The organism is Pseudomonas sp. yb_5, assembly GCF_043103865.1.
Taxonomy (GTDB): domain Bacteria; phylum Pseudomonadota; class Gammaproteobacteria; order Pseudomonadales; family Pseudomonadaceae; genus Aquipseudomonas; species Aquipseudomonas putida_Y.
Genome location: NZ_JBICKE010000012.1, coordinates 1 through 57,671 on the forward strand (window position 1 = coordinate 1; position 57,671 = coordinate 57,671).

Genomic DNA, 57,671 nt, shown 5'->3' on the forward strand with positions numbered 1-57,671 from the left:
ACCCGCGAAAGGGCCGGTCCTGCAGGCCAATTTCCACCAGCGGTTCACTGTTGCCGCCGCAACCGTATTCGCGGGTAAACCCGCATCTACAGTGGGCACACATCGGTAATCGGGCGCAGGCCGTCGTAGGAGCGGTTTTACCCGCGAAAGGGCCCTAGAGCCCGAGCCTGGCCATGCGGGCCTTCACCGAGGCCTCGATCCCGGCCGCATCCAGCCCGCACTCAGCCAGCATTTGCGCAGGCTTGGCATGCTCGACATAGATATCCGGCAGCCCCAGGTGCAGAAGCGGCTTGAGCACTGCCTGGCTGGCAAGGAACTCACCCACCGCAGCGCCCGCGCCACCCATGATGGCGTTCTCTTCGATGGTTACCAGCAGCTCATGGCTGCCTGCCAGCTCCAGCACCAGCGCCTCGTCCAGCGGCTTGACGAAGCGCATGTCGACCACCGTGGCGTTGATCTGTTCGGCCACTTGCATGGCCTGGGCCAGTTGTACGCCAAACACCAGCAGGGCCACTTTCTCGCCCTGGCGGCGGACCACGCCCTTGCCGATCTCCAGTGGTTGCAGGTCACCGCTGATCGGCGCATTCGGGCCGGTACCACGCGGGTACCGTACAGCGGCCGGGCCGTTGTACAGGTGGCCGGTGCTGAGCATCTTGCGCAGTTCGTTCTCGTCGCTGGGGGTCATCACCAGCATGCCCGGGATGCAGCGCAGGTACGACAGATCGTAGCTGCCGGCGTGGGTCGGGCCATCCTCGCCGACCAGGCCGGCACGGTCGATGGCGAACAGCACGTCGAGGTTCTGCACCGCCACGTCGTGGATCAGCTGGTCGTAGGCACGCTGCAGGAAGGTGGAGTAAATCGCCACCACCGGCTTGCTGCCCTCGCAGGCCATGCCGGCCGCCAAGGTCACGGCATGCTGCTCTGCGATCGCAACGTCGAAGTAGCGCTCAGGGTAGCGTTCGCTGAAGTCGACCAGGTCCGAGCCTTCCTTCATCGCTGGGGTAATGCCCACCAGGCGGTTGTCGGCAGCAGCCATGTCGCACAGCCACTGGCCGAACACCGCGGAATATTTCGGGCCGCTGGCTTTCTTCGGCGCGGCGGGCTTGTCGGCCGGCTCCAGCTTGGTGATGGCGTGGTAGCCGATCGGGTCAATCTCGGCAGGGGCGAAGCCTTTGCCCTTCTTGGTCACCACATGCAGGAACTGCGGGCCTTTCAGATCACGCATGTTGCGCAGGGTGGCGATCATGGTGGGCAGGTCGTGGCCGTCGATCGGGCCGATGTAGTTCCAGCCCAGCTCTTCGAACAGCGTGCCTGGCACCAGCATGCCCTTGGCGTATTCCTCGGTGCGACGGGCGATTTCCCAGGCGCCTGGCAGTCGCGACAGCACTTTCTTGCTGCCTTCGCGCATGCTCGCGTAGGTGCGGCTGGAGAGGATCTTGGCCAGGTAGTTGGACAGGCCGCCGACGTTGCGCGAAATCGACATGTCGTTATCGTTGAGGATCACCAGCATGTCGGCATTGACTTCCTGGGCGTGGTTCAACGCCTCGAAGGCCATGCCGGCGGTCAGCGCGCCATCACCAATCACTGCGATCGACTTGCGTGCGCTGTTCTGCAGGCGGGCAGCAATGGCCATGCCCAGCGCGGCGCTGATCGAGGTGCTGGAGTGGCCAACGCCAAAGGTGTCGTACTCGCTTTCGCTGCGGCGTGGGAAGGCCGCGATGCCGTCCTTCTGGCGCAGGCTGAGCATGCGGTTACGGCGCCCGGTGAGGATCTTGTGCGGGTAGGCCTGGTGCCCCACGTCCCACACCAGCCGGTCGTCCGGGGTGTCGAACACGTAGTGCAGGGCGATGGTCAGCTCGATCACGCCCAGGCCGGCACCAAAATGCCCACCGGTCTGCCCGACGGTGTAGAGCAGTTCCTGGCGCAGTTCGTCGGCCAGCGTTTCCAGGTCGGCTTCGGCCAACCGGCGCAGGCCGGCAGGCGTGTCAGCGCGGTCGAGCAACGGCGTGACCGGGCGTTCGCGGGGGATCTCTTGAAACGTCGTGGGCATCAGGCGAGTCGTTATTGGTGTGTGAAGACGCGGCAGTTTACCCCATTGTGGGAAAAGTGCCCATTCGACCACAGGTTACGCGGCCCCCTGTAGGAGCGGGTTTACCCGCGAATGCGTCGGCAAATTCAAGATCGCATTCGCGGGTAAACCCGATCCTACGGGGATAGGTGAAGCTGTTTAGTTACGGCGTTCGACGATGTAACGCGCCAAAGCCCGCAGCGGTTCGGCCGTTTCGCCGAACCCTTGCAGTGCGGCCAGCGCCTGGTCGCGCAGTTCGATTGCATAGGCTTTGGCGGCTTCCAGGCCCAGCAGGGCCGGGTAGGTCGGTTTGTCACGCGCTATGTCTGCACCTTGGCGTTTGCCCAAGGTAGCAGTGTCGCTTTCCACGTCGAGGATGTCGTCCTGCACCTGGAATGCCAGGCCAATGGCCTGTGCATAAGTTTGCAGGGCATCCAGCTGCGCCGGTTCGGCACGGGCACTGGCCAGGGCGCCGAGGCGTACGCTGGCTTCGATCAGCGCGCCGGTCTTGTGCCGGTGCATGAACTCCAGCGCCTGCTGGTCCAGCTTCTGGCCCACCGAACCGAGATCGATGGCCTGGCCGCCAACCATGCCGGCCGGGCCGGCAGCTTTGGCCAGTACCTGAACCATGGCCAGGCGAATGCTGTCGATCTGCGGGCTCAGGCAAGGGTCGAGCAGGGCACTGAAAGCCAGGCTCTGCAAACCGTCGCCAGCAAGGATGGCGCACGCTTCGTCAAACGCCTTGTGGGTGGTCGGCTGGCCGCGACGCAGGTCGTCGTCGTCCATGGCCGGGAGGTCGTCATGCACCAGCGAGTAAGCATGAATCAGCTCGACCGCGCAGGCTGCACCGTTGGCCTGCTCGGCGGGGGCGCCCAAGGCTTCGCAGGCCGCGTAGGCCAGCAACGGGCGCACGCGTTTGCCGCCGTTCATCACGCTGTAGCGCATGGCGGCGTAAAGGCGTTCCAGCTCTTTGCTCGGGGCGATGAACAGCGGTTCGAGGGCTGCGTCGACGCGCGCCTGGCAACTGGCCTGGTAGGTGCCAATCATGCTTCCGGCTCCGCGTCGAAGGGCTGGGCAGCCAGTTCACCGTCGCGCTCCAGCAGAATTTGCACCTTCTGTTCGGCCTGGGCCAGGGCTCCCTGGCAGTCACGGGTCAGGGCGATGCCTTGTTCAAAGGCGGCCAGCGACTCTTCCAGCGACAACTCGCCGTTCTCCAGGCGCTCGACCAGTGCTTGCAGGTCTGCGAGGGATTGCTCGAAATCGAGGGAGGCTTTTTTGCGGGCCATGGCGACTGTCTCGGTGGCATTCAGAACGGCGCGACACTAGCAGAGCGGGGCGGGGGGAGCAAACTTCCGGCAACTGCTCGGCTGATGCCGACCGAAGGAGGAGCGGCCCTATGTCGCGAAAGGGCCGCTCGCACGAGGACCGCAAAGCGTCCCTGTTCGGTGGATCAGGCTGGCTCTGCTTCCCGTTCCAGCATCGCCTCACGGTACTGCGCCAGTTCCTCGATGGTCAGCACCGGCAAATTGTACTGCCGTGCATATACCGCCACCTGCTCACCACGGGCCATGCTGCCATCGGGGTTCATCAGCTCGCACAAGACCGCTGCCGGGCGCAGGCCGGCCAGGCGCGCCAGGTCCACCGAACCTTCGGTATGCCCACGGCGGGTCAGCACCCCGCCATTGCGGGCGCGCAGCGGAAAAACATGCCCCGGGCTGACGATATGGCGCTGTTCGGCGCTGGAGCGCAATGCTGCGTCAATGGTGGTGATGCGATCCTGGGCGCTAACCCCGGTGGTGATACCTTCGGCCGCTTCGATGGTCACGGTGAAACCGGTGCCGTGCCGGGCCTGATTATTCTGCACCATGGGCGCCAGTTGCAGTTCGTCGACGGTGGCTTCGTCCAGGCACAGACAGACGATGCCGCTGCAATCGCGAATCATCATGGCCATGGTCTGCAGCGAAATGTTCTCGGCGGCAGCAATGATGTCCGCTTCGTCCTCGCGGTCGTCATCGTCGAGCAACAGTACAGGGCGCCCGGCCTTGAAGGCGGTGATGGCGGCGGAAACATTGGGGAATTGCGCGTGGTGCTGGGTGAACATGAAACGCTCCTCGTGAATGATCGATGAACGTCTCGGGGCGAACAAAATGCGCGCGCAAGGGCGCCCGGATGGCCCCTGCATGACGCCTTCTTTCATCCGGACTATGACCGTCGGCTCTGGAGTTGCACCAGATCTGCTGACCCCCGACATGGTCGGGGCGCTCGCGGGCTCATCTTTCGATTTACCGCCGGTGGGGACTTGCACCCCGCCCTGAAGACCGCCCAAGCATACAGCACAGTGCCACCCCAGTGGCAACCCGCGGTTCTACGACCTTCGATGAGGCTTGCAGCGGTAACCATCTACTCCTTTTCCACCTGCCGCAACGCTTACCTTCGTGACGGTCACATTGGCAAACCAAGGAAACGACCCGTCATGTCCTCTCTCTATCCTTTTACCGATACCGATCTCCATCTCGCATTCAGAAAGGTCGTCGACACATTGTTCGACAAGAAGCGCGACTATGTCGACGGCGTGCTCAAGCCCAAAATGCTCATCATTGCCGGTGCACAAGGCTCGGGTAAGACGTACTTGCTGGAAAACGCGCTGCTGAAGAGCGGGCGGTACGACAATTACGTTCGCCTTTACGAAACCCATTTTCGTGAACTGCACCCTCACTATCGGGCCATGGAAGACAAAGGCGTGCTGTATGTCTACGAGCATACCGAGTCGTTCATCTGGCGGCTGGGGGCATTGATTTGCACGTATGCGATGGAAAACAAATACAACATCATCATGGAGACCGCGCTCGACAGCCCTCATTTCGCTGATTTTCCACCTGAAGCCGCCCGACAGGGCTATCAGAGCGAGGTCCATCTGATTGCGTGTCAGAAAGAATTCAGCCACTGGTCGACCCTGGACCGTGTGGTCAACAGCGTTGGCAATCAGGAGATCGAGCGTGTGGTCAGCCTGACGCAGATCGAAGAGGCGCAAATCAATGGCAGGTCCATCATCGATGCTTTCGAAAACGCCTGTATCGAGGTACCGGGTTCCGAAATCGTGATCTATCGACGTGGCCTGGAGACGGATAAGAATAGCCTTCCGGTCTGTCACAGCACCTGCCCGGAAAAAGGGCTTCTCGTGCCCCAGCAGACCTACCAGGGCAGAGCATTCTTCCGCGGGGCAGACCTGAAGATCGACTTCAAGGTCCAACGCAGCCCCCAAGCCGATTTCCCCTGTTCTTATATTCAGTATGCGCAGGTGGTGCATGCCGGCCTGCTGGGTTCGGAACACCGTCGGGCGATGGCCGAGCTCAATTGTAAAACCCTCGGCCAGGCTCAGAAGCTGATGTCGCAACTGCCTGTCGATGTCTACCGCGAGCTGTGCCTGTACGTACTCAAGTACGCGCAACCTTGAGTCGACCAGGGGCAGGGCTGATCACTGGCCAGGCATGCCCTTGATCACCCGCGCCTGTCGGACAATCGCCCATCCCGCTACCACAGTGACGGGGTGGGCATTTCCGTTGTCCTTTTGTCTGCTACCCCTAAATCCATTCTTCAGCATTAAATGGGTTGTTGTAGCTGGATCTTCATTCTGGATGTTGGGGCAGGCTGACCCTCGGAACTTCAATGTAATCACTGAGCACCTTAAGCCATGAGCTCACATCGCATTACGGGATATCAGCAGTCCATTGTAAGCAACCTGTTGGTCACAGGTGGGCGGGCATGAGAGACTTACTACAAGTTAGACCGCTGTTTGGGATATTGCAGGTATCGCGCAAGGGCCGGAAAAAGCTTGAGATTTCGCGTTTTTCATGAATCTTGTGATTTGACCAAGCTAGAACTCCCTGCTCTTGGAACAATGAATGCCTAGCCAATCGAAACCCAGGTTGAACCTGCGTATTGTACTGCTCACGTTTGCGTTGATCAGCGCGGCAGCCACGCTTGCCAACACATTCTGGGTAATGTTCAAAACGCAAGAGCAAGAGCTCATTGGGAACGCGCTTGATGCTAACAGAGCTTACGCTCTGCGCATCGCTACAGGCGTAGAAGAGGTACTGAGCTCGGACCTTGATCGTCTCGGATACAGTGCGACGATTGTCGCAGAGACATTCACCGATCAGCAGCAACTAGAGCTTGAGGCTCGACGGCTGCTCGGACAGGATGACAGCTTCAATTCAGTGCTTATCGCCAATGCCGACGGCACCATCGTTGCGTCCGCACCAGAGCTTTTGCACCTGAATGGTCAAGCGCTTCAAAAGCGTGAGCCGCTGCAGCGGCGTCAGCCAATGATCAGTAATGCCTTTGAGTCCCTCTCCGGCAATCTGGTGGTTTTCGTTTCCTATCCGGTTTTCGATGTGCAAGGGCAATACCTTGGACTCGTGGGGGGCACGCTTCGCTTGGCGCAGGAGAATTCACTGCGAGATCTGATGGATTTGAACCATCGACAAAATGGTGCCTACGTCTTTCTCGTGGACAGCCAGCGTCGTGTGCTTTACCACCCTGATCCTCGGCAGATCGGCAGGATCATCAAGCAAGACAAGATCGTTGATGCTGCATTGAGCCAAGCGCTTGGCTCCATCCGGGCGGTGGATGGTCAGGGTAATGAGATGCTTGCGGGCCATGCGATGATTTCCAGTAGCCACTGGGGGATAGTTTCTACGCAACCCATGGCTGGCATTCAGGATTCATTGTGTACGAGTGCGCTGAAGGTCGCCAAAGGCATCATACCGCTGGGCTTGCTGGGATTGCTGCTGATCTGGTGGCTGGGAATTCGGCTTTCCAGGCCATTGTCTCGCTTGGCGGACAGTGCCAAACGGTTGGACTTACCCGAAAGCTATGAGCGCATCAGCATGATTCCTGTGGACTATGCAGAGAGCTGGCAATTACGTCGAGCGCTTTTGCTCAGTGCTTCTTTATTGCAGGAAAAGATCGGCACGCTCAACCGCCAGGCTCAAACAGATGCACTCACGGGGTTGGCCAATCGTCGGGCAATGCAAGACGCACTTGCCGTCTGGTTGGAGACGAAAAACTCAATCGCTGTGATTTCGCTGGATATTGATCATTTCAAGCGTGTGAATGACACCTATGGTCATGCCGTCGGTGACGAGACACTCAGTGCGGTGGCCGCGTTGATGAAGCAGAACGCTCGGCCCAGCGATCTGCTTTGCCGTACTGGCGGTGAAGAGTTCGTTGTGCTGCTTCCCGAGAGTTCGATCGCAGCGGCGACAGCTCTCGCGGAGCGGTTACGTCTCTCGATAGCATCGGCCGACCTGGAAACAGTAGGCCACATCACTGTTTCACTGGGCGTGGCGCTGTGGCGGCCTGGTGACTCGATGGCCGAGGTTTTCGATAAGGCAGATCAACTGCTCTATCGTGCCAAACAGCAAGGGCGTAATCAGGTGGTAGCAGAAACACGATCAAGGGTAATCGAACGAGTGCACTGATACACCCTTTGCCGGAGCGTGCTATACCCTAGGCACTTGCAGCACTGGTGCAGTCTGGCTTAGCTTCGTGGGTACCCCGCCGCACTGCTGACAGCGAGCAGGCGTAAGGCCTTTATCAACGGAGTGATTCGTCTTGTCGATACGCATCATGGTGGTAGACGATGATCCTTGGATGTCTGAGCTTATCCGCCAGATGGTCCATGCTTCTAAGCCCGCGACCGAGGTCGAGTGCTTTTCTTGTGTCGAAGCTGCGATGGCGGCGTGGGCATGTGGTCACTACCAATTGGTGTTGTCTGACTGGAATCTTCCCGACGGTGCAGGTGTCGACTTGCTTCGCTTTATACGCACGTCTGATACGGAAATACCCTTGGTGGTCATTACTGGGCGCTCTGACCGGCAGAGCGTTTTGGAAGTAAGGCAATTGGGTATCAGTGCTTACATCACTAAACCTTTTGATGTTCCTGCCGTCATGGCAAAGATCAATGCACTGTTGCCGGATGACGAACTGGCCCCGGCGGCGCCTGCCCTCAGTGATAGCCTGGATACTTACCTGAGTCAGTTGTCGGCTTCCGATCTGGACCTTCCACTGCTTTCCAGTGCGAAAGAAAGCCTCCAGCAAGCCTTCAGTGGTGTGCCGATGGATTTCCGCGAGCTGGCTATGCGCTGGCAGAACGAGCCGGCGCTGTGCGCTTACCTCATTTCGGCTGCGAACAGTGCCGCTTATGGCGGTGGGGTACAGCCGTGTGAGGGCTTGGCGCAAGCGTTGACACGCCTTGGCGGGCGAACGGCGCTCAACCTGGCGATAGCGATGGCATTGCGCCAGGCATCGGTCGTTGAAGACCCGCTGATTGGATTATGGTTACAAGAGCAGTTTGTGGCCTCGGAGCGCTTGGCGGAGCGGGTTGTACCCCTCGCCAGGCAATGCGACCTGGACCCGGCGCCGCTGCATGCCGCTGCGTTACTTCACCGAATCGGCGAACTGTGTGTCTTGTATCAGGCTGATCTTTGGGCAGGGCGCGGACATGCAATTGATGACGATATGCTTTCGCTGGCGGTTGCGACTTATGGCCGCGCTTTCGCGCTTGCACTGAAGGCGCGTTGGGCACTGCCGATGTCGATGCGTGATTTGATCGGCGCTGTATATGCTTTGCCAAAGTCCCATGTTCACCGCAATCAGGTGATCATGCGCCTGGCGGCTGCGCTCGAACACGATGAGCCGACGGAAACGGTCGCACGTCTGAAAGCCTTGGCGGGGCTTGCCTGACTGCGCAATTCGCAGCTGATCGTCTACGCTGACGCTTTGAAATGGATTTCCAGGAGTCACACATGCTTGATCTGGCAGATCAGATGAACTCTGTGATCCTGATCGTTGATGACCAATCAAGCGATCGTGAAGTTCTTCAAGGGTCTGTCAGCAGCTTCGGTGAGGTTCATGTTGCCCATGACGGCCGTGAAGCGCTGCAGGTGGCCGGGGAATACCGCCCCGACCTGATCCTTATCGACATCGAGTTACCCGACATGAATGGCTTTGCATTGTGCCGGGCGATCAAGACCGACCCAAAGCTCTGTGACGCTGCCGTCCTGTTCGTCAGCTCCCATATCCAGTGCGACAATCAAGTTCGTGCCCTGGAGTTCGGAGGGGTTGGCTTTATCCAGAAGCCTATCAATGTTCCCGTGGTAAGGGCCCATGTACGCGCCCACCTGAATCTGCGCAATGAAGCCAAGCGCTTGTCCTATTACGATGCGCTAACTGGCTTGCCCAACCGTCAACTATTCACGAACCGCGCAGCACAAGCGATCCAGCAGGCCCAGAGCAACGGCAGCAAGGTCGCGTTGTTACTGTTGGATCTGGATCATTTCAAGAGCATCAATGACTCATTGGGGCATTCAGTCGGGGATGCCATTCTAAAGTGCGTCGCTGAGCGTTTGGCCAGCAGCGTTCGGCCGCAGGATACGGTGAGCCGGCCGGGAGGCGATGAGTTCGTGATTTTACTGCCGCAAGTGGTCCGGCTAGAAGCTATTGGGGACTTGTGCGAACAGTTATTGCGGACGCTTGCGTCCCCGATGCAGATTGGCGAGAAGCGTTACAGCATTACCACCAGTATTGGTGTCAGTATCTACCCCGAAGACAGTACCGACCTGGAAGCGCTTTACAGTCACGCCGATGCAGCCATGTATCAGGCCAAACGTGAAGGCAGGAATCGCTCCCGCTTCTTTTCCCGGACATTGGAAACCAGCACCCGTGCCAGGCATATGCTTGAACAACATATGCGCAGCGCCTTGGAACAGGGCGTCTTCGAGGTTTTCTATCAGCCGAAAATGGATGCCCGAACGGGGTGTATGCGTGGCATGGAAGCGTTGATTCGCTGTCGACAATCCGATGGTACGCTGCTTTCACCAGGTGAATTCATTCCGGTCGCAGAGGAGACTGGATTGATTGTTCCGCTGGGGCGTCAAGTACTGACGCAGGCCTGTAAAGACGCCTGCCTATTGATGGAATCAGGATTTCAAGTACCCGTCAGCGTCAATATTTCCGCTGTTCAATTTCGTGAAGATAATTTCTTCGACATGATACGTAGGGGGCTCAAGGACTCGGGGCTTCCTGCGTACCTGCTCGAACTGGAAATCACGGAGGGCGTGTTGGCAGACAATGTCGTCAAGGCGCGAGAAACACTTGAAGCACTGAAACGCATGGGCGTGCGGCTGGCAATCGACGATTTTGGTACCGGCTACTCTAGCCTGAGTTATCTCAAGCAACTGCCCATCGATGTGCTGAAAATCGACCAGAGTTTTGTGCGCGACATGCTTGACGACCACAGTGATGCCGCCATCATCGAAGCCATTGTGCGTATGGGCCAGGCGCTGGGGTTGGAGCTGATTGCCGAAGGTGTGGAAAACCAGGAGCAGGCGATCAGCCTCATGGCACTGGGTTGCTGGCTGATGCAGGGATATCACTACTGCCGACCAGTACCGTTCCTGCAACTGCAACAGATGCTGGAGACCGGCAATCTGAGGCCAATCTAGCGCAATCGATTTTTCTCGTTCGGCCAGCCGCTGATGTGGGGTGAAATTGAAAGATCGTATTCTGAAGCTTGGATCTGTTACAGCGATGATCGCTGTGTTTGTTGCAGGCCTGGCGGTTACCCTTATGGCCTCCTACGTTCTGATGAATCAGAACAGGGCGCATGCCGAGGCTGCATTGACCCGTGCAGTCCAGCGTACAAGCGATGCTGTTGCTGCTCGCATCCATCTTTATGAGTTCGGCTTGAGAGGGGCGCGTGGTGCTCTTCAGGTCATGGGCGAGCAACAGGCCAGCCGTCATGGCTTTTTGACTTACATCAAGACTCGAGACCTCGATACCGAGTTTCCGGGGGCCCGCGGCTTCGGTTTCATTCGTCGCGTTCCAGCCAGTGCCGAAGCGGCTTTCCTGCAAAAGGCCAGGCTCGATGGCAAACCTGATTTCACGATACGCCAGCTTACGCCACATGAGGGCGAGCGCTTCGTCATTCAGTACATCGAGCCTCAGGAGAAGAACCTGGCAGCGGTAGGTTTGGATATCGCGTCAGAAAAGAACAGGCGAGAGGCTGCTGGCGCGGCAATGCGCACGGGAGCTGCGCGTCTCACGGGTCCGATCACCTTGGTTCAGGCAACGGGCAAGCCGCTGCAGTCATTCTTGTTCCTGCTGCCGATCTACCGAACGGGAAATACGCCGGATACCGTTGCCGAAAGAGTGGCACAAGGTTTTGGTTGGAGTTATGCACCGCTACTGACCGAAGAGGTCCTTACAGGGCTGCCATTGCCATCCGATGGAATTCGGTTGCATTTGCGTGACGTGACCGATGCGGCCGCCCCTGTGCAATTCTATGAGCGCAATCAAAGTGGCGGGGAACAGCAAGAGGTCATGCGCACCCATTTGACCCAGTTGGTTTTTGGTCGTCGCTGGGAAATCGAGTTGGTTGCATACCCCTCTTTCGTGCAGGAGTTACGCCAGTTCTCCCCCCGCAGTGCCTTTGGCATCGGGCTGTGCAGCACCCTGTTGATCACGGCATTGGTGGGGGTTTTCAGTGTCAGCCGTAGACGTCGACGCGACGTTCTGGCGGAACAGGCCAAGCTCGCAGCCATTGTTGAGAACTCCAACGATGGAATCATTGGCCAGACCCTGGATGGCATCGTCACGGCCTGGAACCATGGCGCCGAGAAGATTTTTGGCTATGGCAGCGATGAGGTACTGGGCCGTACTTTACTGGGCCGGATATTGCCCTGCGAGTTGGCGGACGAGGAAGTGCATTTGCTGGAGAAAATAGCTCGCAGCGAGCGTATCGAGCACTTTGAGACCCGACGAGTGCGTAAAGACGGCCAGTCGTTAGACGTTTCGGTAACAGTCTCGCCTATTTGTGATGCAGCAGGGCGGGTTGTTGGGGCCTCCAAGACCGTTCGCGACATCACCCAGCAGAAGCGGGTAGAGGCACGCATTCTGGAACTGAATGTTGGCCTGGAACATCAGGTGGCCGAGCGCACGACAGAGCTGCGCGAGCTGAATGCCCTGCTGACCAACGTCCTGCACTCGGCATCACAGGTCTCGATCATCGCAACCGACCTCGAGGGCATCATCACCGTTTTCAACAAAGGGGCTGAGCAATTGCTTGGCTACTCGGCCGAGGAAGTCGTTGGCCTTCGCACCCCTGGTATGTTCCATCTGGATGAGGAGATGGCACAACGAGGCGAGGAGTTGAGCCGGGCCTATGGAGAAGCGATAGGGGGCTTCCGCGTTTTTGTGCACAAGGCTTCTCTGGGCGAGGCGGAGGTTCGGGAATGGACATACGTGCGCAAGGACGGCACGCGTTTCAGTGTTACGTTGCTGGTCACCGGCATGCACAATGCCGATGGCAGGTTGAGTGGATACCTGGGTATCGCTATCGATATCAGCCGGCGCAAGCAGGTAGAGGAGCGCTTGGCCGACAGCCTGGCACTGACACAGACCATTCTCGATACAGCCGTCAACCCTGTCATCAGGATCGATCGGACAGGGCTGATTCAGTCTTGCAATCGTGCTACGCAGAACGTTTTCGGCTACCAACCTGACGAGCTTGTCGGCAGTAACGTTCGAGTCTTGTTGCCTGCTTTATTCGAGGGGGACTTGTCGCTCTCGCAGGATGCGCTTGGTGATCCGGCCAGCAGCAATATGACCGGGGTTTCCCGAGAAGTGGAGGCTCGCCGCAAGGATGGGCTTATCTTCCCCGCGCAGGTCACGCTGGGCTGCATGCAGATTGGCGGTCAGCCCATGCTCGTCGCCGTGCTCTTCGATCTTTCCGAACAGCGGCGTCAGCATGATGCCATCGCTTCGGCACGCGACCAGCTGGCCTTGGCTTCGGATGTGGCGAAACTGGGGGTGTGGACGTGGTCTCCCGAAGACGATGATCTGCAGTGGAATGATCGGATGTTCGAGATTTATGAACAGCCGCTCGCCTTGAAAGCGGTTGGCCTGAGTTACAAGCACTGGCAGGAGCGCCTGCACCCCGACGACGCTGAAGTTGCCGCCCGATTGCTACAGGGATTACTTGATGGGAACGGCGTATTCGAGACACTGTTCCGTCTTCAGTTACCCGGCGGCGGTATTCGTTATGTTCAGGCCGCTGCCAGGATCGAGTATGTTGCTGAAACAGGCTGCCGGAAAGTTATAGGCATAAATCGCGATGTCACTGTAGAACATGAGCTGCAGTCACGCTTGTTTCTCGCTAAAGAACAGGCGGACGCGGCCAATGCCGCCAAGAGTGCTTTCCTGGCCAACATGAGCCATGAAATTCGCACACCCATGAATGCTGTGCTGGGCATGCTGCATTTGGTTCAGGCCACAGAGCTTGATGCGCGGCAGCTTGACTATATCCGCAAGGCGCACGGCGCTGCCAAATCGCTTTTGGGGTTGCTCAATGACATTCTTGACTACTCCAAGATCGAAGCCGGCAAGCTGCAGCTCGATCCACATCCCTTCGAGATCAATGGGCTGATGACGGACCTTGCTGCGGTGCTGGGGGGCAACCAGGCAGATAAGGATGTCGAATTGTTGTTCGATCTCGATACCTCATTACCCCCATGCCTGTTGGGCGACAGCCTGCGTCTGCAACAGATTCTTATCAATCTGGCTGGCAATGCGCTCAAGTTCACTGAGCGTGGCGAGATTACCGTTAGCATCAGAGTCTGTGATCGTCGGCCCGATGCTGTTCGGCTGCGAATTTCTGTGACCGATACGGGAATAGGTATCAGCGAAGAGCAACTCCAGCGGATCTTCGACGGGTTCAGCCAGGCCGAGGCCTCTATCAGTCGACGCTATGGTGGGACGGGCCTGGGGCTGGCGATCTGTAAGCGGCTGATCGAGCTGATGGGCGGCATCCTGAGAGTGAACAGCCAGCCAGGGGTGGGCAGCTGTTTCTGGTTCGAGCTGGAATTCGCTTTGGCGAATACCATGGAGACAGAGCACACGACAGTTTTTCCTCACCTCAATGTGTTGGTGGTCGACGACAATCACACGGCCCGCGAAGTACTCGCTAGAACTGCTGTCGCGTTAGGATGGCAAGTCGATCAGGCCAGTAGAGGGCGAGAGGCGGTGGAGCGCGTGCTGCGTGCTGCGAATGTGCGCCCTTACGATGTAGTGTTGATGGATTGGCGCATGCCGGATGTCGATGGCCTGACTGCTGCTCGCCTTATACGGGACTCGCTCATGGATTCTGCGCCGGTAGTGGTGATGGTTACTGCGCATAGTCACGAGGTGTTCGCGAGTTTACAGCAGGGTCCACAGGAGCCTTATGTTGCGGTCTTGAGCAAGCCAATCACCCCTAAGCAGCTTGCCACTACTGTGGAGCTTGCAGTCTCAGGTACGCAATCTTCCAATGTCACTGGGCCCGTGAGCCCGCTATCCAGGCTCGACGGTATCAAGTTATTGGTGGTTGAGGATAATCCGCTCAATCGCCAGGTGGCTCAGGAACTGCTGGAACTCGAGGGGGCCAAAGTGACGTTGGCTGAGGGGGGGCAGCAGGGTGTCGAGGCCGTGTTGAATGGCGTGCAAACCTTCGATGCGGTACTGATGGATATCCAGATGCCTGACATGGACGGGCTGGAGGCAACCCGTCGGATTCGTCAAAGCCCCCTTCATTGGGGCTTGCCTATTGTCGCCATGACTGCAAACGCCTCAACCTCCGAGCGTGAGGCGTGCCTGGCCGCTGGAATGAATGAACATGTAGGCAAACCTGTCGATCTGGAAAACCTTGTAGCGGTTCTCAGGAAGCTGCTGGACCGAGAGGTGCCTGTCCGGCCGGCCATTCAATCGAGCGACTCGCCGAGCGATGAGTCAACCGAGAGTGTGTTGCGGCGCTTCGGCGGTAACCTGACACTGTTGCGTAACGTGCTGCAGCGTTTTCCAGATGAGATGCGACGTAATTTTGATAAGCTGGAGCGGCACTGCAGCAACAGCGAAAAGGCCGGTGTGTTGATGCAATTGCACACCATCAAGGGCAGTGCCGGCACCATGGGTGCTAGTGGGCTATCCGCGCTGGCTGCCGAGCTGGAGCAGCGCCTTCTGCAGGCGTCGCCGGAGGAGGGGCAGTCGTTCATGGCCAATCCTCGGTGGCTATCGCACCTGCACATGCAACTCGCGTCTGACTGCACACGGCTTAATCTTGCCTTTGCCACTTCCGTGGTATTCGCGACTGAACGACCACTTGCATTCACGGAGAGGGACTGGGAAATTGAATTGAGTGGCCTGCGAGCGCTGTTGGTCAGCAGTAATCTCGTCGCACTCCAGCGAGCTGAGTCCTTGCAGGATGCGGTACCGTTACACAGCAAAGCGATCTTTGACGCGCTTAAGCAGGCCGTCGACGATCTGGATTTCCAGTCAGCCGCCCTGTGGTGCGATAAGCTGACCGATTCACTCAAAAGGAATGTTGATGAACGATGAATCTGGACATCCAAAGGTCAAGCCGCGTTTATTGATCGTGGATGACCAGGCACTCAATATCCACGCGCTGAATGAGCTATTTCGTGCTGACCATGAAATCTACATGGCCATGGATGGAAATAAGGCAGTGGACATGGCCCTGACACAGTTCCCGGACTTGATCCTGCTCGATGTGATGCTCCCCGGCATAGACGGCTATGAGGTATGTCGTCGTCTTAAGGCCAGTCCGTTGACGGCAGCCATTCCTGTGATATTCGTAACCGCCAAGGGGGAAGAGGCAGACGAGGCAAAGGGACTTGAGCTTGGCGCTGTTGACTACATTAGCAAGCCATTTCATCCCGGTATTGCCCGCGCTCGGGTAAAAACCCATCTGACTTTGAAATTGCAAAGCGATTACCTGAAGAGCCTGGCGTCGATCGACGGTTTGACAGGCATATCCAACCGACGAGCTTTCGAGCAACACCTCCATGCAGCCTGGAGTCATTTATGCCGTGACGGAGGGTGGCTAGGACTGATTCTTGTCGACATCGATTACTTCAAACGCTTCAATGACCACTATGGGCATCTAGCGGGGGACCAGTGCCTGCGCCGTGTCGCTGCGGCTCTGGACAGTGGGATCAGACGACCTTTGGATATGGTTGCGCGCTATGGCGGTGAAGAGTTTGTCTGCATTCTGCCCGGCACCCACCTCAGTGGTGCCGCTACCGTTGCTCAGCAGTTGTCTGATGCTGTGGAGAATCTGAAGATCCCTCATGTGGAGTCATTGGTCGCTGACCGGGTGACTATTTCACAAGGCGTAGCCTGTCTCCAGCCTAAGCAGGGGCAGGACGCACATCAGCTTGTAGGCCTGGCAGACCAAGCTTTGTATCAGGCCAAGGAGAATGGCAGAGCAAGGTTCAGTTTTTCCGAGGTATGCAACAGCAAGCGGCAAAGTCCTTCAGTCGGTCACTGATAGTACCTATCGGACTGAGCGTTAAGAATGTGCTCTGTGGAAACCTACCGTAAGCGTCCGACCAATCCACCTTGCCGTAAACTGCCATAGGAGGGTATATGCACCATCGGTTATCAGTGCAATAAAGTTGCGGGGTCGAGTGTTAAGCTAATCTTATTTTAATGAAAGGTATTTAAATCTCTGGTTAGTGCCATTGAAGCTTTATTTCCTGCCATTGGGTGTCTGACAACCACTTGTCTGCCACCGGAAAGAAAATATTCTCCTCGGCATCCATATGATCATAATATTTCTTGATGAAGTCTTCTATCGTGTCGGCGATTACTCTTGCCTCCTGCGTTGAGTGCTCCAACATCTTGAGTTGTCCGGCAATTCGCTTGAAGGCTTGATGATCTTGCTCGATATCCTTGACCCGTTGGTGGATCGGGGCCTCGGTTGCCAGCAAGGCCAGCCGAATAAGCTCTTCATTTTCATGGTGGTGCCGCTCTGCATCACCATGCAAGGCTTCCAGTTGCTTAAACAACAGCTTGCGGTCATCGGCACCCGCAGACCCGTGCCTTATCCTCTCCAGTAACTCTTTGATCTGATTAATTTTGGTGGCCACTTCATGATGATAGGCGTGCAGCTCTTTCAATAAGGCGTTCATATTAAATCCTCATCGCTACATCAAGCCTTCACAGATTAAATGTTATTAATCAGCAATCTCCGAGGATGGCAGCAGGTGTCGGCTCTCATCTAATCGTTTTATTATAGTCTGACGCGAAACGCTCACCCCAAAAAAATCCTTTCCATTGGAAGATTTCGAAATATCAAATTGATGTCCATATACGCTGCAAGAAAAAGCAGACACACCAAGGTCGCTTGCGACAGCGGGGCCTGAGCGCGACTGAAGGCACAAGTGGCTTCGTTCTATGGACGGGCGAGGGGGCTGGAAACCCGCGGATTGTGAGCGTTTTTTAAAGGCTTGTTGAATTAAAAAGCCGGCTTGTGGCCGGCTTCTCGGGGACGCTTCCGACTAATTTATGGTAAGCCGCAATCGCCTTAACTGTGTGGCCATCAAGGGCCTGAAAGAGATGGCAGATGCCCGTGTGGGATATCGCCGAGCCCTCTGGACCGCGGCTCGCGCCGGTCGGGGCTTAATGTGCGGCGTAGCATACAAGGGCGGGCGCAGGATGCCCAGCAAAAAATTGCGCAGGGTGCTTCAGCTGGGCCGCTGCTGGCGGAAATGTGACCAATGGAACACCCAGCCAAGAATTTCCAGGCCCTGCGCCTGACGCTGAGCAGGGGTGTAGCGTTCGACCGCGTAGTTGCGCCTGTCATGGCTGTGCAGGTACAGGATGCCGTGCTCGCCAACACTGAGGTTGTTCACCCTGAGCATGCCGTTTTGCAGCAGGGCATAGGTTTCGCCCTCGACCACCTGGGTCATGCCCAGGTCGATGGCCAGGGTCGCTTCCAGCGGAATCAGCGGGAGCATGTTGTTGGCGGGCATTGCCAGGCAGATTGCATTGCTGGCTTGCACGCCCAAGCCCTTCAGGGTTTTTGCCGGCAAGCGCAGGTGCTTGCTGCCCACCGGCGACAGCAAGCCGTTGCGCACTTCGTAGTAGGGCACCTTCAATACCCGGCCACGATGTTCCCACAGCGGGGTAAGCGGATTGGCGGGCGCTGGCCTTGGAAGGCCGTTGCGCAGGAGTGGGTTGGGGTATTTGGGGCCTTCACCGGTGCGCAGCCAACGTCGGTGCACACAGAACAGATCGGCCAGTTCGTCCAGCCGGGCCAAAGGCACACCGCGTTTGAACCAGTTGTTGACGTGCTGTGCTGTGACGCTGCGCTGGGCGGCGAAATCGGAAGGGGTCAGGCCACATTCGTGGAGCAGGGCCCTGAGGCGGTCGCCGGAAGTGTTCATGGCGGCGAGTGTAGCGGCGGGTTGCCAGTAAGGAAATGAACCAGGTGTTGACGGGATTGTACGAAAAGAGGCTGTTTGTAGGATGCTGGTGTAGGACTGTGTAGGATTTGTTCCCCGCAGTGAGCGCGTACCATTCAGGCATGAAAAACCCCGCCAAAGCGGGGTTTCCCTGCAGTCGGAATCAGCCCTTGTAGGCAGCGACCGATTTGGTGATCGCGGCACGGGCGGCGTCGGCGCCTTCCCAGCCTTCGATCTTGACCCATTTGCCCTTCTCGAGATCTTTGTAGTTGGCAAAGAAGTGCTCGATCTGCTGGATCAGCAGGGCTGGCAGGTCGGTGTATTCCTTGACGTCAACGTACAGCTGCGACAGCTTGTCGTGAGGAACAGCGATGACCTTGGCGTCGCCGCCACCGTCGTCGGTCATGTTCAGCACGCCAACCGGACGGGCGCGGATAACCGAGCCTGGGGCCACTGGGTAAGGGGTAACCACCAGCACGTCCAGCGGGTCACCGTCGTCAGCCAGGGTGTTCGGGATGAAGCCATAGTTGGCTGGGTAGAACATCGGGGTAGCCATGAAACGGTCGACGAACAGCGTATCGCTGTCCTTGTCGATTTCGTATTTGATCGGCGCGTGGTTGGCCGGGATCTCGATGGCGACGTAGATGTCGTTCGGCAGGTCTTTGCCCGCCGGAATCTTGCTGTAGCTCATTGGGCAGTGCCCCCGTGTTTGACCAAAAAGTGGCGGCGATTATAGGCACATTCTGCCGGGGCACGCCACGCTTGGCCTGATGTGCGGGCCCGTCAGGCGTGGCTTTCGCGGTACTCGGGGTGTTCCGCCTGCAGCCGGCACAGGCGCGCCAGCGGGTCTTGCCGGTAGAACATCGACAACTGGTGGTAGACCTGTGGATAAGCCTGATGAAGCAGGTCGGGGGCACTAAAGAAGTACTCGCTGGTAACGGCAAAGAACTCTGCCGGGTTTTCTGCAGCATAGGGGTCGATGGCGGTTTCGGCTGCGGGGTTGGCGTCCAGTTGCTGGTTGAGGTCGTCGTAAGCCTGCTGCATGGCTGTTGCCCACTCATCAACTGGCATGCTGCTGTGCAGTGGTGGCAGGCCGTTGGCATCGCCATTGAGCATGTCGAGCTTGTGCGCCAGTTCATGGATGACCAGGTTGTAAGCCTCCCAGCCACCACTGGCCTGCACGCCGTTCCAGGCCAGGATGATCGGCCCCTGCTGCCAGGCCTCGCCGCTGTGTTCTCCGTCCCACACATGCTCCACGCCACTGGCATCGCGGTGGCGCTGGGGGCTCTTGAAGTCGTCGGGGTACAGGATGACTTCGTGGAAGCCTTGGTACCAGTTCAGCTCACCCAGGTGAAGCAGCGGTAACTGTGCCTGGGCAGCCAGCATCAGGCGCTGTTCGTCGTCCAGTTCGACCCCGGGCAGGCAGGTGAGGTGCTTGTCGAGCAGGAACAGGATGCAGGCTTCGCGCAGCCAGTGGTCTTCAGCGTCGCTGATGCCGTCCAGCATCGGCAGCCGCTCGCGTACGGCCTGCCATTGCTGTGGCGTGATCGGGTAACGCGCCAGAGTACGCTTGCGCCGCCAGGCGCTGAATGACCACATGCCGTTCGTTCTTTACCTGTTCAGTGAGCCTTGGCCGTACGGCCCAGGCGCCCACGCAGCAAGCCGATGATCATCGGCACCAGCGACAGGATGATGATGCCCACCACCATCAGCGACAGATGCTGCTTGATGAACGGTACGTTGCCGAAGAAGTAGCCCAAGGTGACCAGGCCGCCGACCCATAGCAGCGAACCGGCAACGCTGAAGCCGAGGAAGCGTGGGTAGTGCATGTGAGCGATGCCCGCGACGAACGGTGCAAAGGTACGCAAGATAGGCAGGAAGCGCGCCATGGTCACGGTCTTGCCGCCATGGCGTTCATAGAAATCGTGGGTACGCTGCAGGTAGTCGCGGCGGAAGATCTTGGAGTTGGGGTTGTTGAACAAACGCTCGCCGACCGTTCGGCCGATCACGTAATTGGTGCTGTCGCCCAGGATTGCAGCGGCCATCAGCAGGCCGGCCAGCAGCACCGGGTCCATGCCACCACCCGCCGCAACGGCGCCGGCGATGAACAGCAGCGAGTCGCCCGGCAGGAATGGCATGACTACCAGGCCGGTTTCGCAGAAGATCACGGTGAACAGGATGGCGTAGATCCAGGGACCGTAGTTGGTGACCAGCAGATCGAGGTAGGCATCGAGATGCAGGATAAGGTCCAGCGGGTTGAAATCCATGTACAGCACCTGTGTTCTTGGGCGTAGGCTTGGTTACCGGGGGAGGGGTAAATTTTCACACATGACAGGTGCGCCATTATACGGCTAAGTGAGGATCATGCCCGAGGAGTTTGTAGCGGGGGGTTACGGTAGAGGGGTATTCCGTTACCAGCTTCTGAGCGGGCGTGCCCGCTCAGAGGTCGGTGCCGGTCAATCCTGACTGATCGGCAGAATGTAGCTCTTGAACTCGGTATCCTCGCGAAAACCGATGGATTCGTAAGTCTTGTGCGCCACTTCATTGTTCGCGCTGGTCGACACCCGCATGCGCACAGCATTGGTCTCTTTGGCCATTTTCTTCGCTTCGCGAATCAGGTGGTCGGCCACCAGCATGCGCCGGGAGTCCTCAGCTACATAGATATCGTTGAGAATCCATACCCGCTTCAACGACAGCGACGAGTAGCTCGGGTACAGCTGGCAAAAGCCCAGCAGTTTGCCGTCGTCATCATCCGGAAGTGCCAGGTAAATCACCGATTCATCCCGCTTCAGGCGCTTTTCCAAAAAGCTGCGCGAGCTGTCGGGGTAGGGCAACTGCCCGTAGAATTCACGGTATTTGACGAACAACGGCGTGATCAGGTCGAGGTGTTCCAGGGTTGCCTTGATGATGCGCATGTGCGGCCCTCAGAGTCCATTTGGGAAACAGCGGAATGCCAGCAGCGTTCAAGGGCATGCTGCCCCAATGCACGGCACAAGTGCAATCCGCCTTCCGTGACAGGTTTTTTACCCTTTGCCGAGCAGGAAGTTACCTTTCTGGCTGGCGCTGTCTTCATTCTCCAGGCTATGTACCTCGGCTTCGTCCTTCAGATTCACCCCGGAAAGCTGGCGCCGGCAGGCTTCGCGCATCAAGTACAACAAGCGGTGCGCCGCCATGCCATAGCTCAGCCCCTCCAGGCGGATATTGGAAATGCAGTTGCGGTAGGCATCGGTCAGGCCGACCTTGGGTGCATAGGTGAAATACAGGCCAAGGCTGTCGGGCGAGCTCAGCCCCGGGCGTTCACCGATCAGCATCACCGTCATCCGTGCGCCCAGCAGCTCGCCGACCTCGTCGGCCACTGCCACACGGCCCTGCTGGACCAGCACCACCGGGGCGCTGGTCCAGCCGTCGGCGGCAGCCTGTTCCTCGAAGCGGGTCAGGAACGGTAGCGTGTGGCGATGCACGGCCAGTGCCGAGAGGCCGTCAGCCACCACGATGGCCAGGTCGACGCCGCCGGGGTTGGCCTGGGCATGCTGGCGAAGGGTCGCAATCGAGTCTTCGTTCAGCCGGCGGCCAAGGTCCGGCCGCTGCAGGTACTGGTGGCGGTCGCTGGCAGCGCTGTGCAACATCAGGCTTTCGCGCCCGCGGTCACTCAGCTGGCTGGCCAGGCCGGCGTGGTCGAAAGCCAGGTGCACGGCATCACGTGCCTGGGCATGGGCGAACTGGAAGTCCAGCTGCGCCCCGGTCGGCAGGCTGGTGCCGGTGCGGCCCAGGGCGATGCGCGCCGGGGTCAGGTTGCGCAGGGCCAGCCAAGGGTTGTCGGGGGTAGGCGTGCGATGGTCCATGGTCATCCCTATGCAAGCTGTGCCAAGGCCTGGCGGAAGGCCGGCGGCAGGTTGTCACCGAAGCGCACCCGGCCATCGGCCTGGGTGAAGATGCCGGTGCGGGCCAGCCATGCCTCGAATTCCGGCCCGGGCTTCAGGCCCAGGGTCTGGCGCGCGTACAGCGCGTCATGGAACGAGGTGGTCTGGTAGTTGAGCATGATGTCGTCGGAGCCGGGGATGCCCATGATGAAGTTGATGCCGGCCACACCCAGCAGCGTCAGCAAGGTGTCCATGTCGTCCTGATCGGCTTCGGCATGGTTGGTGTAGCAGATATCGCAACCCATCGGCACGCCCAGCAGTTTGCCGCAGAAATGGTCTTCGAGGCCGGCGCGGATGATCTGCTTGCCGTTGTACAGGTATTCCGGGCCAATGAAACCGACCACGGTGTTGACCAGGAACGGCTTGAAGTGACGGGCCACGGCATAGGCGCGGGTTTCGCAGGTCTGCTGGTCGACGCCGTGGTGGGCGTTGGCCGAGAGCGCGCTGCCCTGGCCGGTTTCGAAATACATCAGGTTCTGCCCGAGGGTGCCACGTTTCAGCGACAGACCGGCTTCGTAGCCTTCCTGCAATACGTTCAGGTTGATGCCGAAGCCGGCATTGGCCGCCTCTGTACCGGCGATGGACTGGAACACCAGGTCCAGTGGCACGCCGCGGTTGATCGCTTCGATCGAGGTGGTGACGTGGGTCAGTACGCAGGACTGGGTGGGGATGTCGTAGCGCTGGATGATGGCGTCGAGCATTTCCAGCAGGGCGCAGATCGAAGCGATGCTGTCGGTGGCCGGGTTGATGCCGATCATGGCGTCACCGTTGCCGTACAGCAAGCCGTCGAGAATGCTGGCGGCAATACCGGCCGGTTCGTCTGTCGGGTGGTTGGGTTGCAGCCGGGTCGACAGGCGCCCGCGCAGGCCCATGGTGCCGCGGAACCGGGTGACCACGCGGATTTTCTGCGCCACCAGCACCAGGTCCTGCACGCGCATGATCTTTGACACGGCAGCGGCCATTTCCGGGGTCAACCCGGGCGCCAGGGCGCGCAGGCTGTCTTCGTTGGCTTCCTCGCTCAGCAGCCAGTCACGCAGGCCACCCACGGTCAGGTGGCTGACCGGGGCGAAGGCCTGGGCATCGTGGGTGTCGATGATCAGGCGGGTAACTTCATCTGCTTCGTAAGGGATCAGTGCTTCATTGAGAAAGTGCGTCAGCGGAATATTGGCCAACGCCATCTGCGCGGCGACGCGCTCGGCGTCGTTGCTGGCCGCCACGCCTGCCAGGCAGTCCCCGGAGCGTGCCGGGCTGGCCTTGGCCATCACTTCCTTGAGGCTGTCGAAGCGGTAGACCAGATGGCCGACCGTGTGTACGAAACTTGCCATACAGAATCTCCAGAGCCGCGGGTTGCCCCGCGGCGGGTGGCGACGATCAGTGCAGGGCCTCTTCGGCCTTCTGGATCGCGGCGAATTCCTCTTCCGGTGTGCCCGCGACCAGGTGGTGGCGGCTGTAGAAAGCAAAGTAGGCAATTAATACCGCATAGATCACTGCAGCGCCAATGACTACCCGCGGGTCAACCAGGAATCCGGCGACCACGGCGATGCACGCCAGCACCAGGGCCAGACCGGAGGTGAAGATGCCGCCCGGGGTGCGGTATGGGCGTTCCATCTTTGGCCGGCGGATGCGCAGGGTAATGTGCGCAGCCATCATCAGCACGTAAGACAGGGTAGCGCCAAATACTGCCACCAGGATCAGCAAGTCACCCTGGCCCGTCAGCGACAGGGCAAAACCGATGATGCCGGGGATGACCAAGGCCAGTACCGGGGCCTTGCTTTTGTTGGTTTCCGACAGTTTGCGCGGCAGGTAACCGGCGCGGGACAGGGCGAAGATCTGCCGGGAATAGGCATAGATGATCGAGAAGAAGCTGGCGATCAGCCCGGCCAGACCGACCAGGTTGACGAAGCCGCCCATCCAGGTGGAGCCGCCGTAGGCCTTCGACAGGGCTTCGACCAGCGGGTTACCGGAGGCCTTCAGCGCCTCGGAGCCTGCGCCGCCCGGGCCGACCACCAGGATCAGCAAGGCGAAGGCCAGCAGTACCAGCATGGCACCGATCAGGCCGCGTGGCAGGTCACGCTTGGGGTTCTTGGTTTCTTCTGCGGCCAGTGGCACGCCTTCGACGGCAAGGAAGAACCAGATGGCGTAGGGGATGGCTGCCCACACGCCGACATAGCCGAACGGCAGGAAGCTGCTGGCGCCGACGGCGTCCGTTTTGGCGATGTCGAACAGGTTGGCCGCATCAAAATGGGGCACCATGCCTATCAGGAATACGGCCAGGGCAATGGCGGCAATGGCGGTGATGATGAACATCAGCTTCAGTGCCTCACCCACGCCGAAAATGTGGATGCTGATGAACACGATGTAGAACGCCAGGTAGATCATCCAGCCGCCGATACCGAACAGCGATTGGCAGTAGGCGCCGATGAACACCGCGATGGCGGCAGGGGCGATGGCGTATTCGATCAGGATCGCCGTGCCGGTCAGAAAGCCGCCCCACGGGCCGAAGGCACTGCGGGCAAAGCCGTAGCCGCCGCCAGCGGTGGGGATCATCGACGACAGCTCGGCCAGCGAGAAGCACATGCACAGGTACATGGTGGCCATCAGCAAGGTGGCCAGGAACATGCCACCCCAGCCGCCCTGAGCCAAGCCAAAGTTCCAGCCAGCGTAATCGCCGGAAATGACGTAGGCCACGCCCAGGCCGACCAGCAGTACCCAGCCGGCGGCGCCTTTTTTCAGTTCACGTTGCTGGAAATAGTCAGAGCCGACTTTCTCGAAGTCGACGGAAGAGCCTGCCGGCGTTCCGGCGGAATGTTCGCTTGGCATAGATTCACCTGTTGTTTTTCTTGGTGGCCGGAAGGGTTCCGGGCCGATGGTGATGGGTACTGCAGGAAGCGAGCCAGAGCGGCTGGTGCACGGTTGCCGCCCTGGGTTCAGGGTATGCCGGCCTGGCCTCTTCGCGGGTTTACCCGCGAAGAAGGCGACGCGGTCTAGAAGAAGCCCAACGGATTGATGTCGTAGCTCACCAGCAGGTTCTTGGTCTGCTGATAGTGATCCAGCATCATCTTGTGCGTCTCACGCCCGACCCCCGACTTCTTGTACCCACCGAACGCGGCATGCGCCGGGTACAGGTGGTAGCAGTTGGTCCACACACGGCCAGCCTTGATGCCGCGGCCCATGCGGTAGGCACGGTTGATGTCGCGGGTCCACACGCCGGCACCCAGGCCGAACTCGGTGTCGTTGGCAATCGCCAGCGCTTCGGCTTCGTCCTTGAAGGTGGTGACGCTGACCACCGGGCCGAAGATTTCTTCCTGGAACACGCGCATCTTGTTGTTGCCCTTGAGCAGGGTCGGCTGGATGTAGTAACCGGTAGCCAGCGCACCTTCCAGCTTCTCGACCTTGCCGCCGGTGAGCAGCTCGGCGCCTTCGTCCTGGGCAATCTGCAGGTACGAGAGGATCTTTTCGAACTGCTGCTGCGAGGCCTGGGCGCCGACCATGGTGTCGGTGTCCAGCGGGTCGCCGCGCTTGATCTGCAGCACCTTCTTCATCACCACTTCCATGAACTGCGGGTAGATCGACTCTTGCACCAGGGCACGCGACGGGCAGGTGCACACTTCGCCCTGGTTGAAGAACGCCAGCACCATGCCTTCTGCCGCCTTCTCGATGAAACTTGGCTCGGCCTGCATGATGTCTTCGAAGTACACGTTCGGCGACTTGCCACCCAGTTCGACGGTGGACGGGATGATGTTCTCGGCGGCGCATTTCATGATGTGCGAGCCCACCGGGGTAGAGCCGGTGAAGGCGATCTTGGCGATGCGCTTGCTGGTGGCCAGGGCTTCACCGGCTTCGCGGCCGTAGCCTTGCACCACGTTGAGCACGCCAGGTGGCAACAGGTCGCCAATGACTTCGAGCAGGACGGTGATGCCCAGTGGCGTCTGTTCGGCAGGCTTCAGCACCACGCAGTTACCAGCGGCCAGTGCCGGGGCAAGCTTCCAGGCCGCCATCAGGATCGGGAAGTTCCAGGGGATGATCTGCCCGACCACGCCCAGTGGCTCGTGGATGTGGTAGGCCACGGTGCCTTCATTGATCTCGGCAGCGCCGCCTTCCTGGGCGCGGATGCAGCCAGCGAAATAGCGGAAGTGGTCGACTGCCAGCGGAATGTCGGCGTTGAGGGTTTCGCGGATCGGCTTGCCGTTGTCCCAGGTTTCGGTAATGGCCAGCAGTTCGAGGTTCTGCTCGATGCGGTCGGCGATCTTCAGCAGCACGTTGGAACGATCCTGCACTGACGTGCGGCCCCAGGCGTCGGCGGCTGCATGGGCGGCATCCAGGGCTTTCTCGATGTCTTCGGCAGTAGAACGGGGGAATTCAGCGATCAGCTTGCCATTCACCGGGGAGGTATTTTCGAAGTACTGCCCCTTTACCGGAGCAACGAACTCACCACCGATGTAGTTGCCGTAGCGGTTCTTGAAGGAAACCTTCGCGCCCTCGGTACCGGGATGTGCATAACGCATGGTGTGTCTCCTTGGTATTGTGCTTTTTAGGGAGTTGAAAAGCATAGAGCAAGGGTTGGGCCAGTGTTGGCCGTGTCAGGCAAATCAATGACTTGGGTCATTTTTACCGGCCTGATCAAGGAGGGGCTGTGCCGGCGTCGGTACGCCAGGGGTGACATTTTGTGCCGTTTTCGACACGTCACCGGTGTGTGCATTGCAAAGCCTACCCGGGTGGAGGATGCTGGGCTGACGCTCTATCTGCGGAGAATTACAACAATGCAGAGCAATCACTTCACTCGCCATGCCCGGCAGGTCCATAGCGTTGCCCATGGTGGGGCCGGGGAGGGCGGCAGTGACCCTTCCATCGCCCGTTCCTGGCTGCGCTGCCTGGAGGATTACCACCTCGACCCGGCGGTGATAGAAGCCCCGGTGGTGCTTGAGCATGGGCGCCTGCTGGAAAGCCGCGAGCGCCTGCACCAGGTGCTGCAAATTGCCGACCATGAAATGAACAGCCTGCACCAGCAGCTTTCCGGCGCGGGCCACGCGGTGCTGCTGACTGACGCCCGCGGGGTGATCCTCAACTGCGTCAGTGCCCCCACCGAGCGGCGCAGCTTCGAGCGTGCCGGGCTGTGGCTGGGTGCCGACTGGAGCGAGGCGCGCGAGGGCACCAATGGCATCGGCACCTGCCTGGTCGAGCGCCAGGCGCTGACCATTCACCAGAACGAGCACTTCCGTGGCCGTCACACTGGTCTGACCTGCTCGGCCAGCCCGGTGTTCGACCCGCATGGCGATTTGCTGGCGGTACTCGACGTGTCCTCTGCCCGCCCCGACGTATCGCGGCAAAGCCAGTTCCACACCATGGCGTTGGTCAACCTGTCGGCGAAGATGATCGAGAGCTGCTATTTCCTGCGCCATTTCGAGCAGCAATGGTTATTGCGTTTTCACCTGCAAGCCGAGTCGGTCGGCCTGTTCAGCGAAGGCTTGCTGGCGTTAGACGGCGATGGGCGCATTTGCGCTGCCAACCAAAGCGCACTGAACCTGCTGGGCACGGTACGGGGTGGCGTGCTGGGCAAACCGTTGGAGTGCTTTTTCGCGTGCAGCCATGACGAAATGTTCAGCCGTGCCACGCCCGGCGGCAGCACTGTCTGGCCGCTGCGCACCTTGGACGGTCGCCAGGTGTACGCCAGCCTGCGGGGGCAGGCCCGGGCGCCGGTGTGGTCGGTGCCGGCTGCCCAGCCGCGGCCCGCACGCGAACGCGAGCCGCTGGTCTGTCTGCTGGACCCTGCGTTGCAAAATGATTTCCGCCGCAGCGTGCGGGTGTTCGAGCGCGATGTGCCATTGCTGCTGCGCGGCGAGACCGGCTGTGGCAAGGAGGCCTTCGCCCAGGCTGTGCATCAGGCCAGTGAGCGGCGCGGCAAGCCGTTCGTCGCCATCAACTGCGCGTCCATCCCGGAAAGCCTGATCGAGAGCGAGCTGTTCGGGTACCGCGGCGGTAGTTTTACCGGCGCGCGCAAGGAGGGCATGCGCGGCAAGCTGTTGCAGGCCGATGGCGGCACCTTGCTGCTGGACGAGATCGGCGATATGCCGCTTGCCCTGCAAACCCGACTGCTGCGGGTGCTGGAGGAGCGCCAGGTGGTGCCGATCGGGGGAGAGCCACAGGCGGTGGACGTGCGCATCGTCAGTGCTACGCACCGTGACCTGCTGGAACGGGTTGAGCAGGGCAGTTTCCGCGAGGACCTGTATTACCGCCTCAATGGCCTGGAGGTAGCGCTGCCGGCGGTGCGTGAACGCAGTGACAAGGCGCAGTTGCTGGACTTTCTGCTACGCCAGGAGACGCAGGGGCAACGAATCGACATCGAGCCCAGGGCGCGGCAGGTGCTGCTCGAATATACCTGGCCGGGGAACGTGCGGCAGATGCGCAATGTGCTGCGTACCCTGGTGGCGCTTTGCGAAGATGCCCGCATTACCTTTGCGGACCTCCCCGCAGTCATCCGTACCAGCCCACCTCCCGTGGGGGCGGGCGAGCCCACGAAGATGTCCGACCAGGCAATAGAGGGCGAGGGCGTTGCCCTCGTTCGCGGGCAAGCCCGCTCCCACAGGTCCGGCGGTGCCGCAGAGATTGAGGGTGAATCTGTAGGGACCAAGGTTCTGCTCGACGCGGAGCGGCAAGCGCTGAAGGAGGTCCTGGAGGCAAAACACTGGCATCTCACCCGCGTCGCCGAGCACTTGGGCATCAGCCGCAATACCTTGTATCGAAAACTGCGCAAACACGGCTTTACCAGGGGCGACTGAGCGAAACAGCGGGTGCGATTTGTCGCGCCCTGGGCTACCCTGCCTCGATGTTTTGCGAGGTCGACCATGCATATTCACATTCTCGGTATTTGCGGCACTTTCATGGGGTCGCTGGCGGTGCTGGCCAAGGAACTTGGCCACCGCGTCACCGGCTCCGACGCCAACGTCTACCCCCCGATGAGTACCCAGCTCGAAGCCCAAGGTATCGAGCTGACCCAAGGCTATGACCCGGCCCAGCTGGATCCGGCGCCAGACCTGGTGGTCATCGGCAACGCCATGTCGCGCGGCAACCCAGCGGTTGAATACGTGCTGAACAAGGGCCTGCCCTACGTCTCCGGTCCGCAGTGGCTGGCCGACCACGTGCTGCAAGGCCGCTGGGTGTTGGCCGTTGCCGGTACTCACGGCAAGACCACCACCAGCAGCATGCTGGCCTGGGTGCTGGAGCACGCTGGCATGAGCCCGGGCTTCCTGATTGGTGGTGTGCCGCAGAACTTCTCGGTGTCGGCCCGTTTGGGCGACACGCCGTTCTTTGTGGTGGAAGCCGATGAATACGACAGCGCCTTCTTCGACAAGCGCTCGAAGTTCGTCCACTATCACCCGCGTACCGCGATCCTCAACAATCTTGAGTTCGATCACGCAGACATATTCCCGGACCTGGCCTCGATCGAGCGGCAGTTCCACCACTTGGTGCGGACTATCCCCAGCGAAGGCCTGGTCATCCACCCGACCACCGAGCAAGCGCTGGAGCGTGTGATCGGCATGGGCTGCTGGACCCCTGTACAAACCACCGGGGAGGGCGGCCAGTGGCAAGCCCGCCTGCTCAGCCCTGATGGCTCGCGCTTTGAAGTACTGTTCGAGGGTGAAGTGCAGGGTGTGGTGGATTGGGCACTGACCGGCCAGCACAACGTCGCCAACGCCTTGGCCACCCTGGCAGCCGCGCGTCATGTAGGCGTGGTGCCGGCCATGGGTATCGACGGCCTGAGTGCCTTCAAGAGCGTCAAGCGGCGCATGGAGAAGGTTGCCGAAGTACAAGGTGTGACCATCTACGATGACTTCGCCCACCATCCGACCGCCATTGCCACCACGCTCGACGGCCTGCGCAAGCAGGTGGGTGAGGCGCCTGTGATCGCGGTGATCGAGCCTCGCTCCAACTCGATGAAACTCGGTGCCCATCGTGACGGCCTGCCAGAAAGCGTCAACGACGCCGACCAGGTGATCTGGTATGCGCCGGCCAACCTCGGCTGGGACCTGGCCGCAACCGCCGCGCAGTGCAAGGTGCCGAGCGTGGTGGCCGACAGCCTCGAAGCGATCATCGAGCGGATCAAAGGCCAGGCTCGCCCAGGCACCCATGTGGTGATCATGAGCAACGGCGGCTTCGGCGGCCTGCACGGCAAGCTGGCCGAGGCGCTGAAATGAACGGACCGGAGCGCATCACCCTGGCCATGACGGGCGCCTCGGGTGCCCAGTATGGCCTTCGCCTGCTCGATTGCCTGGTACGCGAAGACCGCGAGGTGCACTTCCTGATCTCCAAGGCCGCACAGTTGGTGATGGCCACCGAAACGGACGTCGTGTTGCCGGCCAAGCCCCAGGCGATGCAGGCCTTCCTGACTGAATACACCGGCGCGGCCGATGGGCAGATCCGTGTGTATGGCAAGGAAGACTGGATGTCGCCGGTAGCCTCGGGCTCTGGCGCCCCGGCGGCAATGGTGGTGGTCCCCTGTTCCACTGGCACCTTGTCGGCCATCGCCACTGGCGCCTGCAACAACCTGATCGAGCGTGCTGCCGACGTTACCCTCAAGGAGCGTCGCCAGCTGATCCTGGTGCCTCGCGAAGCGCCATTCTCCACCATCCACCTGGAAAACATGCTCAAGCTGTCGCAGATGGGCGCGGTGATCCTGCCGGCGGCACCGGGGTTCTATCACCAGCCGCAGACCATCGACGACCTGGTCGACTTTGTCGTGGCGCGTATTCTCAACCTGCTGAACATCCCCCAGGACATGTTGCCGCGTTGGGGCGAGCACCACTTCGGGGTGGATGATTGAAGCGAGCACTGGCAGGGTTGCTGGCGCTGTTGATGCTGGGGGGCTGCGCCACGGTACGCACGCTGGATGCCAACAAGCCTGGCGCACCGGTGGTGTATGCCGGTACCCGGCTGGATTTGTATGTGATCAATGGCGGGTGTTGCCCGCGGGATCATTACGGTGCGGACGCTCCGGCGTATCCGCGCCTGGATCTGCCCGGCAGCATGCTGCTCGATACCCTGCTGCTGCCGTTGTCTTTGCTGACAGCGGCCGGCATAGGCTTCCAGGCCACCGGCGGCCTGTGATGGCCGTTCGCGGGCACGCCCGCGAAGAGGCCAGCACGAGCGAAGCCTAGATCCTGCCCAACCTGCGCAACTCATCCGACTCCACAACCCGCACGCCGTCTTCTTCCTCCAGCGCCAGCCGCCACAGGGCCCGCGCCAGGGTACAAGCCTCGATTCCCCGGTACTTCCCGGGTATCAACCTGGAAAACGGCGCAACAAGCTGTTCAGTGAGCCTTGGCTCCAGCCGCTCGCCCAGCAGGAACGAGGGCCGCACGATGGTCAACTGTGGCCAGTCCTGAGCCTTGAGCGCTTCTTCCATCTCGCCCTTGACCCGGTTATAGAAAATTGACGACTTGGGGTCGGCGCCCACTGCACTGACCACCAGCAGATGCCGCGCGCCCATTTCCCGGGCACGCTTGCTGAAGGCGACCACCATGTCCAGATCCACTGCGCGGAAAGCCGACTCGGAACCGGCCTGCTTCAGCGTGGTGCCCAGGCAGCAGTAAGCGATGTCGACCCGGCCAGCCAGTTGCGGAAGGAATACCGCCGGGTCGCCCACCGGGTTTTCCAGGTGCGGGTGCTCGGCCAATGGTCGGCGCGTAGGCGCCAGTACGCGGGTGATGGTGGGCTCGTTGAGCAGGCGGTCCAGTAGGTGCTCACCGGTCAGGCCGGTGGCTCCGGCAAGCAGGACATGCTGAGGCGTCAAGTACATGATGTCTCTCCCTTGTTACACACAAGTCTAGTGAGTGCCGGGCATTTTTGCCTGTTCCCTCGCGTTGGCCTGTGTGGTGTTACGCAACGCTTCTTTGGCTTGTTGCTGGCGCAGGTGGTGCCAGTGCTCAAGCACGGCGGGCGGTGCCCACAGCTGCGGCTCGGAGGCCTCGAAGCCTTCCCTGTGTTCTCTTTCGGCAACGCTGGCGCGGGCCAGTTCAAACGCCTGTTTCAGGTCGTCGGTCTGGTTCAGCGCTTCCGCGAACAGGGCATCGCCAAAGTAGGTGAAGTCGGCTTCTTCCGAGCAACCGAAGGAGACGCGGTCGGCCCGGGCAGCGGTCATGATCAGCGTGCGCTCATCTTTGAGCGGGGCGATATAGCCCCCTGAATAGCAGGCGGAGATGACGATTACCTTGTCGCGATCCTTCAGCGGTGCCAGGGCAGTGGCCAGCTCGTCAGCGGCCAGGTCGGCCAGCTGCAGGCGGGGCTGGTCGAGCACCAGTTGGTGGTCCTGGCTGCCATGGCTGGTGAGGTAGATGAACACCAGGTCTTCAGGGCCGCTGCGCTCTGCCAGGGTGGTGGCGGCGCGGGACAGGTTCTCGCGGGTGGCCATGGGGCGTGTGGCCATGTGGTCGCGGTGGTTGACCAGCGTCACCTGGCCGCTCGCACCAAAGCGCACCCTGAGCATGTTGCTGACATAGTCGGCTTCGCGCAGGAATACGCTTTGCTGGCCATCGCCGGCCACTACCAGGCTATACAGCTGGATCGGTGGCGCCGAGCGTGGTACCCGAGCCAGCGCCTCGTCCAGCAGCCGGCCCTGGTTGAGCAAAGCCAGGTCCAGTGGGTCTGGCAGCAGCTTGCCATTCTGGTCACGCACGCGCACGCCGTTGGCCCATGTTCCGCTTTCGACCTTGCCACTGGTCAGGATCAGCCGCCCGTGGCCATGGTAGGCATCGTTCAGGAACCCGCCGATGTACTTGCTGCCGTCGGGCAGTTGCAGGCTGCCCTGGCCCGACAGACGCCAGTCGGCGAACTCACCCTTGTAGTGGCTGCCATCGCTGCCCAGCAGTTCCCCTTCGCCGTTCAGCGAGCCGTCCTTGAATTCACCGATCCACACGTCGCCATCGGCATTCTCGTAACGGCCACGGCCCTCCAGGCGGTTGTCCTTGAACTCGCCGATGTACTGCTCGCCATCAACGCTGTCGTAGGTGCCGGCGCCTTGTAGCTGGCCGTTGACGAAGAGGCCGCTGAACTGGTTGCCGCTGGCATCGCTGCGCACCCCGGCGCCGTTGGGCTTGCCCTTGGCGAACAAGCCTTGATAGCGACTGCCGTCGGCCAGTTCCAGTTGGCCTGCGCCGTCGTACAGGTCGTCCTTGAACTGGCCGCGGTATGTCTGGTCGGCTTGCTTGAGGGTGCCCTCGCCGTCGCGGCGGCCGTGGCGGAAGGTGCCGCTATAGTGGCTGCCTGGGGTGGTCAGGTCGCCCAGGCCCTGAAACAGCCCCTCGGCGAACTGGCCGCGGTAGACCTCGCCGTTCTGGCCATGCCATTCGCCCTGGCCGTGCCACTGGCCGTCCTTGAAGCTGCCGGCGTACCAGCTGCCGTTGGGGTAGTCGATCCGGCCCTCACCCTGCAGCAGGCCATCGACCACCTGCCCCCGGTAACGCCCACCGTCAGGCAGCCGTGCGTCCGGCGGGAGCAGCGATTCGCCATCGCCACAGGCGGCGAGCAGCAGGACCAGGGTAATGGGGAGCAATGGACGCATGGCGAGGACCGGGCAATAGGTCTGCCGAGTATGACGCAGAATGGGAGCCTGAGACAGTGAGCCCATGTCTCGGCGCATAGGCCGTGTACCCTGCGCGTACCCTGTAGGAGCGGCTTCAGCCGCGAACACCGGCGAAGCCGGTGCCCTCCACCGTGTTGCTTCTTCGCGGGCGCGCCCGCTCCCACAGGTGCCACGTTGCCTTCAAGGTACAATCAGCGCACAGCTGGTGAAACGATGATCTTCACGTTCTCCTCTTTGTTGTTCACCAGTTCCTCGAAGCCCAGCTCGACAATCTGCTCCAATCCGATCCGGCCGGTTACCAGTGGGCGAATATCCAGACGACCATCAGCAATGAAGGCAATCACGTCGGCAAACTCGCCGTTGTACGCCAACGCCCCCAGCACCTGCTTCTCGGTGGACACCAGTTCGAAGAAGTTGAACTCGCTGGGCTCTTCGAAAATACCCACCAGCACGCACTTGCCTGCTTTACGGATGGTGTCGATGGCCAGCTTGGCCGTATGTTTGTTGCCGATGCACTCAAAACTCACATCGGCGCCCAGCCCTGCTGTCAGTGCGCGGATTTCCGCCAGGGCATCGCACTGGCTGGGGTCCAGCACCACATTGGCGCCCACTTCCTTGGCCTTGGCTTTACGCGCAGAGGACATCTCAAGGGCGATGACCTGCGCCGCACCCGCAGCCTTGGCGCACATGATGGTGCACAGGCCGATGGTGCCGGCTCCCACCACTACAACGGTTTGCCCAAGCAGGCTGCCGGCCTTTTTCACCGCGTGCATACCCACCGCCAGCGGTTCGATCAGTGCCCCGGCTTCGGCAGGGAAGCCCTGCGGCAGCCGGTAGAGCAGGTTGGCGGGCACGTTGACCAGCTCGGCGAAGGCACCGTTGTTCATCAGGCCGGTAAAGGCCAGGCGCTCGCAGATGTTGTACAGACCATGGGTGCAGTAATAGCAGGTGCCGCAATGCTGGCAGGCGTCTGCCGCCACCGGGTCGCCTACGGCATAGCCTTCCACGCCTTCGCCAAGCTTGGCGATGTGGCCGCAGAATTCGTGGCCGAGGATGCACTGGCCCTGAATGCCGGTCAGCGGGTGCGGGGCCTCTACCGGGATAAACACCGGGCCGGCAACATACTCGTGCAGGTCGGAGCCGCAGATGCCGCACCAGTCCACCTTGATCTGCACCCAGCCCGGCGCAGGGTCGGCCGGCAAAGGTACCTGTTCGACACGGATATCGTTGCGGCCATGCCAGACGGCCGCGCGCATGTGGGTGTGGCTCAGGTCATTCATTGTTGTTCTCCAGGCTCACGAAAAGGGCTTAGTGCTTGCGCAGGAATGCGAGCAGTTGCTGGTTGACCTGTTCGGCCGCCTCCATCTGCACCATGTGGCCGGCCTCTGGCAGCACCAGTACTTCGGCTTCCAGGCCCTCGGCATGGCTGGCCGGGATGATCGCATCCTTGCCACCCCACACCACCAGTGCCGGGTGATTGCCCAGTACCCCGCGCAAGTCGTGGCGCTGCCGGTCGCCGTCGGCGAGCGCGCCTGCCAGCTGCTGCAGGGCCTGGTCCACACCTTCCAGGCGCTTGAACTTGAGCATGTCCTCCAGCATTTGCCGGGTGACCAGCGTCGGGTCGGCAAACAATTGCACCATCTGCGGTTTGAGTGCATTGCGGTTGGCCGCGGTGACGAAACCTTGCAAGTACTGCCCGTTGATCGCTTCGCCCAGACCGGCGCTGGCCACCAGGCTCAGGCTGGCCACCCGCTGCGGGGCCAGGCGCGCCACGTTGAGGCTGACGGCGCCGCCCATGGAATGGCCGGCCAGGTGGGCCTTGGCGATGTCCAGGTGGTCGAGCAAGGCGAGCACGGTTTCGCTCAGCTCATCCAGGTCGCCCCGTTGCAGGCCCTTGGCCGACTCGCCGTGGCCCGGCAAGTCGAGGGCAATGACCCGGCGTTCTGCAGCCAGTGCCGGGTGGTTGAACAGCCAGTTATTCAGGTCACCGCCAAAACCGTGTACCAGCACCAGCGGTGTGCCGCCTTCACCCAGCTCGAACCAGCGCAGCAGGCGTCCGCCTACTTCCGCCTTCTGTGGGGCCGGCCCCTGGCTCTGGTCGGCCGCACCTTCGGCGACGAACTCGGCCTGGAAGCGCTGTACCACAGCATCGATCTCAGCCTCTTCTGCTTCGCCTTCGACGACCACCGCCAGCAGTGCGCCGACGGGCAGGGTTTCATCCGGTTTGGCCACCTGGCGGCGCAGCACGCCGTTGAACGGCGCTTCGACGCTGCTGCTGATCTTGTCGGTCTCGACGTCCAGCACCTCGTCGCCCTTGCTGATTTCGTCACCTTCCTGCTTGAGCCAGGTGTCCACCCGGCCCTCGGTCATCGACAGGCCCCACTTGGGCATGGTCAGGGTATGGATCTGGCTCATGCGGCACTCCTTGCGGCTTCGATCACCTTGCGCACGGCGGCTTCAATCTTCGCCGCGTCAGGGATGTACAGGTCTTCCAGGGCGTCGGAGAACGGCACCGGGGTATGCGGCGCGGTGACCATTTCGATCGGGCCCTTGAGTGCGCCGAAAGCTTTCTGCGCCACCAGCGCGCTGATGTCGGTGGCCATCGAGCAGCGCGGGTTGGCTTCATCGATCACCACCAGGCGGCCGGTCTTCTCCACACTTTCCAGAATGCTGTCTTCGTCCAGCGGGCTGGTAGTACGCAGGTCCAGCACTTCGCAGTCGATGCCCTGACGGGCCAGGTTGTTGGCGGCCTCCAGCGCCACATGCACCATGCGCCCGTAGGTAACCAAGGTCACGTCGTCGCCATCGCGCACGAAGTTGGCTTCGCCGAACGGTACGGTGTACACCTCTTCCGGCACCTCGCCCTGCATGCTGTACAGCAGCTTGTGTTCGCAGAAGATCACCGGGTCGTTGTCGCGGATCGCCTGGATCAACAAGCCCTTGGCATCGTAAGGCGAGGATGGGCACACCACTTTCAGGCCGGGGATGTGCGTCCATAGCGAGGTGAGCATCTGCGAGTGCTGGGCGGCCGCGCGCAGGCCGGCGCCATACATGGTGCGCATCACCAGCGGGGTCACTGCCTTGCCGCCGAACATGTAGCGGAACTTGGCGGCCTGGTTGAGGATCTGGTCCAGGCAGCAGCCGGCGAAGTCGACGAACATCAGTTCGCACACCGGGCGCAGGCCCTGGGTGGCAGCACCGACGGCGGCGCCGACGTAGCCGATTTCCGACAGCGGCGCGTCAAGCACGCGCCCGGGGAATTGGTGGTACAGGCCTTTGGTCACGCCCAACACGCCACCCCAGGCGTCATCCTCCCCGGGCGCACCGGCACCGCCGGCGACGTCTTCGCCAATGATGAACACTGTGTTGTCGCGACGCATTTCCTGGGCCAGAGCTTCGTTGATGGCCTGCTGGTAGCTGATCTTTCTTGCCATGGTGGTTCTCCTGTTGTTCTTGTATTCCGCGGCTCAGGGGTAGGCGACGTAGACGTCGGTGAGCAGGTCGGCGGGCTGTGGCTTGGGATCGGACTTGGCGCGGCGAACGGCGTCTTCGATCAGGTCCTCGACGCGGGCGTCGATGGCGTCCAGTTGCTCGGCCGTGAGCAGGCCGGCGCGGGTGGTTTTGTTGCGAAATTGCATGAGGCAGTCACGGGATTCACGCAGGTTCTTCACTTCATCAGGGGCGCGGTAGGTTTGCGCATCGCCTTCGAAATGGCCGTAGTAACGGCTGAGCTTGACCTCGATCAACGACGGCCCTTGCCCGGAACGGGCGCGCTCGATGGCGGCGCCGGCGGCCTCGTATACGGCAAAGAAGTCGAAGCCGTCGATGGTGACGCCTGGCATGCCGAAGCCGGCAGCGCGGTCGGCAATATGGTCGCAGGCGACGGACCAGTTGGAGGCGGTGGCCTCGGCGTAGCCGTTGTTCTCGGCCACGAAGATGCAGGGCAGGTTCATGATCGACGCCATGTTCATGGCTTCGAACACGGCGCCCTCGTTGGATGCCCCATCGCCGAAGAAGGCTACCGACACGTCATCGCGGCCCTTGAGCTTGGCCGCCAGCGCCGCCCCGGCCACCAGTGGTGCGCCGGCGCCGACGATACCGTTGGCACCGAGCATGCCCTTTTCCAGGTCGGCAATGTGCATCGAGCCGCCTTTGCCGCCGCACACGCCGGTCTTCTTGCCGTAGATCTCGGCCATCATGCCGTACACGTCCACGCCTTTGGCGATGCAGTGGCCATGGCCGCGGTGGGTCGAGGCGATGCAGTCGCTGTCGCGCAAGTGGGCCATGACCCCGGCGGCAGAGGCCTCTTCGCCGGCATACAGGTGGACGAAGCCGGGAATTTCACCGGTGGCGAACTCCACATGCAGGCGTTCTTCGAAGGCGCGGATGGTCCGCATGACTTCATAGGCATGCAGCAGTTGTTCAGTACTGAGTTGATTGGACATCTTGTTGTTCTCCGGGGTTGTCTCAACACGGGTTTGCAGGGTGCAGGCGGTGGCCGCGCGGGACGGCCAGCAAGTGGTGGCGGGCGGCATGCGCCAGTACGGCCTCGACGTCCACGCTGAGTGGGCCTTGGTGGTCGAGGGTGATGGTGGGCGTGTCATGCTCGGCAAATTCGATTTCGCGTTCGCCGTCCAGGGCCAGGGTGCCGCTGGCCAGGCTCAGGCGATGGGCGACGCCGGGCGTCAGCGCACCGCAGGCAGAGATGCCGCAGGCTTGCAGCAGGCCGGGCGCCAACGGCGCCAACAACGCCTGTTCGGCGCCGGGGGCCAGGCGAACCCAGGCGCCGTGCGGGTCTTGGCGTGACACGGGGCACCACAGGCCGCACAGGGCCGACAGGCCGATGGCGTGGGGTTCGGCGAAGCAGGCGAAGACTTCGCAGAGATCCTCGCTGCGGCTGAGCGCACGGGCACCGATGAAGCGCTGCGGCGACACGGCCACCTCGACCAAGGCCCATTCGGCCAGCTGTTGTTCTGGCACGTTCACCAGTAAGCGTTTATTGCGGCGCAAGCCGATGCTTGCCGGTACCCGGCCGCTGGCAAGCAGGCCACCGGCCAGGCCCGCGCTGGTGGCTTCACGAAGTTCGGGGAAGGCGTTGTTGGTGCCGGTGGACAGGGTCAGCAGCGGCACGTCAGCGGCCTCGGCGGCGACCGCCTTGTGGGTGCCATCCCCGCCCAGTACGGCGATCATCGCCACGCCGCGCTCGACCATGCGCCGAGTAGCCAGGCGGGTATCGGCCACGGTCTGGGTCAGTGGCAGGTCGAGTATCTCGATGGCCGGCCAATGCTGGTCACGGGCCCCCGGGCCTTGGCTGGCCTTGAGCACCGCGGCAGCGATGCCGGTCATGTCGCTGGGCAGCAACACCTGGCCAATGCCGGTGGCACCGAAAGCGGCCAGCAGGCGCTGGATGGCCGAGGCCTTGTCGGTGCTCGAATAGAGCCCGGCATTGGCGGTCAGGCGGCGCAGGTCGCGGCCAGAGGCAGGGTTGGCAATGATCCCGACAATCGGGGCGGGTAGCGGCATGGCGCACCTCGTATTTTTTGTTTGCAAGGGCAGGAGCAAGCGGGGTGCCAGCTTTCTTCGCGATGGCTGAAGTGGCCGGGCTAGAGGGCTCTGGTCGTGATCGGTGAGGGCTTCACGGGTGTGGCGGCGAGACGCCGGGTGCCAGCGCCAGGCCTGCGTTGCCGAGACGCTGAGACGCTGCGTCTCAAGCCGGCCGGTAATCACACAGTGCTTGTCGGGGCATGCCCAGAGGCGCTTAATGGCCGGACAACGATAAAAACAGTAATGAGAACCGGAGGGCCTGAATGCTTGCCGCGAACTCCCGAGCCCATGTGGACTGCGTCAGCAGGGTGTTGAAGAATGCCGACCGCCTGCCGCAGGCGCCGGTACCACCGCTGATCCTCGATTCATGGCGCCGCTCCATGGATGTGTACCGTCTCGACCCCGGTTCCCAGCAGGGGCCGCGTATCCTTTCCCAAAGCCTGCTCAATGAATGCCGCGAACGCGCCGAGCTGTTCCTGCGTATCGCCAGCGATGCCGTGGCCCGTTTGCACGAGCGGGTACGCGGCGCTGACTACTGTGTGTTGCTGACCGATGCCCAAGGGCGCACCATCGATTACCGGGTCGAGTCGGCCATCCGCAACGACTGTCGCAAGGCCGGGCTGTATCTGGGGACCTGCTGGTCGGAGGGTGAGGAGGGCACATGCGGTGTGGCGGCAGTGCTCACCAGCAAGGCCCCGGTCACGGTGCACAAGCGCGATCACTTTCGCGCCGCCTTCATTGGCCTGACCTGCACGGCGGCGCCGGTGTTCGACCCGTTGGGTGAGTTGCTGGGCGTGGTCGATGTGTCGGCCTTGCAGTCGCCGGACGATCGGCGCAGCCAGCACCTGATCCGCCAACTGGTCGAGCAGACGGCCCGCGAGATCGAAAACGCCTTCTTCATGCACAGCGCCCAAGGCCACTGGGTGATGCGCGCCCATGGCACGCCCGGCTATGTGGAGAGCCAGCCCGACTATCTGCTTGCCTGGGATGCCGATGGCCGCTTGCAGGCGATCAACAGCCTGGCGCGGCAACGGTTGGTGGAGCGCCTGGGGCGTTTGCCCGAGCACATTGGCGAACTGTTCGACATCGACCAGCTGCGCCGGGTGAGCGCGTCGTCCGCCCAGCGCCTGCCCGGTCTGGGCGGTTTGTATGGCCGGGTCAGCGCACCGCAGCAACGCCAGCGTGCGCAGCCTGTACGCCAGGCCCAGGACACCCGTATCGAGCAGCACCTGCGGCTGGCCACTCGGGTCAAGGATTGCAACCTGGCGGTGCTGGTGCTGGGTGAGACCGGGGCCGGCAAGGAGGTATTCGCCCGCCAACTGCACCAGCAAAGCCAGCGCTGTGATGGCCCGTTCGTTACCCTGAACTGCGCGGCCATTCCGGAAACCCTGATCGAGAGCGAGTTGTTCGGCTATGTGGCCGGGGCCTTCACCGGGGCTTCCAGCAAAGGCATGCAAGGGCTGTTGCAGCAGGCCGATGGCGGCACGCTGTTCCTCGACGAGATCGGGGACATGCCGCTGAACCTGCAGACCCGCCTGCTGCGGGTGCTGGCGGAGGGGGAGGTGGCGCCGCTGGGTGCGGCACGGCGGGAGCGGGTGGATATTCAGGTGATCTGTGCGACCCATCGCGATCTGGCGGCGATGGTTGAGGACGGGCGATTTCGTGAGGACTTGTACTTCCGCCTGGCCAATGCCCGCTTCGAGCTACCACCTTTGCGTGAGCGTGATGACCGGTTGGGGCTGATTCATCAGTTGCTGGCCGAAGAGGCTGCAGCTTGCGGGGTGGAGGTGGTGTTGGCGGATGACGCGCTGCAGGCGCTGCTGGTTTATCGCTGGCCGGGCAATTTGCGCCAGCTGCGGCAGGTGTTGCGGTATGCCTGTGCGGTGAGTGAGGGCGGGCAGGTGCGGCTGCAGGATCTGCCGCAGGAGGTGCGTGGTGAAGCGGTTGGCTCGGCTGAAAGCGGGGTGTCGTGCCCGGCCCGGCAGCTGCTGCTGGACGCGCTGATCCGCCATCGCTGGAAGCCGGCTGATGCGGCGCGCGCTTTGGGTATTTCGCGGGCGACGCTTTATCGGCGAGTGCATGAGCATCGTATCGACATGCCGCGGATGAAGGGGTAGAGCCCTGGGGGCGCGCTGCGCCCCTTTCGCGACGCAAGGCCGCTCCCACAAAGACGGCGTCAGTCCTGAGGCATGCGCGGAATCTGTGGGAGCGGCCTTGTGTCGCGATAGGGCCGCGACGCGGCCCCAGATTCTGGCAGGCAATAAAAAACCCCGGCACAGGGCCGGGGTTCTGGTACATCACACTACACGATCACTCCTGGTTGGCCAGTTTGTGCTCGAGGTAGTGAATGTTGACGCCGCCTTTGCAGAAGCCTTCATCACGCACCAGGTCGCGGTGCAGCGGGATGTTGGTCTTGATGCCGTCGACGACGATCTCGTCCAGGGCATTGCGCATGCGCGCCATGGCTTCGTCGCGGTCCTTGCCGTAGGTGATCAGCTTGCCGATCAGCGAGTCGTAGTTCGGCGGAACCGAATAACCGCTGTACAGGTGCGAATCGACGCGTACGCCGTTGCCACCCGGGGCGTGGAAGTGCTTCACCTTGCCTGGGCTCGGGATGAACTTCTTCGGGTCTTCGGCGTTGATCCGGCACTCCAGCGAGTGGCCACGGATCACCACGTCTTCCTGGCGGAACGACAGCTTGTTGCCAGCGGCGATGCTCAGCATCTCCTTGACGATGTCGATGCCAGTGACCATCTCCGATACCGGGTGTTCAACCTGCACGCGGGTGTTCATCTCGATGAAGTAGAAGCGGCCGTTTTCGTACAGGAACTCGAAAGTACCGGCACCACGGTAGCCGATCTCGATGCAAGCATCGACGCAGCGCTTGAACACTTCCTGACGGGCTTTCTCATCGATGCCCGGGGCTGGTGCTTCTTCCAGTACCTTCTGGTGACGGCGCTGCAGCGAGCAGTCGCGGTCGCCCAGGTGAATGGCGTTGCCCTGGCCGTCGGACAGTACCTGTACTTCCACGTGGCGTGGGTTGGTCAGGAACTTCTCCAGGTAAACCATCGGGTTGCCGAAGGCTGCACCGGCTTCGGTACGGGTGAGCTTGGCCGAGGAAATCAGGTCCTCTTCCTTGTGCACCACGCGCATGCCGCGACCACCACCGCCACCGGCGGCCTTGATGATCACCGGGTAGCCGACGTCACGGGCAATCGCCAGGGCAACTTCTTCGTCTTCTGGCAGTGGGCCATCGGAGCCCGGTACGGTCGGTACGCCCGACTTGATCATCGCGTCCTTGGCCGAAACCTTGTCGCCCATCAGGCGAATGGTATCGGCTTTCGGGCCGATGAAGGCGAAACCGGATTTTTCCACCTGTTCGGCAAAGTCGGCGTTTTCCGCCAGGAAGCCGTAACCCGGGTGAATCGCAGTGGCGCCAGTCACTTCGGCGGCAGCGATGATTGCCGGGATATGCAGGTAGGAATCCTTGGACGATGCAGGGCCGATGCAGACCGACTCGTCTGCCAGGCCCAGGTGCATCAGTTCACGGTCAGCAGTGGAGTGCACGGCGACGGTCTTGATACCCAGCTCTTTGCAGGCACGCAGGATCCGCAGGGCAATTTCCCCGCGGTTGGCGATCAGGACTTTTTCGAGCTTCCCAGACATCGTTGGCTCTCCGCGATTCAAACGACGGTGAACAGCGGCTGGTCGAACTCAACCGGCTGGCCGTCTTCTACCAGGATGGCGTCGATGACACCGCCAATATCGGCTTCGATGTGGTTCATCATCTTCATGGCTTCGACGATGCACAGGGTGTCGCCTTTCTTCACGGACTGGCCAACTTCAGCGAAGTTAGGCGAGGTCGGCGAAGGCTTGCGGTAGAAGGTACCTACCATTGGCGAACGGATCACGGTGCCTTTCAGGGCTGGGGCAGCAGCAGCAGCTTCGGCGGCTGGGGCAGCAGCAGCGACCGGAGCAGCGGCAGGGGCGGCAGCCATAGGCGCCGGTGCGTAGAACTGCTGGGCAGCTGGAGTCTTGCTGTGACGGCTGATACGGACCGACTCTTCGCCTTCCTTGATCTCCAGTTCGTCGATGCCAGACTCTTCCAGCAGCTCGATCAGTTTCTTGACTTTACGGATATCCATTAATCATCAACTCCCAAAGGTTCGGTCAGGGGGCGAAATACAAAAACGTATCTGAAACGTTTCTCTCGAACCCCGGCCACTTAGGCCAGGGTTTTCATCATTTGGGCTGTGCGTTGGCAGCCAGTTGTTCCAGTGCGGACTCCAGGGCCAGGCGATAACCGCTGGCGCCCAGACCGCAGATAACCCCTACGGCAACATCGGAAAAGTAGGAGTGGTGACGGAACGGTTCGCGTTTGTGCACGTTGGACAGGTGCACTTCGATGAATGGGATGCTCACCGCAAGCAATGCGTCACGTAATGCAACGCTTGTGTGAGTGAAAGCAGCCGGATTGATCAGGATGAAGTCCACACCCTCGTTGCGTGCGGCGTGAATGCGATCGATCAGTTCGTATTCGGCATTGCTCTGCAGGTACTGCAGATGGTGGCCTGCGGCGCGGGCACGTTGCTCCAGGTCCTGGTTGATCTGAGCCAGGGTCACGGCGCCGTAGTGGCCCGGCTCGCGAGTGCCGAGCAGGTTGAGGTTGGGGCCGTGGAGCACCAGTAGCGTTGCCATCTGCGGATTCCTTGGATTTGTAGGGCAATTCGACACAGCGCGCCGAGTGTGCCGTAAAGCGACGGCAAGTGTCCAGTTCCCGGCAATAGGCAGCACGATGTCCGAGGTTCGCGCGAAGTATGTGACCGGATGATTAAATCCGGTCATTCATTTCAGGATTTTTCCGGGCTCGCGGGAAGTTATAGACCGACTTTGTCGCGCACGCGTGCCAGAACGTGCGCAAATTCACCTGCATTTATCTCGCCAATCACCCGATCAGCGGTAATTTCGCTGCCGTTCCCAGAAAAAAACAGCAGGGCGGGTGGGCCGAACAGCTGGTAGCGGTCGAGCAGTTTGCGTTGCCGGGCATTACTTTCGGTTAGGTCGAAACGCAGCAATTTGAAGCCGGACAGCTGTGTTTGCACCTGTGGTGCATTGAGCACCTCATGCTCGATCACTTTGCAACTGATGCACCAGTCGGCGTACCAGTCCAGCAGCACTGGCTGGCCGGCAGCCTTGGCCTGCGCCAGGGCTGCGTCCAACGCATCAGGGGTAGTGATGGTCTGCCAGGCATCGGCTTTTGCTGCCGGCAGACCGCCGCTGGCGGCCAGTGACGCAACCGGCAGTGGGCGCAGTGGGTCGCCCTGGCCAGTGAGGGCGCCGTACCAGCAAGCCAGCGCGTACACCAGCAAGGCCAGACCGAGCAGTTGCGCCAGGCGCTGGGGCGTCGTCTTGACGACGAATTCCAGGGCGCCGAGGAACAGAGCCACACCCGCAGCAAGGAAACCGACCAGCAGCAAGGTCACAGGGCCTGGCAGTACACGGCTGAGCAAGCCGATGGCCAGCCCCAGCAACAGTACGCCGATGGCGTTTTTCACCGTGTTCATCCATGGGCCGCTTTTGGGCAGCCAGGCCGCGCCCCCGGTGGCCACCAGCAGCAATGGCGCCCCCATGCCCAAACCCAGGGCGAACAGCTTGAGCGCACCACCCAGGGCATCGCCACTGGCACTGATATAGAGCAAGGCACCGGCCAAGGGCGCCGATACACACGGAGAAACCAGCAAGCTGGAGAGCACACCGAGCACTGCTGCGCCCAGCAGCGAGCCGCCCCGGGTGTGGTTGGCGACGTTGTTCAGGCGGTTACTCAGGGCCTGGGGCAGCTTCAGCTCGAAGAGGCCGAACATGGCCAGGGCGAACACCACGAAGAACAGCGCGAAGGGAACCAGCACCCAGGCCGACTGCAGGCGCGCCTGCAGGTTCAGGCTTGCACCGAACAGACCCATCAGTGCGCCGAGTACCGCGAAGCTGGCCGCCATTGGCAGCACGTAGGCCAGCGACAGCGCCAGGCCGCGCACGCCGCCAACCTGGCCGCGCAGCACCACACCGGAGAGGATCGGCAACATCGGCAGGACACAGGGGGTGAAGGTCAGGCCGACCCCAGCGAGGAAGAACAGCAGCAGCGACTTCCAGTTCCAGCCGTGCTCGCGGGTGGCCGGCGCGTTTGCAGCGCCTTCGCCATCAATACTCAGGCGTGCGGTTTCCGGTGGGTAGCACAAGCCCTTGTCGGCGCAACCCTGGTAGCCCACCAGCAGGGTGAAGGCGCGTGGGTCTTTGCGCGGCAACTCGATATCGAGCACGCCGTGGTACACCTCGACGTCGCCGAAAAATTCATCGTGCTTGGGCTCACCCTTGGGGATGTTCGGCGTGCCCAGGGTGATATCGGCCGGTTCCGTGTGGAACTGGAAGCGGTGGCGGTAGAGGTAGTAGCCATCGGTGGCGACGAAGCGCAGCTTGATGGTTTGCGCATTGGCCTGGACCAGGTTGAGCTTGAAGGCCTCGTGTACCGGCAGGAAGTCGGCGTTGTTGGCCAGCGAAGCGGCGCCGAGGGTGGCGCTGGGGCGGTTGTCGAGCAGGCCTGCGGCGAAGGCAGGGCTGGCCAGCAGCAGGAACAGCATGAAAAACAGGCGGCGCATGGCGGACTCGCGAGGTGGAACGTGCCCGGCATGATAACGGATGCGCAGGAATAATTGGCCCGAAACAAACGTAGGAGCGGGTTTACCCGCGAAGCGCCGCGCGGGCGGCGCTCGATCTCCCAGGCGCAGCACATGTCCCGTCGAACACCACCCAACTGCTACACCTGTCGTGGCGACCACCCGCCGGCTCAGACCCTGAACGCTCGCACCGCCCGGTTCAGCTCACCGCCCAGGCTCAGCAACTGTTCGCCTTGCTCACGCCCCTCGCCAATGCGCTGCAGGTTGTCTTCACCCAGTTCGTGAATCCGCTCGCTATGGTCACGAATCTCGCTTACCGCGCCACTCTGCTGCGCCGTGACATCGGCAATCCGCACCGCTGTATCGGAAATGGTACGAATGGCACAGACAATCTCATCCAGTGCCCCATCCGCCGCCTGGGCTTGGTTGGCCGTGGCCTCGGCGTGTTCCAGTTGCGCGCGCATCCCCGCCACCGAACTCCTGGCGGCCTGCTGCAAGCGGTCGATCAATGCCTGTATCTCGCCGGTAGCCCCCGTGGTGCGCTGAGCCAGCGAGCGCACCTCATCGGCAACCACGGCAAAGCCACGGCCCATTTCGCCGGCGCGGGCCGCTTCGATCGCGGCGTTCAGTGCCAGCAGGTTGGTCTGCTCGGCAATCGAGCGGATCACCGTCAGCACCCCGCCAATGGTTGCCGATTCTTCCGCCAGTTGCTCGATCATGCGGGCGTTGCCTTGCACTTCATCGACCAGTTCACGCAAGCCCGACAGGCTCTGGCCGATTACCGCCTGGCCTTGTTCCACCGCACGCCCGGCATCGCGGCTGGCCTCGGCGGCTGCGCTGGCATCACCAGCCACTTGTTGAATGGTTGCTTCCAGCTCGCCCAAGGCATCGCGGATCTGCCCGGTATCGCCGGCCTGTCGCTCGGCGCCGCCGTGCAGCGCAGCGCTCATGCCGGCCAGGGCATGGCTGCTGCCGGCCACCTGCTCGGCGTTATGGCGGATGGTGCCGACCAGCTCCACCAGGTACTGACGCAGGCGGTTGAGCGACTCCTGGATGTCGTGCAGTTCGCGGTTGGTCTTGCCCAGGGCGATGGCTTGGGCGAAATCGCCCTCGGCCCAGCGTGACAGGGCCGGGGCCAGTCCGGTCAGGGTACGGGCCAGGCGCCGTTGCAGCGTATCGATCAATAGGGCGATCAGCAGGATAAGGCCGATCATCAGGCCTTGGATGATGCGCACCTCGGCAGCGATTTTCGCATGCTGGCCGCGTACTTCGGGTTCCAGCGCGGCGATGGCCTGTTGTACGGCTTCCAGGCGCTGGCCGGTGGTGGCGGCCAGCTCGGCGCGGCGCTCGATCTGTTCGCGGGTGCGTTGCAGTTCGGCCGGGTAGCGGTTGAGCAGGCTTTGCAATTCACGCTTGAGGCCCACGGCAATGTCTTCCTGCTGGGCGCTGCTCTGGGATTCCAGGCCCATCATCGCAGCGAAGTCGTCGGCTCCGGATTCGGCCGTGCGGGTTACGCCGAGCAGTGGCAGGCCGTCGACCGTCTGGGCCTGGGCGCGGATCAGTTGCAGTTCGCGCTCCACCTCGTCGGCCAGCTCTGGGCGGCCGCTGCTGACCAGCTTGTCGCGAGCCAATGACAGCCGCCCCAGATGCAGGGTGGCGTCGAGCAAGGGCTGCAAGTAGCGATTGGCCTCGGCGTTGCCACTGTCGCGGGCGTAGCTGGCCATCTGCTCGAAGTTCGCCCCCAGCTCCCGCTCGGCTTGCAGCAGCAGGGCTTGTGGGTCGCCGGCCAGCTTGCCGGCGGCCAGCAGTTCATTGGCGGTGAAGGCCTGCAGGCTATCCAGGCTGGGGCGCAACTTCTCGGCCAGCTCAACGGGCCAGTCCGTCAGTGCGGCCTGCAACTGCTGGGTCGCCTCCATGGCGGCGGCCTGGCGCAGGGCGTCGCCGCTGCCCAGGTAGGCCTGGATATTGCGCGCCGCCTGGTTCTGGAACTGCTGGGACAGGCCCAGATAGCGCTCCATCAGCTGGTAGGGGCGCTCGAGGGCGCGCTGCGACCACCACAGGGTGGCGCCCAAGGCGATACACACGGTCACCAGCAACAGGGTGTTGAAATTGGTCAGCCACTTCAGGCGCATAGCCGCGAACTTCCTGCGCAGGGGAGAGGTAGGCGCCTGAAGTTATTGCGATTTTGTGACAGGGTGATGACGCCAGGGGCTTGGCGTCAGAAAAAAAGTGGCACAGTGCCTCTATTGGTTTGGCCTGCACTGGCCTCTTCGCGGGCTTGCCCGCTCCCACAGGTTTACCCCCAGATTTGAGGTGTGTGAAATGCCTGGGGAAGCGGGCGAGTCTGTGAAGAAGCCGGCACAGTGAGTGCGAATTTCAGGGCTCTACACGAACGACGCAATTGCGCCCCGCATGCTTGGCCCGGTACAGCGCCTCGTCCGCTGCGCTGGCCATGGTCAGTGCATCCAGCCCCTCATCCAGTTGCACCACGCCGGCGCTGAAGGTGCACTGCAAGTCTCGTGGCTGCGCCGGGTAGAGAATTTCGGCAAAGCGCCGGCGAATTTCGTCCAGCACTTTGTGTGCGGCGTCCAGCGCGGTATTGGGCATGACGATGGCGAATTCCTCGCCACCGTAGCGGCCAATGAAATCGGTCTTGCGCAAGCGCTGCTTGAGGAATAGAGCAAGGCTCTTGATCACTCGGTCGCCCATGGGGTGGCCATGGCGGTCGTTGATCTTCTTGAAGTGGTCGATGTCGAGCATGGCAAAGCTCAACGGCTGCTGCTCACGGCGGGCGCGGAAGCTGCAGTCTTCCAGCAACTGCAGGATATGAGTGTGGTTGTACAGCCCGGTGAGGCTGTCGCGAACCATGCGCGCCTTCAAATGGCGGGCGCGGGCGGCGCGGTTGCGCACGGTAGTGATCAGGTGGCGTGAGCGAAACGGCTTGGTCAAAAAGTCATCACCGCCTTCGCTCATGGCATCCAGTTGCTTGTCCAGGTCGTCCTCGGCAGACAGGTAGATGATCGGCACACTCACATACCGGTCACTGTGGCGGATTACCTTGGCCAGCTCCGGGCCGGTGCAGGCCGGCATGTACAGGTCGAGGATGATCAGGTCGGGCTGGAAGTCGGCAAGCTCGGCCATGGTGCGGATCGGGTCGGTCAGGCTGCGGGTGAGCATGCCGGCGCCGGCCAGTACACGCTCGGTGTACATGGCCTGGGTGCGCGAATCGTCGATGATCAGCACGCGCAACGGGTCGTGCGGGGCGGTGTTGGTCAGCAGTTCGACCTTTTCCAGCAAGCTGGAGGCTTCCAGGCTGCCGGTGAGAAAATCCTGACCGCCGGCGCGTACTGCGGCAAGGCGGGTAGGGGTGTCGGCTTCGTGATGGCTGAAGAACAGCAACGGAATGGAGCGTGCCAGGCCCTGCTGCACCTGAGCGGCCAGCAGCAAGCCCAGCCCGGCGCCGGTGAAGTCGACATCCATGATGATGGCCGACGGCGGGTACTCGCCGATCGAGGCGAGAAACGCTGCGGCGCTCGGCAACGCTTGCACCACCAGACCAAAGAATTCCAGTTGCTGGGCCAGGCGCTGGGCGCGCTCGTGGTCCTGCAGCAGGATGTACACCGGTTTGCGCACGGGCAGATGCAACTGGTCGAGCGGATCGTCCTTGCGCAGGCCGTTACGCGTCAGCTGTTGGACGGGGCACTGCGGGCTCGGCTCGACTGCTTGGCTCATGTCCTGGCTACTTATAGGTTGGGATGTGCAGGGGCAATGATGGCTCTATGCTAGCAGCTCTTTTCAAGTGCGTGAGTGCCCTGCGTCAACAAAGCGGGCAGAACGAATATTCAGTTGCTGACTGAATGGTCGCTTATGCGTACGGTGGTGTCTGCTTTATAGTGCTGGCATTCGGGCTTACCGTGGCACCCTAGCGCAGGCCTGTGGTCAAAGCCCCTGAACCGTCGTGACTGATTAAGGACAAAGCCATGCTGGACTGGAAAAACCGAGAGGCCAAAGCCGAGCCCCGTGAGCGTGTCGACGGGCGCGGCGCTGCCGCCCGTAGCTACCTTGGCGGCCTTTGGAGCCGTGCCCTGGGGACCCTGATCGGGTTGTACCTGCTGGTGTGTATCGGCTTGGGCTGGTACTGGAGCCAGGAGCCTGCTCTGTTCCCGGTGCAGCAAAACGCCCAGGCCGCAGCCGAACGTGCTGGCCAGCAGATGGTGGTGGGCTATACCACCGTCGAAACCCTCAAGACCGTGGCCAACACTTTGCTGAACAAGCCGGGCGGCTACATTTCCAACGACCGCTTCCCGCCAGGGCTGTGGATGGACAACATGCCAAGTTGGGAATATGGCGTGCTGGTCCAGGTCCGCGACCTGTCCCGTGCTCTGCGCAAAGACTTCGCCCGTTCGCAGTCGCAGTCCACCGAAGACGCCGACCTGGCCAAGGCCGAGCCACGCTTCAACTTCGACAACAAGAGCTGGATCCTGCCGTCGAGCGAGTCGGAGTTCGAAGAGGGCATCAAGTCGCTGACCCGTTACCAGACCCGTCTGGCTGCCGGCGACAAGGGCGCGATCTTCTATACCCGCGCCGACAACCTGAACAACTGGCTGGGTGACGTGGCCACCCGTCTGGGCTCGCTGTCGCAGCGCCTGTCGGCAAGCGTTGGGCGGGTCAAGCTCAACAGCACGTTGAAGACCGAGTCGGTCGTTGCCGGTCAGGCGCCGCAGGTGGACGAGGAGCTGGTAGAAACCCCATGGCTGCAGATTGACAACGTGTTCTACGAAGCCCGTGGCCAAGCCTGGGCGCTGTCGCACCTGCTGCGTGCCATCGAGGTTGACTTCGCCGACGTGCTGGCGAAGAAGAATGCCACCGTCAGCGTGCGCCAGATCATTCGTGAGCTGGAGGCCTCGCAAGAGGCGCTGTGGAGCCCGATGGTGCTCAACGGCAGTGGCTTCGGCATGTGGGCCAACCACTCGTTGGTCATGGCCAATTACATTTCCCGGGCCAACGCTGCGGTAATCGACCTGCGTCAGTTGTTGTCGCAGGGTTGATGATGGCTATCAGCCCCGCCGAGGCCGCCCATCGGGCGGCTTCCGACCGCGAGCTGGTCACCTGGGTGGACGAGACCGACCAGGTACTGGGCGCCTTGCCCCGTGCCGAGCTGCGCGAGCGTGGCCTGATCGGGCGCTGCACGTTCATTCTGCTGTTCAACAGTGCCGGTGAATTGTGTGTACACCGGCGTACGCTGAGCAAGGCGCTGTACCCAGGGTATTGGGATGTGGCGGCGGGCGGCATGGTCACGGCTGGGGAGGCGTATGCCGAATCGGCAGCGCGCGAGCTGGCCGAAGAGCTGGGCATCGAAGGCGCTGAGTTGCGCTTCCACGAGCGGTTCTACTTTGACCAGCCGGATAACCGCTTGTGGTGTGCGGTATATTCGGCGGTGTCGGATGCGCCGTTGCGGTTGCAGCCGGAAGAGGTGATCGAGGCGCGCTTCATCGGTCTGGAACAGGCTGAGCAGGAAAGCTTGAGCAAGCCTTATTGCCCGGACTCGTTGGCGGCGTTGCAGCGCTACAAGGCCACTTTGTAGCCTCGGGTTTGCCCGCGAAATACCGGCCCAGACACCCGTTTCGCAGGGCAAGGGCTTTGCCCTTGTTCGCGGGTAAACCCGCTCCTACACAACAGGCGTATTTATCGTTACACTGCGCGCCCTTTTCGGGCTGCCGCAATTCTTGCAGCAGTAGCGCCGCCCCTGCCAGAGTGGGGCTTCGCGGTCGGCCTCAACCCCAAGGCACGACCAGTTTTTGTCCTCAGCACCGAGGAACAAAAGTGGCCAAGAAAGCTTCTTCCTTTTCCGCCCTTGGCGGTCTCGTGTACTCCACCGACGCCGGTCGGCACTGCCCCGACTGTGGCCAGCCGGTGGATGCCTGCATCTGCAAGCAGCAAACCATCCCCGAAGGCGACGGCATTGCCCGCGTGCGCCGCGAAAGCAAAGGCCGTGGTGGCAAGACCGTGACCACCGTCACCGGCGTGCCGCTACCGCCTGACCAGCTCAAAGAACTGGCGACCACGCTCAAGCGCCGCTGCGGTACCGGCGGCGCGCTGAAGGACGGGGTTATCGAGATCCAGGGCGACCATGTCGAGCTGTTGATCGGCGAGCTGACCAAACAGGGTTTCAAGGCGAAAAAGTCCGGCGGCTGAAGCCACCGCGCGATTTTTTGCCCAGCGCTTTCTAAACTCGTTCCCGTGGTCAGAGTCTATGCCTGAGCACGGATGAATCGTCATTTTCAGCTTTTACACTCGCCCCGCTGCCTGCGGGCAGTGTCTTCGACTTATCTATAGGGGACTTGAATGTCCGTACGACGCACACGCAAAGACGATGGTAGCCAATGGACCGTGGCTGATAGCCGCAGTGTTTATGGCATCCGCCATTGGGGCGCTGGCTATTTCGCCATCAATGACGCCGGGCGCGTCGAAGTACGCCCCAACGGCCCTGACAGTGCTCCGATTGACCTGTTCAAGCAGGTCGACGAACTGCGCCAGAGCGGCTTGTCGCTGCCCTTGCTCGTGCGCTTCCCTGACATTCTGCAGGACCGTGTGCGCCAACTGACCGGCGCCTTCGACGCCAACATCGCGCGCCTGGAATACCAGAGCCAGTACACCGCGTTGTACCCGATCAAGGTCAACCAGCAGGAAGCGGTGGTGGAGAACATCATCGCCACGCAGAACGTTTCCATCGGCCTGGAAGCCGGCTCCAAACCCGAGTTGCTGGCAGTGCTGGCGCTGGCGCCGAAGGGCGGCACCATCGTCTGCAACGGCTACAAGGACCGTGAGTTCATTCGCCTGGCGCTGATGGGCCAGAAGCTCGGCCACAACGTGTTCATCGTCATCGAGAAAGAGTCGGAAGTAGCCTTGGTGATCGAAGAAGCCGCCGAGCTCAAGGTGAAACCGCAGGTTGGCCTGCGTGTTCGCCTGTCGTCGCTGGCCTCGAGCAAGTGGGCCGACACCGGTGGCGAGAAGTCCAAGTTCGGTTTGTCCGCCGCCCAATTGCTCTCGGTGGTGCAGCGCTTTCGCGATGCCGGTCTGGACCAGGGCATCCGCCTGCTGCACTTCCACATGGGTTCGCAGATCGCCAACCTGGCCGACTACCAGCACGGCTTCAAAGAGGCCATCCGTTATTACGGCGAACTGCGTGCGCTGGGCCTGCCGGTCGACCACATTGACGTTGGCGGTGGCCTGGGCGTGGACTACGACGGCACCCATTCGCGCAATGCCAGCTCGATCAACTATGACATGGACGACTACGCCGGCGTGGTGGTGGGCATGCTCAAGGAGTTCTGCGACGCGCAGGGCCTGCCGCATCCGCACATCTTCTCCGAGAGTGGCCGTTCGCTGACTGCGCACCACGCCATGCTGGTGATCCAGGTCACCGATGTCGAGAAGCACAACGACGACGTACCCACCATCGAGAACAAGGAAGCCCTGCCCGAGACCGTGCAGTGGCTGGCCGATCTGCTTGGCCCGACCGACATCGAGATGGTCACCGAGACCTACTGGCGTGCCACCCACTACATGGGTGATGTGGCCGCGCAGTACGCCGACGGCAAGATCAGCCTGGGCGAGAAAGCCTTGGCCGAGCAGTGCTATTTTGCCGTGTGCCGCCGCCTGCACAACTCGCTGAAAGCCCGCCAGCGCTCGCACCGCCAGGTGCTGGACGAGCTGAACGACAAGCTGGCCGACAAGTACATCTGCAACTTCTCGGTGTTCCAGAGCCTGCCAGACACCTGGGCCATCGGCCAGGTACTGCCGATCATCCCGCTGCATCGCCTGGACGAAGAGCCGATGCGGCGTGCGGTATTGCAGGACCTGACTTGCGACTCCGACGGCAAGATCAACCAGTACGTTGACGAGCAAAGTATCGAAACCAGCATGCCGGTGCATGCGGTGAAGGAGGGCGAGGATTACCTGCTGGGCGTGTTCCTGGTGGGTGCCTATCAGGAAATCCTGGGTGACATGCACAACCTGTTCGGTGACACCGACTCGGTGAACATCTACCAGAATGCCGACGGCAGCGTGTACCACGCCGGTATCGAAACCCACGACACCATCGAAGACATGCTGCGCTACGTGCACCTGTCGCCGGAGGAGTTGATGACGCATTATCGCGACAAGGTTGCCAGCGCCAAGATCACTGCGCGCGAGCGGACCCAGTATCTGGATGCCTTGCGCCTGGGCTTGACCCGGTCTTCGTACCTGTCGTCGTAATTGACGGGGCCGCCCCGCAAAAACTGCACGGATTGCTTGTTTTTGTGGGCGCGGCCTCGTGTCGCGATATGAGGGCAAAGCCCTCACCGTGTCATACCCGGTAATGGTCCTGTCCTCGCCCGTCGCATTCGCGGCGCTAACTTTGAATGCACAATTCAAAGGAGAAAGACATGGAACGTCCAGGCTCCCATCGTTTACGTAATGGCCGGGTGTCCGAATCCGGGCGCCTCTACCTGTTGACCACAACTACCCGCAGCCGAACGCCGTTGTTCAAAGACTTCCGATTCGCCAGGACCGTGATCCAGCAGTTGCGGTTCAGCGATGAGCGCAAGGCTTGTCGATCGCTGGCATGGGTGTTGATGCCGGATCACCTTCACTGGCTTATCGAGCTGGGTCCAGTGAGCCTGGGTAGGCTAATGTGCGAATTCAAATCCAGAAGCAGCTGTGCCTTGTACAAGGCCGGTGCTGAAAGACGGCATATCTGGCAAACCAGCTTTCATGACCGGGCTTTGCGTCGCGAGGAGGATGTGCGAGCGGTGGCCCGCTACATCATCGCCAACCCCATTCGGGCCGGCCTGGTGCGGCGGGCTGGCGAGTATCCCCATTGGGACTGTGTATGGCTGTGAGCATGTGAGGGCTTCGCCCTCATTTCGCGACACAAGGCCGCTCCCACAGCGATCGCGAAAGCAGGCCGACCCGCTATCCCCTGTGGGAGCGGCCTTGCGTCGCGATGGGCCGCAAAGCGGCCCCAATCAGCCAAACCACAGGTCCCTCTGCTGCAACCGCCACCCGACCCACCCCAACGTCACCGCCCGCAACCCCATGAACCCAAGAAACGCCATCCACAACCCATGGTTGCCCAACCCGCTCATGGCCACTGCCACCGGCAGCGCAATCAATACCGAAACCAGCATTGCATTACGCATTTCCCGCGCCCGGGTCGCGCCGATGAACAACCCATCCAGCAAGTAACTCCACACCGCGATCAACGGCAGCAATGCCAGGTAGGGCAAATACGGATAAGCCGCCGCCCGCACACTGTCGATGTCGGTCTGCAAGTCGATGAACAGGTGCCCACCCAACAGGAACAGCCCGGCAAAGCCCAGGCTGGTGATCAGCGACCAGCCGCAGGCCACCACCAGCGAGCGACGCAGGGTGTCGCGGTCACGGGCACCAATGGCATGGCCGCACAAGGCCTCCACCGCATGGGCCAGCCCATCCAGCGCATAGGCCGTCAGCAGCAGGCCATTGAGCAACAGGGCGTTGGCCGCCACGGTCGCTTCGCCCAGGCGTGCGCCTTGCACGGTAATCAGCAGGAACACCAGTTGCAGCGCCAGGCTGCGCAGGAAGATGTCGCGGTTCACCGCCAGCAGTGGCCTCCAGGCCTGCCAGCGCTTGAGCGCTGCCCACACGATCTGCCCCGGGTAGGCCCGCAGGGCCGGACGGGTCAAGGCCAGGCCGAGCAGGGCGGCAGTCCATTCGGCAATCACCGACGCCCGCGCCGAGCCCAGTACGCCCCAGTCCAGGCCCAGCACGAACCAAAGGTTCAAGGCGATGTTCAGCAGGTTGGTGGTCAGCAGGATGGCCAGTGGAGCCCTGGCGTTCTGGGTGCCGAGGAACCAGCCGACCAGCGCGTAACTGGCCAGCGCCGCAGGCAGGCCAAGCAGGCGGGTATGGAAGAAGTCTTCGGTGGACTGCTGCAGGGCTGCGCTGGGTTGCATCGCATGAAGTGCCAGCTGGCTGAAGGGCAGGGCCAGCAGGCCGATCAACAGGGCGAAGCCGACCGCCAGCAGTAGCCCTTGCACCAGTACCTGGCGTAACGCTGCACCGTCGCCACGGCCGGCGGCCTGAGCAGCGAAGCCGGTGGACCCCATGCGCAGGAAGCCCATCAGGCCGACCATGAAGGTGAACAAGGTGGCACCCACGGCCACCGCACCCAGCTGGTGGGCGTGCGGAAGATGGCCGATGACCGTGCTGTCGACCAGCACCACCAGCGGTACCGAGATGTTGGACAGGATCATCGGCGCGGCCAGCGCCCAGACCTTGCGGTGGGTGGGTCGGTGGCGCCAGTCGGCAGCGAGTTGGGGCATGTGCATTCCATGAGATCTTGGGGCCGCGTTGCGCCCCTTCGCGAGCGTGCTCGCTCCCACAGGAAAGTGTTGCTCTTGCGGCCGGCGCCAAACCTGTGGAAGCGGGCAAGCCCGCGAAGGGGCGCAACGCGGCCCCCTTTTAACGAATGGCCACAGTGTACCGACCAGGCAACCATTTAGCGCGACCATGGTCTGACCTGGCGCGCAACGCCGGGTGCTGCACCTGACGTTGCGCTATAGTTGCTGCCCTCACGTACACGCTGCCCAAGAGTTCCTATCTCATGTTCAACAAAGGATTGTTGCTGGCCTGCGCGCTGGCGTTGCTCAGTGCCTGTGACTCTTCCACGCCGGGTAAACCGGCGCCGGTCGAGAAGTCTGTGGCACCCGTGCCCGCCGAAGCCTCCGCCCCCAAGCGTGAGGACCCGACCGTGCTCGCCAAGCGCTATGAGGGCCGCGAACTCACGGTGCTGGACGTATCGGAAGTGCAGCTCGATGGCGCGGCAACGCTGTCGGTCAGCTTCTCCGTACCGCTGGATGCCAAGCAGGACTTCGCCAACAAAGTGCACCTGGTAGACACCGTCAAAGGCAAGCTCGACGGTGCCTGGGAACTCTCCGACAACCAGATGGAGCTGCGCTTGCGCCACCTGGAGCCGCAGCGCAAGCTGGTGCTGACCGTCGACAAGGGGCTGTTGGCAGTCAATGGCAAGCAGCTGGACAGCGAGTCGATCACCCGCCTGGAAACCCGCGACATGCAGCCGACCATCGGCTTTGCCAGCCGCGGCTCGCTGCTGCCTACGCGTCTGGCCGAAGGCCTGCCGGTGATTGCCCTGAACGTCGAAAAGGTGGATGTCGAGTTCTTCCGCGTCAAGCCAGACATGCTCTCGACCTTCCTGGCCAACTGGGGGCGCAACAGCAGCCTGTACTACTACCAGTCCAAGGAAACCCTGGACATGGCCGAGCTGGTCTACAGCGGCCGCTTTGATCTCAACCCGGCACGCAACACGCGTGAGACCGTGTTGCTGCCGATTGCCGGCATCAAGCCGTTGCAGGCGCCAGGCGTGTACCTGGCAGTGATGCGCGCCTCGGGTACCTACGATTATTCTCAGCCGGCAACCCTGTTCACCCTTAGCGACATCGGCGTGTCGGCCCACCGCTACCGCGATCGCATCGACGTGTTTGCTCAAGCCCTGGAAGGCGGCAAGGCGCTGAGCGGCGTCAACCTGGAAATCCATGACGAAAAGGGCAA

45 protein-coding genes and 1 riboswitch (1 of these 46 running past the window's edge) are annotated in these 57,671 nt (G+C 61.6%); of the genes, 17 read left to right on the forward strand and 28 right to left on the reverse strand.

Annotation, left to right across the window (positions count from 1 at the left end; genetic code table 11):
- Nucleotides 1-154: 154 nt before the first annotated feature.
- The 4 genes from dxs to ribB all read right to left on the reverse strand — a co-directional run bounded on the left by dxs (nt 155) and on the right by ribB (nt 4,169).
- Nucleotides 155-2,050, reverse strand: a complete 1,896-nt coding sequence (dxs, locus tag ACF8GF_RS01235) for a 1-deoxy-D-xylulose-5-phosphate synthase (RefSeq protein WP_209968234.1) — start codon at nt 2,048-2,050, stop codon at nt 155-157.
- A gap of 177 nt (nt 2,051-2,227) precedes the next feature.
- Nucleotides 2,228-3,115, reverse strand: a complete 888-nt coding sequence (gene ispA, locus ACF8GF_RS01240) for a (2E,6E)-farnesyl diphosphate synthase (RefSeq protein WP_004577210.1) — start codon at nt 3,113-3,115, stop codon at nt 2,228-2,230.
- On the reverse strand, nt 3,112-3,354 hold the full coding sequence (locus ACF8GF_RS01245; RefSeq protein ID WP_003255380.1) for an exodeoxyribonuclease VII small subunit: 243 nt from the start codon (nt 3,352-3,354) through the stop codon (nt 3,112-3,114). The genes ispA and ACF8GF_RS01245 overlap by 4 nt, the downstream gene beginning before the upstream one ends.
- Before the next feature lie 164 nt (nt 3,355-3,518).
- Nucleotides 3,519-4,169, reverse strand: a complete 651-nt coding sequence (gene ribB, locus ACF8GF_RS01250; protein ID WP_176684362.1) for a 3,4-dihydroxy-2-butanone-4-phosphate synthase — start codon at nt 4,167-4,169, stop codon at nt 3,519-3,521.
- 80 nt (nt 4,170-4,249) lie between these two features.
- A riboswitch (FMN riboswitch) is annotated at nt 4,250-4,391 on the reverse strand.
- 150 nt (nt 4,392-4,541) lie between these two features.
- Between ribB and ACF8GF_RS01255 the strand changes: the two genes are divergently transcribed.
- The 6 genes from ACF8GF_RS01255 to ACF8GF_RS01280 all read left to right on the forward strand — a co-directional run bounded on the left by ACF8GF_RS01255 (nt 4,542) and on the right by ACF8GF_RS01280 (nt 16,451).
- The gene (locus tag ACF8GF_RS01255; protein ID WP_176684363.1) at nt 4,542-5,522 is read left to right on the forward strand and encodes a zeta toxin family protein; all 981 of its coding nucleotides are present in this window, start codon (nt 4,542-4,544) and stop codon (nt 5,520-5,522) included.
- A gap of 448 nt (nt 5,523-5,970) precedes the next feature.
- Nucleotides 5,971-7,551, forward strand: coding sequence for a sensor domain-containing diguanylate cyclase (locus ACF8GF_RS01260; RefSeq protein ID WP_176684364.1), 1,581 nt, complete (start codon nt 5,971-5,973; stop codon nt 7,549-7,551).
- A gap of 133 nt (nt 7,552-7,684) precedes the next feature.
- Nucleotides 7,685-8,815: a response regulator gene (locus tag ACF8GF_RS01265; protein WP_392487547.1), complete on the forward strand. Its 1,131-nt coding sequence runs from the start codon at nt 7,685-7,687 to the stop codon at nt 8,813-8,815.
- Between the two features lie 62 nt (nt 8,816-8,877).
- Entirely contained in the window at nt 8,878-10,575 is a 1,698-nt protein-coding gene (locus ACF8GF_RS01270) for an EAL domain-containing protein (RefSeq protein ID WP_339443313.1), read from the forward strand.
- A 46-nt stretch (nt 10,576-10,621) separates the two neighbouring features.
- Complete coding sequence (locus ACF8GF_RS01275; RefSeq protein WP_392487548.1) at nt 10,622-15,499, forward strand: PAS domain S-box protein; 4,878 nt, start codon at nt 10,622-10,624, stop codon at nt 15,497-15,499.
- On the forward strand, nt 15,489-16,451 hold the full coding sequence (locus ACF8GF_RS01280; protein WP_256122359.1) for a diguanylate cyclase domain-containing protein: 963 nt from the start codon (nt 15,489-15,491) through the stop codon (nt 16,449-16,451). The genes ACF8GF_RS01275 and ACF8GF_RS01280 overlap by 11 nt, the downstream gene beginning before the upstream one ends.
- 184 nt (nt 16,452-16,635) lie before the next feature.
- Here ACF8GF_RS01280 and ACF8GF_RS01285 read toward each other — a convergent pair whose 3' ends face one another.
- The 10 genes from ACF8GF_RS01285 to ACF8GF_RS01330 form a co-directional block, all read right to left on the reverse strand.
- Nucleotides 16,636-17,094, reverse strand: coding sequence for a hemerythrin domain-containing protein (locus tag ACF8GF_RS01285; RefSeq protein ID WP_176684369.1), 459 nt, complete (start codon nt 17,092-17,094; stop codon nt 16,636-16,638).
- A 555-nt stretch (nt 17,095-17,649) separates the two neighbouring features.
- Nucleotides 17,650-18,351 carry an XRE family transcriptional regulator gene (locus ACF8GF_RS01290; RefSeq protein ID WP_176684370.1) on the reverse strand — a complete coding sequence of 234 codons (702 nt, stop codon included), beginning with the start codon at nt 18,349-18,351 and terminating at the stop codon, nt 17,650-17,652.
- Between the two features lie 181 nt (nt 18,352-18,532).
- Nucleotides 18,533-19,060: an inorganic diphosphatase gene (gene ppa / locus ACF8GF_RS01295; RefSeq protein WP_003255365.1), complete on the reverse strand. Its 528-nt coding sequence runs from the start codon at nt 19,058-19,060 to the stop codon at nt 18,533-18,535.
- A 92-nt stretch (nt 19,061-19,152) separates the two neighbouring features.
- Nucleotides 19,153-19,968, reverse strand: coding sequence for a zinc-dependent peptidase (locus tag ACF8GF_RS01300; RefSeq protein WP_392487549.1), 816 nt, complete (start codon nt 19,966-19,968; stop codon nt 19,153-19,155).
- Nucleotides 19,969-19,988: 20 nt separating this feature from the next.
- Nucleotides 19,989-20,636: a DedA family protein gene (locus ACF8GF_RS01305; protein WP_021783945.1), complete on the reverse strand. Its 648-nt coding sequence runs from the start codon at nt 20,634-20,636 to the stop codon at nt 19,989-19,991.
- A 189-nt stretch (nt 20,637-20,825) separates the two neighbouring features.
- On the reverse strand, nt 20,826-21,284 hold the full coding sequence (locus ACF8GF_RS01310; protein ID WP_028697785.1) for a GNAT family N-acetyltransferase: 459 nt from the start codon (nt 21,282-21,284) through the stop codon (nt 20,826-20,828).
- A 108-nt stretch (nt 21,285-21,392) separates the two neighbouring features.
- On the reverse strand, nt 21,393-22,211 hold the full coding sequence (eutC, locus tag ACF8GF_RS01315; RefSeq protein ID WP_392487550.1) for an ethanolamine ammonia-lyase subunit EutC: 819 nt from the start codon (nt 22,209-22,211) through the stop codon (nt 21,393-21,395).
- A gap of 8 nt (nt 22,212-22,219) precedes the next feature.
- On the reverse strand, nt 22,220-23,614 hold the full coding sequence (locus ACF8GF_RS01320) for an ethanolamine ammonia-lyase subunit EutB (RefSeq protein ID WP_010951821.1): 1,395 nt from the start codon (nt 23,612-23,614) through the stop codon (nt 22,220-22,222).
- Between the two features lie 46 nt (nt 23,615-23,660).
- Nucleotides 23,661-25,109: an ethanolamine permease gene (gene eat, locus ACF8GF_RS01325; protein ID WP_392460579.1), complete on the reverse strand. Its 1,449-nt coding sequence runs from the start codon at nt 25,107-25,109 to the stop codon at nt 23,661-23,663.
- A gap of 164 nt (nt 25,110-25,273) precedes the next feature.
- Entirely contained in the window at nt 25,274-26,794 is a 1,521-nt protein-coding gene (locus tag ACF8GF_RS01330) for an aldehyde dehydrogenase family protein (RefSeq protein WP_176684372.1), read from the reverse strand.
- A 255-nt stretch (nt 26,795-27,049) separates the two neighbouring features.
- Here ACF8GF_RS01330 and ACF8GF_RS01335 point away from each other — a divergent pair, with 255 nt between their 5' ends.
- From ACF8GF_RS01335 to ACF8GF_RS01350, 4 genes are all read left to right on the forward strand, one after another.
- Nucleotides 27,050-29,065: a sigma-54-dependent Fis family transcriptional regulator gene (locus ACF8GF_RS01335; RefSeq protein ID WP_392487551.1), complete on the forward strand. Its 2,016-nt coding sequence runs from the start codon at nt 27,050-27,052 to the stop codon at nt 29,063-29,065.
- 66 nt (nt 29,066-29,131) lie between these two features.
- Complete coding sequence (mpl, locus tag ACF8GF_RS01340; RefSeq protein WP_392460580.1) at nt 29,132-30,481, forward strand: UDP-N-acetylmuramate:L-alanyl-gamma-D-glutamyl-meso-diaminopimelate ligase; 1,350 nt, start codon at nt 29,132-29,134, stop codon at nt 30,479-30,481.
- The gene (gene ubiX, locus ACF8GF_RS01345; RefSeq protein WP_003255348.1) at nt 30,478-31,107 is read left to right on the forward strand and encodes a flavin prenyltransferase UbiX; all 630 of its coding nucleotides are present in this window, start codon (nt 30,478-30,480) and stop codon (nt 31,105-31,107) included. Before mpl ends, ubiX begins: the two co-directional genes overlap by 4 nt.
- The gene (locus ACF8GF_RS01350; RefSeq protein WP_176684375.1) at nt 31,104-31,391 is read left to right on the forward strand and encodes a YceK/YidQ family lipoprotein; all 288 of its coding nucleotides are present in this window, start codon (nt 31,104-31,106) and stop codon (nt 31,389-31,391) included. The genes ubiX and ACF8GF_RS01350 overlap by 4 nt, the downstream gene beginning before the upstream one ends.
- Nucleotides 31,392-31,437: 46 nt before the next feature.
- Here ACF8GF_RS01350 and ACF8GF_RS01355 read toward each other — a convergent pair whose 3' ends face one another.
- From ACF8GF_RS01355 to ACF8GF_RS01385, 7 genes are all read right to left on the reverse strand, one after another.
- Nucleotides 31,438-32,082 carry an oxidoreductase gene (locus tag ACF8GF_RS01355; protein WP_176684376.1) on the reverse strand — a complete coding sequence of 215 codons (645 nt, stop codon included), beginning with the start codon at nt 32,080-32,082 and terminating at the stop codon, nt 31,438-31,440.
- A gap of 27 nt (nt 32,083-32,109) precedes the next feature.
- Nucleotides 32,110-33,843 carry a C13 family peptidase gene (locus ACF8GF_RS01360; RefSeq protein WP_176684377.1) on the reverse strand — a complete coding sequence of 578 codons (1,734 nt, stop codon included), beginning with the start codon at nt 33,841-33,843 and terminating at the stop codon, nt 32,110-32,112.
- A 212-nt stretch (nt 33,844-34,055) separates the two neighbouring features.
- Nucleotides 34,056-35,120, reverse strand: coding sequence for a 2,3-butanediol dehydrogenase (locus ACF8GF_RS01365; protein WP_245355382.1), 1,065 nt, complete (start codon nt 35,118-35,120; stop codon nt 34,056-34,058).
- 52 nt (nt 35,121-35,172) lie between these two features.
- Nucleotides 35,173-36,279: an acetoin dehydrogenase dihydrolipoyllysine-residue acetyltransferase subunit gene (locus ACF8GF_RS01370; RefSeq protein WP_392460582.1), complete on the reverse strand. Its 1,107-nt coding sequence runs from the start codon at nt 36,277-36,279 to the stop codon at nt 35,173-35,175.
- Nucleotides 36,276-37,298 (reverse strand): alpha-ketoacid dehydrogenase subunit beta, encoded by a 1,023-nt coding sequence (locus ACF8GF_RS01375; RefSeq protein ID WP_274148801.1) that lies wholly within the window; start codon nt 37,296-37,298, stop codon nt 36,276-36,278. Before ACF8GF_RS01375 ends, ACF8GF_RS01370 begins: the two co-directional genes overlap by 4 nt.
- A gap of 33 nt (nt 37,299-37,331) precedes the next feature.
- Nucleotides 37,332-38,309, reverse strand: a complete 978-nt coding sequence (locus tag ACF8GF_RS01380; RefSeq protein WP_010951830.1) for a thiamine pyrophosphate-dependent dehydrogenase E1 component subunit alpha — start codon at nt 38,307-38,309, stop codon at nt 37,332-37,334.
- Between the two features lie 22 nt (nt 38,310-38,331).
- On the reverse strand, nt 38,332-39,387 hold the full coding sequence (locus tag ACF8GF_RS01385; RefSeq protein ID WP_176684380.1) for an ATP-NAD kinase family protein: 1,056 nt from the start codon (nt 39,385-39,387) through the stop codon (nt 38,332-38,334).
- A gap of 284 nt (nt 39,388-39,671) precedes the next feature.
- Here ACF8GF_RS01385 and ACF8GF_RS01390 point away from each other — a divergent pair, with 284 nt between their 5' ends.
- The gene (locus tag ACF8GF_RS01390; protein ID WP_064492936.1) at nt 39,672-41,525 is read left to right on the forward strand and encodes a sigma-54-dependent Fis family transcriptional regulator; all 1,854 of its coding nucleotides are present in this window, start codon (nt 39,672-39,674) and stop codon (nt 41,523-41,525) included.
- A gap of 193 nt (nt 41,526-41,718) precedes the next feature.
- On the opposite strand, the gene accC is transcribed toward ACF8GF_RS01390, so the two are convergent.
- The 6 genes from accC to ACF8GF_RS01420 all read right to left on the reverse strand — a co-directional run bounded on the left by accC (nt 41,719) and on the right by ACF8GF_RS01420 (nt 49,808).
- Nucleotides 41,719-43,074: an acetyl-CoA carboxylase biotin carboxylase subunit gene (gene accC, locus ACF8GF_RS01395; protein WP_003255333.1), complete on the reverse strand. Its 1,356-nt coding sequence runs from the start codon at nt 43,072-43,074 to the stop codon at nt 41,719-41,721.
- A 17-nt stretch (nt 43,075-43,091) separates the two neighbouring features.
- Nucleotides 43,092-43,553, reverse strand: a complete 462-nt coding sequence (gene accB / locus ACF8GF_RS01400; protein WP_176684382.1) for an acetyl-CoA carboxylase biotin carboxyl carrier protein — start codon at nt 43,551-43,553, stop codon at nt 43,092-43,094.
- A 97-nt stretch (nt 43,554-43,650) separates the two neighbouring features.
- The gene (aroQ, locus tag ACF8GF_RS01405) at nt 43,651-44,106 is read right to left on the reverse strand and encodes a type II 3-dehydroquinate dehydratase (RefSeq protein WP_003255330.1); all 456 of its coding nucleotides are present in this window, start codon (nt 44,104-44,106) and stop codon (nt 43,651-43,653) included.
- A 179-nt stretch (nt 44,107-44,285) separates the two neighbouring features.
- Entirely contained in the window at nt 44,286-46,058 is a 1,773-nt protein-coding gene (locus ACF8GF_RS01410; protein ID WP_392487552.1) for a protein-disulfide reductase DsbD, read from the reverse strand.
- Between the two features lie 188 nt (nt 46,059-46,246).
- On the reverse strand, nt 46,247-48,208 hold the full coding sequence (locus ACF8GF_RS01415; protein ID WP_339535090.1) for a methyl-accepting chemotaxis protein: 1,962 nt from the start codon (nt 48,206-48,208) through the stop codon (nt 46,247-46,249).
- Nucleotides 48,209-48,452: 244 nt separating this feature from the next.
- Nucleotides 48,453-49,808 (reverse strand): diguanylate cyclase, encoded by a 1,356-nt coding sequence (locus ACF8GF_RS01420; RefSeq protein WP_392487553.1) that lies wholly within the window; start codon nt 49,806-49,808, stop codon nt 48,453-48,455.
- Nucleotides 49,809-50,056: 248 nt separating this feature from the next.
- Between ACF8GF_RS01420 and ACF8GF_RS01425 the strand changes: the two genes are divergently transcribed.
- From ACF8GF_RS01425 to ACF8GF_RS01445, 5 genes are all read left to right on the forward strand, one after another.
- Nucleotides 50,057-51,124: a DUF2333 family protein gene (locus tag ACF8GF_RS01425; protein WP_176684386.1), complete on the forward strand. Its 1,068-nt coding sequence runs from the start codon at nt 50,057-50,059 to the stop codon at nt 51,122-51,124.
- A 2-nt stretch (nt 51,125-51,126) separates the two neighbouring features.
- Nucleotides 51,127-51,660 carry an NUDIX hydrolase gene (locus ACF8GF_RS01430; protein ID WP_176684387.1) on the forward strand — a complete coding sequence of 178 codons (534 nt, stop codon included), beginning with the start codon at nt 51,127-51,129 and terminating at the stop codon, nt 51,658-51,660.
- A gap of 239 nt (nt 51,661-51,899) precedes the next feature.
- The gene (locus ACF8GF_RS01435; RefSeq protein WP_176684388.1) at nt 51,900-52,271 is read left to right on the forward strand and encodes a translation initiation factor Sui1; all 372 of its coding nucleotides are present in this window, start codon (nt 51,900-51,902) and stop codon (nt 52,269-52,271) included.
- Between the two features lie 150 nt (nt 52,272-52,421).
- Nucleotides 52,422-54,335 carry an arginine decarboxylase gene (gene speA, locus ACF8GF_RS01440; RefSeq protein WP_176684389.1) on the forward strand — a complete coding sequence of 638 codons (1,914 nt, stop codon included), beginning with the start codon at nt 52,422-52,424 and terminating at the stop codon, nt 54,333-54,335.
- Nucleotides 54,336-54,505: 170 nt separating this feature from the next.
- Entirely contained in the window at nt 54,506-54,961 is a 456-nt protein-coding gene (locus ACF8GF_RS01445; RefSeq protein ID WP_047605341.1) for a transposase, read from the forward strand.
- A 126-nt stretch (nt 54,962-55,087) separates the two neighbouring features.
- Here ACF8GF_RS01445 and ACF8GF_RS01450 read toward each other — a convergent pair whose 3' ends face one another.
- Nucleotides 55,088-56,425 (reverse strand): MATE family efflux transporter, encoded by a 1,338-nt coding sequence (locus ACF8GF_RS01450; RefSeq protein ID WP_392487554.1) that lies wholly within the window; start codon nt 56,423-56,425, stop codon nt 55,088-55,090.
- A 281-nt stretch (nt 56,426-56,706) separates the two neighbouring features.
- Between ACF8GF_RS01450 and ACF8GF_RS01455 the strand changes: the two genes are divergently transcribed.
- Nucleotides 56,707-57,671 carry the start of an alpha-2-macroglobulin gene (locus tag ACF8GF_RS01455; RefSeq protein WP_392487555.1) on the forward strand. Its footprint extends 3,937 nt past the window's final position, so only the first 965 of its 4,902 coding nucleotides appear in the window; it begins with the start codon at nt 56,707-56,709; its stop codon lies off the right edge, out of view.

Excerpts from the sequence above, each read along its gene's own strand:
- ubiX (WP_003255348.1), top strand. The coding sequence starts at position 30,478 with ATGAACGGACCGGAGCGCATCACCCTGGCCATGACGGGCGCCTCGGGT.
- ACF8GF_RS01415 (WP_339535090.1), bottom strand. The coding sequence starts at position 48,208 with ATGCGCCTGAAGTGGCTGACCAATTTCAACACCCTGTTGCTGGTGACC.
- ACF8GF_RS01280 (WP_256122359.1), top strand. The coding sequence starts at position 15,489 with ATGAACGATGAATCTGGACATCCAAAGGTCAAGCCGCGTTTATTGATC.
- ACF8GF_RS01355 (WP_176684376.1), bottom strand. The coding sequence starts at position 32,082 with ATGTACTTGACGCCTCAGCATGTCCTGCTTGCCGGAGCCACCGGCCTG.
- ACF8GF_RS01290 (WP_176684370.1), bottom strand. The coding sequence starts at position 18,351 with ATGAACACTTCCGGCGACCGCCTCAGGGCCCTGCTCCACGAATGTGGC.
- ACF8GF_RS01430 (WP_176684387.1), top strand. The coding sequence starts at position 51,127 with ATGGCTATCAGCCCCGCCGAGGCCGCCCATCGGGCGGCTTCCGACCGC.
- ACF8GF_RS01425 (WP_176684386.1), top strand. The coding sequence starts at position 50,057 with ATGCTGGACTGGAAAAACCGAGAGGCCAAAGCCGAGCCCCGTGAGCGT.
- ribB (WP_176684362.1), bottom strand. The coding sequence starts at position 4,169 with ATGTTCACCCAGCACCACGCGCAATTCCCCAATGTTTCCGCCGCCATC.
- ACF8GF_RS01320 (WP_010951821.1), bottom strand. The coding sequence starts at position 23,614 with ATGGCAAGTTTCGTACACACGGTCGGCCATCTGGTCTACCGCTTCGAC.
- ACF8GF_RS01245 (WP_003255380.1), bottom strand. The coding sequence starts at position 3,354 with ATGGCCCGCAAAAAAGCCTCCCTCGATTTCGAGCAATCCCTCGCAGAC.
- dxs (WP_209968234.1), bottom strand. The coding sequence starts at position 2,050 with ATGCCCACGACGTTTCAAGAGATCCCCCGCGAACGCCCGGTCACGCCG.
- ACF8GF_RS01300 (WP_392487549.1), bottom strand. The coding sequence starts at position 19,968 with ATGTGGTCATTCAGCGCCTGGCGGCGCAAGCGTACTCTGGCGCGTTAC.
- ACF8GF_RS01420 (WP_392487553.1), bottom strand. The coding sequence starts at position 49,808 with ATGAGCCAAGCAGTCGAGCCGAGCCCGCAGTGCCCCGTCCAACAGCTG.
- mpl (WP_392460580.1), top strand. The coding sequence starts at position 29,132 with ATGCATATTCACATTCTCGGTATTTGCGGCACTTTCATGGGGTCGCTG.
- accC (WP_003255333.1), bottom strand. The coding sequence starts at position 43,074 with ATGTCTGGGAAGCTCGAAAAAGTCCTGATCGCCAACCGCGGGGAAATT.
- ispA (WP_004577210.1), bottom strand. The coding sequence starts at position 3,115 with ATGATTGGCACCTACCAGGCCAGTTGCCAGGCGCGCGTCGACGCAGCC.
- speA (WP_176684389.1), top strand. The coding sequence starts at position 52,422 with ATGTCCGTACGACGCACACGCAAAGACGATGGTAGCCAATGGACCGTG.
- ACF8GF_RS01285 (WP_176684369.1), bottom strand. The coding sequence starts at position 17,094 with ATGAACGCCTTATTGAAAGAGCTGCACGCCTATCATCATGAAGTGGCC.
- ACF8GF_RS01335 (WP_392487551.1), top strand. The coding sequence starts at position 27,050 with ATGCAGAGCAATCACTTCACTCGCCATGCCCGGCAGGTCCATAGCGTT.
- ACF8GF_RS01305 (WP_021783945.1), bottom strand. The coding sequence starts at position 20,636 with ATGGATTTCAACCCGCTGGACCTTATCCTGCATCTCGATGCCTACCTC.
- ACF8GF_RS01390 (WP_064492936.1), top strand. The coding sequence starts at position 39,672 with ATGCTTGCCGCGAACTCCCGAGCCCATGTGGACTGCGTCAGCAGGGTG.
- ACF8GF_RS01310 (WP_028697785.1), bottom strand. The coding sequence starts at position 21,284 with ATGCGCATCATCAAGGCAACCCTGGAACACCTCGACCTGATCACGCCG.
- ACF8GF_RS01365 (WP_245355382.1), bottom strand. The coding sequence starts at position 35,120 with ATGCGCGCGGCCGTCTGGCATGGCCGCAACGATATCCGTGTCGAACAG.
- ACF8GF_RS01270 (WP_339443313.1), top strand. The coding sequence starts at position 8,878 with ATGCTTGATCTGGCAGATCAGATGAACTCTGTGATCCTGATCGTTGAT.
- ACF8GF_RS01450 (WP_392487554.1), bottom strand. The coding sequence starts at position 56,425 with ATGCCCCAACTCGCTGCCGACTGGCGCCACCGACCCACCCACCGCAAG.
- ACF8GF_RS01370 (WP_392460582.1), bottom strand. The coding sequence starts at position 36,279 with ATGAGCCAGATCCATACCCTGACCATGCCCAAGTGGGGCCTGTCGATG.
- ACF8GF_RS01445 (WP_047605341.1), top strand. The coding sequence starts at position 54,506 with ATGGAACGTCCAGGCTCCCATCGTTTACGTAATGGCCGGGTGTCCGAA.
- eat (WP_392460579.1), bottom strand. The coding sequence starts at position 25,109 with ATGCCAAGCGAACATTCCGCCGGAACGCCGGCAGGCTCTTCCGTCGAC.
- accB (WP_176684382.1), bottom strand. The coding sequence starts at position 43,553 with ATGGATATCCGTAAAGTCAAGAAACTGATCGAGCTGCTGGAAGAGTCT.
- ACF8GF_RS01410 (WP_392487552.1), bottom strand. The coding sequence starts at position 46,058 with ATGCGCCGCCTGTTTTTCATGCTGTTCCTGCTGCTGGCCAGCCCTGCC.
- ACF8GF_RS01385 (WP_176684380.1), bottom strand. The coding sequence starts at position 39,387 with ATGCCGCTACCCGCCCCGATTGTCGGGATCATTGCCAACCCTGCCTCT.
- aroQ (WP_003255330.1), bottom strand. The coding sequence starts at position 44,106 with ATGGCAACGCTACTGGTGCTCCACGGCCCCAACCTCAACCTGCTCGGC.
- ACF8GF_RS01380 (WP_010951830.1), bottom strand. The coding sequence starts at position 38,309 with ATGTCCAATCAACTCAGTACTGAACAACTGCTGCATGCCTATGAAGTC.
- ppa (WP_003255365.1), bottom strand. The coding sequence starts at position 19,060 with ATGAGCTACAGCAAGATTCCGGCGGGCAAAGACCTGCCGAACGACATC.
- ACF8GF_RS01255 (WP_176684363.1), top strand. The coding sequence starts at position 4,542 with ATGTCCTCTCTCTATCCTTTTACCGATACCGATCTCCATCTCGCATTC.
- ACF8GF_RS01260 (WP_176684364.1), top strand. The coding sequence starts at position 5,971 with ATGCCTAGCCAATCGAAACCCAGGTTGAACCTGCGTATTGTACTGCTC.
- eutC (WP_392487550.1), bottom strand. The coding sequence starts at position 22,211 with ATGGACCATCGCACGCCTACCCCCGACAACCCTTGGCTGGCCCTGCGC.
- ACF8GF_RS01360 (WP_176684377.1), bottom strand. The coding sequence starts at position 33,843 with ATGCGTCCATTGCTCCCCATTACCCTGGTCCTGCTGCTCGCCGCCTGT.
- ACF8GF_RS01375 (WP_274148801.1), bottom strand. The coding sequence starts at position 37,298 with ATGGCAAGAAAGATCAGCTACCAGCAGGCCATCAACGAAGCTCTGGCC.
- ACF8GF_RS01330 (WP_176684372.1), bottom strand. The coding sequence starts at position 26,794 with ATGCGTTATGCACATCCCGGTACCGAGGGCGCGAAGGTTTCCTTCAAG.